Source organism: Methylolobus aquaticus (genome assembly GCF_054172105.1).
In genome coordinates, this window is the sequence record NZ_JBSYXP010000014.1 from 57006 (window position 1) to 114676 (window position 57671).

The 57671-nt window shown below is 64.2% G+C and carries 38 protein-coding genes (2 of these 38 cut by a window edge); 14 read left to right on the forward strand and 24 right to left on the reverse strand.

Annotation, left to right across the window (positions count from 1 at the left end):
* The 3 genes in view from ACW73L_RS17270 to ACW73L_RS17280 are tightly spaced (at most 56 nt apart) and all read left to right on the forward strand, a layout consistent with a single transcriptional unit that may run on beyond the window.
* Positions 1-385, forward strand: partial view of a hypothetical protein gene (locus tag ACW73L_RS17270; RefSeq protein WP_498923814.1) — the 3' end only. It extends 386 nt beyond the left edge of the window; only the last 385 of its 771 coding nucleotides appear in the window; its start codon lies off the left edge, out of view; the stop codon is at positions 383-385.
* Between the two features lie 56 nt (positions 386-441).
* Positions 442-2007, forward strand: coding sequence for a toll/interleukin-1 receptor domain-containing protein (locus ACW73L_RS17275; RefSeq protein ID WP_498923816.1), 1566 nt, complete (start codon positions 442-444; stop codon positions 2005-2007).
* Positions 2008-2058: 51 nt separating this feature from the next.
* Positions 2059-3075 carry a S1 family peptidase gene (locus ACW73L_RS17280; RefSeq protein WP_498923817.1) on the forward strand — a complete coding sequence of 339 codons (1017 nt, stop codon included), beginning with the start codon at positions 2059-2061 and terminating at the stop codon, positions 3073-3075.
* 322 nt (positions 3076-3397) lie between these two features.
* Here ACW73L_RS17280 and ACW73L_RS17285 read toward each other — a convergent pair whose 3' ends face one another.
* A complete protein-coding gene (locus ACW73L_RS17285; protein ID WP_498923880.1) occupies positions 3398-3730 on the reverse strand; it encodes an REP-associated tyrosine transposase in 333 nt (110 codons plus the stop codon).
* A gap of 48 nt (positions 3731-3778) precedes the next feature.
* On the opposite strand from ACW73L_RS17285, the gene ACW73L_RS17290 reads away from it, so the two are divergent.
* Complete coding sequence (locus tag ACW73L_RS17290; protein ID WP_498923819.1) at positions 3779-4090, forward strand: hypothetical protein; 312 nt, start codon at positions 3779-3781, stop codon at positions 4088-4090.
* 77 nt (positions 4091-4167) lie between these two features.
* Here ACW73L_RS17290 and ACW73L_RS17295 read toward each other — a convergent pair whose 3' ends face one another.
* From ACW73L_RS17295 to ACW73L_RS17345, 11 genes are all read right to left on the reverse strand, one after another.
* On the reverse strand, positions 4168-6084 hold the full coding sequence (locus ACW73L_RS17295; RefSeq protein WP_498923820.1) for a hypothetical protein: 1917 nt from the start codon (positions 6082-6084) through the stop codon (positions 4168-4170).
* A gap of 491 nt (positions 6085-6575) precedes the next feature.
* Complete coding sequence (locus tag ACW73L_RS17300) at positions 6576-6995, reverse strand: helix-turn-helix transcriptional regulator (protein WP_498923822.1); 420 nt, start codon at positions 6993-6995, stop codon at positions 6576-6578.
* A 321-nt stretch (positions 6996-7316) separates the two neighbouring features.
* A complete protein-coding gene (locus ACW73L_RS17305) occupies positions 7317-7847 on the reverse strand; it encodes an REP-associated tyrosine transposase (RefSeq protein ID WP_498923824.1) in 531 nt (176 codons plus the stop codon).
* 271 nt (positions 7848-8118) lie between these two features.
* The gene (locus ACW73L_RS17310; protein WP_498923826.1) at positions 8119-9330 is read right to left on the reverse strand and encodes a hypothetical protein; all 1212 of its coding nucleotides are present in this window, start codon (positions 9328-9330) and stop codon (positions 8119-8121) included.
* A gap of 378 nt (positions 9331-9708) precedes the next feature.
* On the reverse strand, positions 9709-10239 hold the full coding sequence (locus ACW73L_RS17315; protein ID WP_498923827.1) for an REP-associated tyrosine transposase: 531 nt from the start codon (positions 10237-10239) through the stop codon (positions 9709-9711).
* A 177-nt stretch (positions 10240-10416) separates the two neighbouring features.
* Entirely contained in the window at positions 10417-10917 is a 501-nt protein-coding gene (locus tag ACW73L_RS17320) for a nuclear transport factor 2 family protein (protein WP_498923828.1), read from the reverse strand.
* A 253-nt stretch (positions 10918-11170) separates the two neighbouring features.
* Positions 11171-13378 carry an SF1B family DNA helicase RecD2 gene (gene recD2 / locus ACW73L_RS17325; RefSeq protein ID WP_498923830.1) on the reverse strand — a complete coding sequence of 736 codons (2208 nt, stop codon included), beginning with the start codon at positions 13376-13378 and terminating at the stop codon, positions 11171-11173.
* Positions 13379-13609: 231 nt separating this feature from the next.
* Positions 13610-16597 (reverse strand): FG-GAP-like repeat-containing protein, encoded by a 2988-nt coding sequence (locus tag ACW73L_RS17330; RefSeq protein WP_498923831.1) that lies wholly within the window; start codon positions 16595-16597, stop codon positions 13610-13612.
* A 140-nt stretch (positions 16598-16737) separates the two neighbouring features.
* Complete coding sequence (locus ACW73L_RS17335) at positions 16738-20664, reverse strand: FG-GAP-like repeat-containing protein (RefSeq protein ID WP_498923833.1); 3927 nt, start codon at positions 20662-20664, stop codon at positions 16738-16740.
* 290 nt (positions 20665-20954) lie between these two features.
* The gene (locus ACW73L_RS17340; protein ID WP_498923835.1) at positions 20955-24011 is read right to left on the reverse strand and encodes an FG-GAP-like repeat-containing protein; all 3057 of its coding nucleotides are present in this window, start codon (positions 24009-24011) and stop codon (positions 20955-20957) included.
* Between the two features lie 81 nt (positions 24012-24092).
* Positions 24093-25556, reverse strand: a complete 1464-nt coding sequence (locus ACW73L_RS17345; RefSeq protein WP_498923836.1) for a TIGR03032 family protein — start codon at positions 25554-25556, stop codon at positions 24093-24095.
* 375 nt (positions 25557-25931) lie between these two features.
* Here ACW73L_RS17345 and ACW73L_RS17350 point away from each other — a divergent pair, with 375 nt between their 5' ends.
* From ACW73L_RS17350 to ACW73L_RS17385, 8 genes are all read left to right on the forward strand, one after another.
* On the forward strand, positions 25932-26954 hold the full coding sequence (locus tag ACW73L_RS17350) for a hypothetical protein (protein ID WP_498923837.1): 1023 nt from the start codon (positions 25932-25934) through the stop codon (positions 26952-26954).
* A 120-nt stretch (positions 26955-27074) separates the two neighbouring features.
* Positions 27075-27359 (forward strand): hypothetical protein, encoded by a 285-nt coding sequence (locus tag ACW73L_RS17355; RefSeq protein WP_498923838.1) that lies wholly within the window; start codon positions 27075-27077, stop codon positions 27357-27359.
* 65 nt (positions 27360-27424) lie between these two features.
* Positions 27425-27784: a SpoIIAA family protein gene (locus ACW73L_RS17360; protein WP_498923839.1), complete on the forward strand. Its 360-nt coding sequence runs from the start codon at positions 27425-27427 to the stop codon at positions 27782-27784.
* Positions 27785-28445: 661 nt separating this feature from the next.
* The gene (locus ACW73L_RS17365) at positions 28446-29054 is read left to right on the forward strand and encodes a hypothetical protein (protein ID WP_498923840.1); all 609 of its coding nucleotides are present in this window, start codon (positions 28446-28448) and stop codon (positions 29052-29054) included.
* Positions 29055-29148: 94 nt separating this feature from the next.
* Complete coding sequence (locus ACW73L_RS17370) at positions 29149-29982, forward strand: alpha/beta hydrolase (RefSeq protein ID WP_498923841.1); 834 nt, start codon at positions 29149-29151, stop codon at positions 29980-29982.
* 118 nt (positions 29983-30100) lie between these two features.
* Complete coding sequence (locus tag ACW73L_RS17375) at positions 30101-36976, forward strand: PAS domain S-box protein (RefSeq protein ID WP_498923842.1); 6876 nt, start codon at positions 30101-30103, stop codon at positions 36974-36976.
* A 103-nt stretch (positions 36977-37079) separates the two neighbouring features.
* Positions 37080-38606, forward strand: a complete 1527-nt coding sequence (locus ACW73L_RS17380) for a hybrid sensor histidine kinase/response regulator (protein ID WP_498923843.1) — start codon at positions 37080-37082, stop codon at positions 38604-38606.
* Positions 38607-38643: 37 nt separating this feature from the next.
* Positions 38644-39237: a hypothetical protein gene (locus ACW73L_RS17385; RefSeq protein ID WP_498923844.1), complete on the forward strand. Its 594-nt coding sequence runs from the start codon at positions 38644-38646 to the stop codon at positions 39235-39237.
* Between the two features lie 24 nt (positions 39238-39261).
* Here the strand turns inward: ACW73L_RS17385 and ACW73L_RS17390 are convergent, their stop codons facing one another.
* The 7 genes from ACW73L_RS17390 to hemC form a co-directional block, all read right to left on the reverse strand.
* On the reverse strand, positions 39262-41961 hold the full coding sequence (locus ACW73L_RS17390; protein WP_498923845.1) for a hybrid sensor histidine kinase/response regulator: 2700 nt from the start codon (positions 41959-41961) through the stop codon (positions 39262-39264).
* 246 nt (positions 41962-42207) lie between these two features.
* A complete protein-coding gene (locus tag ACW73L_RS17395; protein WP_498923846.1) occupies positions 42208-42717 on the reverse strand; it encodes a hypothetical protein in 510 nt (169 codons plus the stop codon).
* Between the two features lie 136 nt (positions 42718-42853).
* Positions 42854-44269, reverse strand: a complete 1416-nt coding sequence (locus ACW73L_RS17400; protein ID WP_498923847.1) for a serine hydrolase domain-containing protein — start codon at positions 44267-44269, stop codon at positions 42854-42856.
* Positions 44270-44343: 74 nt separating this feature from the next.
* Positions 44344-45618 carry a heme biosynthesis HemY N-terminal domain-containing protein gene (locus ACW73L_RS17405; protein WP_498923848.1) on the reverse strand — a complete coding sequence of 425 codons (1275 nt, stop codon included), beginning with the start codon at positions 45616-45618 and terminating at the stop codon, positions 44344-44346.
* Complete coding sequence (locus ACW73L_RS17410; protein ID WP_498923849.1) at positions 45615-46919, reverse strand: uroporphyrinogen-III C-methyltransferase; 1305 nt, start codon at positions 46917-46919, stop codon at positions 45615-45617. Before ACW73L_RS17410 ends, ACW73L_RS17405 begins: the two co-directional genes overlap by 4 nt.
* Positions 46919-47722, reverse strand: coding sequence for a uroporphyrinogen-III synthase (locus tag ACW73L_RS17415; protein WP_498923850.1), 804 nt, complete (start codon positions 47720-47722; stop codon positions 46919-46921). Before ACW73L_RS17415 ends, ACW73L_RS17410 begins: the two co-directional genes overlap by 1 nt.
* A complete protein-coding gene (gene hemC / locus ACW73L_RS17420; protein ID WP_498923851.1) occupies positions 47719-48645 on the reverse strand; it encodes a hydroxymethylbilane synthase in 927 nt (308 codons plus the stop codon). Before hemC ends, ACW73L_RS17415 begins: the two co-directional genes overlap by 4 nt.
* Positions 48646-49085: 440 nt before the next feature.
* On the opposite strand from hemC, the gene aqpZ reads away from it, so the two are divergent.
* On the forward strand, positions 49086-49778 hold the full coding sequence (gene aqpZ / locus ACW73L_RS17425; RefSeq protein WP_498923881.1) for an aquaporin Z: 693 nt from the start codon (positions 49086-49088) through the stop codon (positions 49776-49778).
* Positions 49779-49932: 154 nt separating this feature from the next.
* On the opposite strand, the gene ACW73L_RS17430 is transcribed toward aqpZ, so the two are convergent.
* The 4 genes from ACW73L_RS17430 to ACW73L_RS17445 all read right to left on the reverse strand — a co-directional run bounded on the left by ACW73L_RS17430 (position 49933) and on the right by ACW73L_RS17445 (position 54482).
* Positions 49933-51879 carry a cytochrome c peroxidase gene (locus ACW73L_RS17430; RefSeq protein ID WP_498923852.1) on the reverse strand — a complete coding sequence of 649 codons (1947 nt, stop codon included), beginning with the start codon at positions 51877-51879 and terminating at the stop codon, positions 49933-49935.
* Positions 51880-51977: 98 nt separating this feature from the next.
* Positions 51978-53354, reverse strand: coding sequence for a methanethiol oxidase (gene mtoX / locus ACW73L_RS17435; protein WP_498923853.1), 1377 nt, complete (start codon positions 53352-53354; stop codon positions 51978-51980).
* Positions 53355-53466: 112 nt separating this feature from the next.
* Positions 53467-53742 (reverse strand): DUF4242 domain-containing protein, encoded by a 276-nt coding sequence (locus ACW73L_RS17440; RefSeq protein ID WP_139559655.1) that lies wholly within the window; start codon positions 53740-53742, stop codon positions 53467-53469.
* 116 nt (positions 53743-53858) lie between these two features.
* Complete coding sequence (locus ACW73L_RS17445) at positions 53859-54482, reverse strand: TetR/AcrR family transcriptional regulator (protein WP_498923854.1); 624 nt, start codon at positions 54480-54482, stop codon at positions 53859-53861.
* A 241-nt stretch (positions 54483-54723) separates the two neighbouring features.
* Here ACW73L_RS17445 and ACW73L_RS17450 point away from each other — a divergent pair, with 241 nt between their 5' ends.
* Positions 54724-55641 (forward strand): methyltransferase domain-containing protein, encoded by a 918-nt coding sequence (locus ACW73L_RS17450; protein WP_498923855.1) that lies wholly within the window; start codon positions 54724-54726, stop codon positions 55639-55641.
* Positions 55642-55687: 46 nt separating this feature from the next.
* Here ACW73L_RS17450 and metE read toward each other — a convergent pair whose 3' ends face one another.
* Positions 55688-57671: the 3' portion of a 5-methyltetrahydropteroyltriglutamate--homocysteine S-methyltransferase gene (gene metE / locus ACW73L_RS17455; protein ID WP_498923856.1), read on the reverse strand. 317 nt of this gene lie beyond the right edge of the window; the window shows 1984 of its 2301 coding nt (coding positions 318-2301); its start codon lies off the right edge, out of view; the stop codon is at positions 55688-55690.

Consider the following 57671-nt stretch of genomic DNA (forward strand, 5'->3'; position numbering starts at 1 on the left):
GCACTTGCCGCGGCTCCAGCTTGCCAACCTCGGCGCGCTCGTTCGCCTGGGCGACTATCCGGCCCCCAGTTCGAACGAACGCGTCGCGCCGGCGGATCTGTCGGGCTCTGGCCGCTTCGCCGGCAACGGTCCGCTGCTGTTCACCTTCCGTACCCGCGATCACGCGAAGCTCACGGCTGCGATCTATCCCCAAGGCAGCGAAACGGCAGTCCACCGTCAGGAATTTCCCGGGCAACCGGGCGGCCGTGCCTTCACCGTTCGGTGGAACCCCGCATCGATCCACGCGGCTCCGGGCCGTTACCGCCTCAGACTGTCCGGATACTTCACCGACACCAACGATCCGATCCTGCAAACCGTGGATTTTTATTACGCGGGGTCGAACTAGCGTCCGCAAATCGACACACCGGCGGCAGCTCCAGAACATCGGAATCGGTCATTGCCATGGCGGATATCTTCGTCAGTTATGCCAGCGGGGATCGCCCTGCCGCCCAGGCCTTGGCAGCAGCGCTCGAAGACCGCGGCTGGTCCGTCTGGTGGGATCGGAAGATCCCCATCGGCACCGAGTTCGACCCGGAGTTGGAGCGGCAGTTGGGGCTCGCTCGATCGATCGTCGTCCTGTGGTCGCCGCGATCCGTGAAATCGAAATGGGTCAAGGACGAAACCGGGGAAGGGTTGAGCCGCCACAATCTGTTTCCCGCGATGCTGGAGCCGGTCACGCTGCCCTTCGGCTACCGTCGCATCCAGACCGCAGATCTGTCCGGGTGGCCGGGAACGGACCCGGCGCAGTCCCATCCCGGGTTCGAGCGCCTGGTGTCGAGTCTGCACGCCTATCTCGATGGGAGCAGCGGCGCGGCAACGGTCGCCGATGAACCGGCACCACGCTCGCCATCTCCGCTGCGTTCCTATTGGCGTCGTAGCATCAGCCTTCGCTTGGCTGCACTCGCTCTGCCAGCGGTTGTGATCGGCGCCGCCGGGCTGGCGGCCATCTTGTGGCGCCCGGCGGTGCGAATCGAGGCCGATCTGTTGGTCGAGCAGTTGAAATGGCAGGTGGGCGGTGACGCGAAGGTACCGGTGCTCAATGGCTTGGCATTTTCATCCCTGCGGGTCGAGGATTTCCGCCGGGCATCGTTCACGCCCCGGCAGATGGCTCTGACCGAAGGAGCCGGCGCAGGAGAGCCCCGCAGACCGCATCCGCTACCCGCGACGGGAGAAGCCGTCTTTGTCCCGGACGATCCCCAGTTGCAGCCGAGTCTGACGATCGAGAGCGCGACGCCTGGCGCAGCCACCGGAACGATGGATGCGCTCCGGGCCGCGCCTGGCAACTGGATCAGACTGGCGCGTCGCACGGGCCGGCCTGAACTGACGATCGGCATCGACGGCGAGTCGGTCTCGGCTGTCGTCAACCTGACCCCTGCACTTCGACTGGCGACGCAGTACGTGGCCCTGGCGTCTTTTCCGGCCACCGGGGACTGGACCCAAGCGAGTTATCGCGTGCAGATGCACGAAACCGATCCCAGCTTCCGTATCGAGGCCCGCCCGACGCTGCTGACGCTGGTCGTGACGCAGCCGGGCTCCAGTACCCTCGAACTGATCCCCAAGAGTGGCACACCGGCCGCCGCGGTAGACCTAACCGAACTGTCGAGCGAAGGCGACTTCGAATCGACGCTGGTCGCGGAGGGCACACTGGGTTTCCCTGACTTTCCGAGTATCGACCCCATCAGGTTGTTGAGTACGAATCTGCTCGCCCTGCACGAGCTCGAGGAAGGTTTCATCACACACTTGACCAGCGACCCGGCGTCAGCGGGCCTTCGCTTACGCTTCGTCGGCAAAACAGGCAGAATTCGCGTAAAGGACGGGGAGCAAACCCGGGAAGTCGCCCCCACGCTGCTGACCCGTATCCGAGCCAACGCGGAACTCGGGTTCCTGTCAGCGATGGTGCTTTGGGCGCTGTCCGCCGCCATGACCGTTTACAAGGCAATCCGGGAACTTTCGGGACGCGGAGCCTGATGGCAAGCATCCACCCGCGGGCCGTGCTTCGAAAGGAGGGACAGGAACAGCATGAACAGGATCATCCTGACGCTCGCCATTTTTCTGGGCGGATTGGGTAGCGCCGCCGGCCAGTCGGTCCAGCAACTCAAGGTAGCCGTGGTCCGGGTCGTGTCGCAGAATCGGACCGGAACTGGCTTCGTGGTCGCGAGGGACGCTCATTCGATCTACATCGTCACGGCCTCGCACGTCGTTACAGGCGACAGGACACCGCGTGTCGAGTTCTTCAGCGCGCGCAGCCGTCCTGTCACGGCTCGAATTGGAAAAACCGAAGGCGACGATGCCCGCGGCCTGGCCTTTCTGATCGTGGCGACGGACGCCTTGGACGGCGAAGAGCCGGAACCCCTGCGTCTGGCCCGCGATGTTGAACTCAACGGCGGCGAGGAAGTGATGACCATCGGTTTCGGACGCGGTCAGGGCGACTGGGCGGTGGTCCGCGCCACCGTGGCATCCCTGGAGGGGCGGTACCTGAAACTCGATCGAGCGATGCAGGAGGGAAATTCCGGAGGCCCGCTGTTACAGGACAGCCAGGTGGTCGGGATGATTGTGCAGGACGATCTGGAATCGGGGGTGGCGACGCCGGCCGAAACCGTCTTCCAGGCCTTGCGGGGTTGGGGGGTGCCGATGGCAGGGGTCGCGGGGCGCGAAGCGGGCAGGGTTCGCGCCGACCCCTTGGACAAGAGCGGCGAGGATGACTCGGGCCGGGGGAGCGCTGTGGAGGGAGCGTTGGGCGGCATCTATATCGGCCAAAGCTTCGGACAGGCACTGAACGGGCAACAATACGTCTGCAATGCCGCGCTGAACCTGAGCCAGACCGGAGCGATAGTCTCAGGCGCCTTCGAGAACAACTGTGGGGACCGCGGATCGGTCGTCGGCGAGGTTCGCGGCACTCAACTCATCGCCCGCATCAGCAGTGTTCTCTCGGGGGTGTGCAATCTCGCTGCCGAAATCGGCGCGATGGGTCAATCGCTGGCGGGCCGATTCGAGTGCCCCACTCTGGCCGGAACCTTTACCCTGCAGCGGCGCTGATGCGCAGCGCACCCCTGTTCAGCGACGTAGCGAACTAGGTCCGATTAGCGCAGCGTTATCGGACGCACGGATCACGCCTCCACAGCCGACACCGGAGGCATCCCCGCGCCAATCGGCAGGATGGGTGCCCTCGCTAACCGAACCGTGAAAGTGTCCCGACATAGACACGTAGCGACGTAGGTCCGATTAACGCAGCGTAATCGGACTCACGGATCACGGATCCCCAGCCACAACACCGGACGCATCCCCGCACCCATCGGCTCCATAGCCGCCAGAGACAGCAACGTAGGTCCGATTAGCGCAGCGTAATCGGACGCATGCGTCATGCATCCCCATCCACAACACCAGACGCGTCGCCGCACCAGTCTGCAGGATAAATACCCTGGCAAACATAATCGTGAAAGGTGGAGTACGGCCAATCCGATACACGCTTCACCAAACCATGTCTCAGGGGATTCACGTGGATGTAATCCACCTGCGGCTGATAGTCGGCTTCATTGCGGATCAGGTGTTCCCAGTAATGCCGCTGCCAGACACCGCGCTCCCCTACCGCTTTGCGTACATCGGAAAGTCGTTCGGTCCTGGGCAATGCGCGGGAGAAGCCGTTTTTGATCAGACGCCACCGCGTGCTGAAGTCCGCATCGTCTGGCGGCAGCGTCCAGACTCAAGGCAGATGATCAGGCAATAAAAACCGGGGGTTGACATGAAAAGCCTGCCTTACGCGAACGCGCTGGACGGTTTCTCGCAAAACAATCGCTTTCGCGGAGCAGCAAGTCGTTTCGACGCCGCTCCAGTTCAACTTGAAAAACCAGGTTTCACCGGGGATGAAGGCTCGTCGGGTATGGCTAGGTTCTTCATTGATGAAGAGATGAAGAGCCTAGCGCATTGGCAACATGCGTCCGATTACGCTGCGCTAATCGGACCTACGCAGGGTACGCCCACGCTCCGAAGAAGAATGAACAAAGGCCTGCCCACGATTGCAGACCTTTGTTCCTTTCAAATCCCGTCACCGTGATGGCGAGTGATTCACCTCAAATAATCACACGCCATCGCCTGAAGATCATGCCAATAATGGCAAAGCGTAAGCCGGGCTCAGTATAGCGTCTGGCTCCAGGCATACGCCTTGTTATCCTTCACGAAACAATCCACACAAAATTTACCACTCGCGTCGAGTACTGGTTTGGCAGCCGACCAGTCCCCACTCAACATGTTCAAACGTACTCTAGAGAACGTAAAATCCTCGACTTGCTTGGGGTCCAGGACATATAGTTTGCCGTCACCCAATACATCTATCCACATAAGCCAGGTGTAAAGTGTATTGTCCAACGTACGGGTCAATAGAAAAGTACCCGAGTGGGGTGCGCCGCTTCGATACATTGAAATTTCTTTCTTGCCGACACCGGGGTCGAGGTCGAGAGTTTCAACCCTACCCGCGCTTCGATGTAGATGGCCCGAATAGATGGCCGAAACGCCGTAGACGCTCGTGTTATTGACGATATCCATGAATTCGGTATCCGATTTGGCCTCACCCCAGTCATGGAGATTGATTATGACTTTCTGCCCCAATGCCCGAGCGCCAAGCAAGTCGTTCCTGAGCCAAGTATGGGAAGGAGTCACATAATACTGCCCAGAATCTGATAGAGTCTGATACCTCCACCTGGCCGTATATCCTGGATAATTGTTCAACTGAACGAAATGCACATTGCCGATATCCCACGAGTAAGCAAAGCTGCCGGCGCGGCGCGTTCCCTCGCCGAATTTGATGTAGCTTTTTGTTGCGTAATCAAACCTGGCGGGATTGAGCGTACGGACTTGATCGACCATATATTCCATCATATCCGTCGCGCAATCGTTTATAAACCCACCGGGGGTTTTCCAACACTCATACCCAAAAAAGCTGTAGACATCTTTTACGTTATCATCATAATCGTGATTGCCAAGTCCAACATAGAGATTGGAATTCAACAGCCCGGGCAATGGCGTTCCTATCGGCAACACGCCAGTCAAAATCGGATCGTAAGCGATACCTTGATATATGTCTTTGAATAGCGTGAGATTGCCGTTCTTACTGCCGTATGCCGTTAGATCGCCATTGATGATGGTCCCGCCGAATCGTTCGACGACCGAGTCGGTACTCCGGAGGCTTTTCTCGATGACCGAGGTATAATATTTAAGGTATTCGTTGTAGTACTTGCTGGCATGCGGGTACCACCGACCGCCGTCCTTTTGCTGCTCCAGAACACAAAGCGCTTCACTTAACTGTCTCCACTGCTCGTTTTCTGTGGGTGATTCAAAGTCAGAACAGTTAGACCAGTGAAGCTGGGTATCGGAGGCAATGACCATGAAAAAGTCGGTGGAGCGGAAGTTCTGCACAGCGACGCTGGAGATCCGATCATTGAAACCATCCCCGACGTAGGGGACATTGCGGAAGTAGGTGCGGTTATTTCCTTTGAGCCCTGCATCCTGGTACGCGCGGACCATGGCGCCTTTGGGGACCCTGAACGACGAATAACTGTCGTTGACGACCGAGGGCATGAACCCCTTGCAAAACTTGGTCTCGGTACCGCCATAGTTCTTGCCGGTGTAGGCAAACACACACGGTTCCAGTGTCCCCAGGGTGGTGCTGAGCACGAACTCTCCCAGCCCCGAGTCAGCGGTTGCGGCGATCACGTTATAAAGGCCTGGCCCTAGGGACAGGGTGATGCGGCTATTGCGGGTCGTGGGGTTGTTGTCGATAGCAAGGACCGGAGATCCGGTAACGCCCGTCAGGTAAAGCACCGAATCGGCCGTGGGAGAGGTCAAGTCGATCTGCACCGTTCCCGGTGCCGACATGTTCAGCAGAAAGCTGGGGTTTTGCGCGGTGGCGTAAGGACCTGTCGGCTCCACCCAAGCGCTTCTTTCGGTATCGGCGGCCAGTGTGATGACGGGCGAGAGTCCAAAGCTGGTCGCCACAACTGCGGGCAGGAGATAGCGCTTCAGGCGCCTGAGGGCTGTCGGTAGTGTTTGCATGCTTGCATTCCCATTTTCGAAAGTGACACGATTGAAAAGCGATCGGCCCGTGCAAGGTCTTGCTCCGGAAAACACAACTCTCCGTCTGCTTCGGCTGAGTTTTCCAGCGGTCCGAGTTCGTGTCGCTGCGCTGGGACTGAAGGCATAAGGCACGGACAGCCGTTCCAGATCGCGACATGCACCTCATGCTAAAGCGACCCTAAACGAACGAACATGCTCCAGATTCCACATTTCTTGTCCAAAATTCCAAAGTTGTCGCGAGGCACGCGGGCTGCGTGACTCACCGTCAACGGAAAACGGGACAAGGCGTCACTGCTCTCGATTCCGATCCAGGCTGCCGGATAAAGTTTGTCCAGCGGCCGGCCCCGCCATCCTAAGGGGAAAGCCTGGCGCATTACGCCCGGATCCTACGACTCGGAAGGGACGGGGAGCGAGGCCCATCCGGAATTAGACGGGCTGCTCCCCGAGTTTGGCAGGTTCGTGTGGACTGGTTATGAGCCGCGCTCGCCGAAACACCGATCTCGGCGAAACTGGCCCGGAGAGGTTCCGTTCACCCGCTTGAAGGCCTTGCTGAAGGCGGAAGTTGACTGATACCCGCAATATTCGGAAACGGCTTCAATGGTCATCGGTGATCTCTTGAGCCATTCCATGGCGAGTTGCATGCGCCAATTCGCGAGATACTCCATGGGGGCGCAACCCAATACTTCCGTGAAGCGTTTGATCAGACCGGACTTGGAAACGGCGGCTTCTTCGCAAAGCTGATTGAGCGTCCACGCCCGGCCGGGCTCGCGATGTATGGCGGTCAATACCGCGGCAATCTTCCCGTCCTGCAGCGCGCGAAAAAGACCGTGATCGACCAGGTCGTTTTCCATGCAATGCCGCAGCACCAGAACAAGAATGCTATCGGACAACCGCTCCACCACGGCACCGCTGCCCAGCCTCGGAGCGGGAGATCCCGTGTCGACGAGTGCACCCAGCCCTCGCCCTTGCTCAACAGATGGAACCAGATTTGGTGGTCGGAATCGTGATCCATCAACCATTCGCCACAGACGCCGCCCCAATAGGTCAGCTTCGCTTTCAGGTTCAAACCTTCTACCAACGATGTCAACGCGGGCAATTTATCCTCCTGATTTTTGTTTTTGTATTCATTTCACGGAAATAAGGATCAGACAGTAACGTAGGTCCGATTAGTACCGTAGGTCCGATTAGCGCAGCGTAATCGGACGCATGCGTCATGCATCCCCATCCAAAAAACCAGACGCGTCGCCGCAACAGTCTGCAGGATAAATACCCTGGCGAACATAATGATGAAAGGTGGAGTACGGCCAATCCGACACACGCTTCACCCAACCATGTTTCAGTGGATTCACATGGACGTAATCCACGTGTCTCGATAAGTCGGCTTCATCGCGGATCAGGTGTTCCCAGTAACGCCGTTGCCAGATACCACGCTCCCCTGCCGCGTTGCGTACATCGGAAAGTCGTTCGGTCTTGGGCAACGCACGGGAAAACCCGCTCTTGATCCGACGCCACCGCGTGCTGAAGTCCGCGTCGTCCGGCGGCAGCGTGCAGACACAGTACAGATGATCAGGCAGGACAACCCACGCGTTGACCTGAAAAGGGTAACGTGCGCGAGCACGCCGGACGGCTTCTCGCAGCAGTCTGACCTCCCGCACCAGCAAGTCGTTGCGATGCCGCTCCAGCAGGTTCACCGTGAAAAACCAGGTGCCACCAGGGATGAAGGCGCGTCGATCCTCGGACATGGATTTGCTCTTCCTTCATATCGCGCTTACTACATCGGCAACGTCCGTCCGATTACGCTGCGCTAATCAGACCCACGCGGACTCGCTCGGCATGGAGGCTCCTCCTCGTGTTCAACGACAGGGCAAGCCTCACACACGAATATTCTGACAGGCTCATGACAAGCGCGGCCACCGCCGCCAGCAGCGCGTCATGCTGTCGGGGTCCAGTGCGATACTCCCAGCGCGAGGTCTCACTTCGATCGCGGTGTGGTGTTGCTCCAGAGCACCCCCGTCAGGTTATGCAAGTCCTCCCGCTCATCCGTCGCGACCACGAACAGCTCTCGATTGAATTTTCCCATGGGGATTTCCACGTACGCGGGCGGCTCCAGTTCCCCTCGGTTCGAAAGCTGGCATTGTCCGTGATGCGGATGCGGACCTTGGCGCCGGGCATGAAACCGGAACCCGTGACGACCATCCCGGCTCGACCTTTCTCCCGCTCCAGTCGGGCGCCGATCTGGGGAATCGGTCTGCCGAATACCGGGGGCACCTGCCAATCCATCAACTCGCTAATCCGCGCGATCGTCGCTGTGAGCTGCGCCACTTTGGCTTCCAGCGCAGCAATACGCGCGTCGGCGTTCCCTCCGGGCAGCGCAATATCGCCCTTGACCTCGACATTGCCATCGAAGTAGCCCGCCAGACCTCCAGGATTGCGGCCGGCCACACCCGCTGCCTTCGCGTTATGACTGATCCCGGAGACACCTTCGAACTGATCGCTCTCGCCCTGCACGCCGGGCCCCGAAACACTGTGCCCATAGTTGCCCGCGCCCCCCTGACTCAAGCCCGACACGCCGCGACCCGCAACGCTCAGTCCTTCTACGCCGACGGCGCCCTTACCTTGCACACCGATACCACTCTGCCCGTCCACGGCATTACCTACGACCCCGATGAAGGCTTCGCCGAAGACTCCGACTCCACTCCCTTGAGCCCCGTTCACGCCGCGCACGCCAGCTTGTGCAGGATCCTCTGTCTCGCCCTGGACGCCGATACTTCCCCGGCCCTGAACTCCAACGCCACCGGCGGTCACATTGCCGATACCGGCAATGCCCGTATAAGCCCTTCCCAGCACGCCCACACTGCCGGCCACCTCGTGATTCGTATTCAAACCGTAGATCCCGGGCTGGGATGGATCGCCCGTTTCGCCCTGGACCCCGATAGCGCCCATGCCATAGACGCCGAGTCCGCCCGTCGCCGCCGCTCCACTTCCCGCGACGCCGACCCATCCCTCGCCTCGCACGCCGGCCGAACTCCCCGGAGCCTTACTGGCGTTGAATCCATAAACCGCGGGCTGTGCGGGATCGTCCGTCTCGCCCTGTACCGCAGCCGCGACTGCCTCCGCCAAGGGCAGCAACGCCATCGACAAGCACAGGAGTACCCGTCCGGGCACATGACCAGCCGATCGGCGACGTCTTGACGAAGCGCTCCACAAGCGACCATTGATCTGCATGATGCAGCCTCCTGCACGTCGTGCACTGCTCGACCGGGCCACCACGGGGGACGTGGTCCCAGTTATTGGCGGATCGCCTAAAGATCTACGCATGGGCGGCCAATTCGGCTAAGCCCGCCCAAAACAGAAGATCCCGGACCCGGCGTTCGACCCCGGATCAGGGATTCCGCCTCGGTTTGCTTCGACGCCTTGGGTCTTTTTTCGGCGTGGCCCCGAGATGCATCGCGGGAACTCGACGACAGGCCGAACCGGACCCTCTGCGCATGATACGCCCAACATCCCATGGCTCCGGCGGTATTGGGCGCCGTTGACGTACCCTGACTTCGGCTTGCTTCAGCGACGTAGGTCCGGTTAGCGCAGCGTAATCGGACGCATGCGTCATGCATCCCCATCCACAACACCAGACGCGTCGCCGCAACAGTCTGCAGGATAAATACCCTGGCGAACATAGTGATGAAAGGTGGAGTACGGCCAATCCGACACACGCTTCACCAAACCATGTTTCAGTGGATTCACATGGACGTAATCCACGTGTCTCTGAAAATCGGCTTCATCGCGGATCAGGTGTTCCCAGAAATGCCACTGCCAGATACCACGCCCCCCGGCAACTTTGCGTACACCGGAAAGTCGCTCGGTCTTGGGCAACGCACGGGAAAAGCCGCTTTTGATCAGACGCCACCGCGTGCTGAAGTCGGCGTCGTCCGAAGGCAGCGTCCAGACACAATGCAGATGATCAGGCAGGACAACCCACGCGTTGATCCGAAAAGGGTAACGGGTACGAACACGCCGGACGGTTTCTCGCGGCAGGTCGATTTCGCGCACCAGCAAGCCGTTTCGATGCCGTTCCAGTAGGTTAACCGTGAAAAACCAGGTTCCGCCGGGTATGAAGGCGCGTCGATAGTTGGGCATGACTTGGATCTTGCTTGAGGTCGAGCTTACCTCATTGGCAACATCCGTCCGATTACGCTGCGCTAATCGGACCTACGCGGGCTACGCGGGCTGCGGTAGCAGCCGCCTGAGCTTATGCAAGCCGGGCCGGCAAACTGCTGTAGTTTGCCGGTTCCCGAGTGTATGCCCAGGGCGCGATCAGAGCGGCAAAGTTTCGTTGGAAACCCCGATCGAGAAATGCTGCTGCAGGATCTTCCATTTCCCATGTTCCTTCCTCAGCACGAGGCTGATTCGGAACGGTGTGTCGCCGTTCGCGAAGTTCCACGTCGCCTCTGCTGCAATCCAACCCACCGAACCGCTGTGTCCGACTTGCAGCGGAGTCGCCGCCGGAGTGACCGGGAGCCCGCCGTTCGGGTAGCCCACGCTGCCCAGAAAGTCGAACAATCCCTGCCACCACCCGATCACCGCATCATAGCCGACGAACTTCTCGTCCGGTGATGTCCCGATGGCGAGAGTTTTCGGCCCCCCCAACGTGAGCCGTTTCATCGCTTCGATATCACCATTCGTAGACGCGGCGTGGAACGCCGCCAGCGTTGCAATGATCTCCTGATCGGCCTGATTCGTGGCCGACACGGATGGGGCAATGGCGAACCCACCGACCAAGAGTAAAGCAACAAACCACGCGCGAAACTGTTTCATGGAGCCCCCAATCACTAAGTCAAAAAAAAGGCCGCCGACAGCCCGGTCCCGTACTACCGAACTGCGGGCAGCCGATACGGGGCGTGAGCGGACGTTCCGGGCGCCGCTGCCTCCTCGTGCGAACGACGCTGGGCGCCAATTAAAGGCGGCACCTCGAAAGTTGTATATACGTAGGATCACGTAGACCAAAGAGCGGGGCGCCCCGATCAAGACGCGGACGTCGACATCGCAGCAAAGCAGAAGCACGCTCTGACTAACCCGCAGCGTTTCCCTCTCCCAATCGCTCCGCCAGGCGCGTGCCGCGCTTGGTCGCCTTGCGGTTCCGCACGGCCATCGCCAGCGCCTTGGGTTCGGCGATCACGACGACGAGCTTGCGGCCGCGGGTCACGGCCGTGTAGAGCAAGTTGCGCTCCAGCAGCAGGTAGTGCTGTATCGCCAGCGGGATCACGACCGCCGGATATTCGGAGCCTTGGGATTTGTGGATGCTCGCGGCATAGGCCAGCGAGAGTTCGTCCAGTTCCGACAACTCGTAGCTGACTTCGCGCCCGTCGAAGTCGATCAGTACGGCGCCGTTCTCGAGGTCGATCCGGGCGATGCGGCCGATGTCGCCGTTGTAGACGTCCTTGTCGTAGTTGTTGACCATCTGCAGCACCTTGTCTCCGGGCGCGAAAGTGGTGCCGTACTTGGTGATCTTCGGTTCGGCGCGGCCGTTCAGTCGCTGCTGCAACTCGACGTTCAGCGCGCGGACGCCGATGCCGCCGCGATTCATCGGTGTCAGCACCTGAATGTCGGCGATCGGGTCGAACCCGTAGCGCGCCGGGATGCGTTCGGTCACGACCTGCATCAGTTTGTCGAAAATGGCTTCCGGCGAGTCGGCCGGAATCAGGTGGAAGTCGCTGGCCGGGTCGCGGTCGGCGATGGGAATCTCGCCGCGGTTGATGCGGTGGGCGTTGACGATGATCCGCGACGACTCGGCCTGACGGAAGATTTCGGTCAGCCGCACGGTCGGGATGACGTTGGACTCGATCAGATCGCCCAGCACGCTGCCGGGCCCGACCGAGGGCAACTGGTCGACATCGCCGACCAGCAGCAGCGCGGCCTCGTCCGGCACCGCCTTCAGCAACTGGTTCATCAGCACGATGTCCATCATCGAGCTTTCGTCCAGCACGACCAGATCGGTTTCGAGCGGGTTGTCCAGGCTGCGCTTGAAGCCGAAGGCCTTGGGGTCGAATTCCAGCGCGCGGTGCACGGTCTTGGCTTCGAGCCCGGTGGTCTCGGACAGGCGCTTGGCGGCGCGCCCGGTCGGCGCGCACAGCGTCACGGTCAGCTTCTTGGCCGACAGGATGCGGATCAGGCTGTTGACCAGCGTGGTCTTTCCGACGCCGGGCCCGCCGGTGATCACGCAGACCTTGGAGGCGCACACCAGGGCGACCGCATCGCGCTGCGAGGCGGACAGCGTCAGCCCCGCCTTGTCCTCGACCCACGGGATCGCCTTCGGGACGTCGATCGCTCCCCACGGCAGTTTCCCGTCGCGCAGCGTCCGGAGCCGATTCGCGACATTGACCTCGGCCTGATGCAGCGGCGCCAGGAACAGCAACTCGTCACCGCCCGGCCCCTGTTCGCTGATGAGGCGCTGCTCGGCGATCTCGGCGGCGATGGCCGCGCGGATCACGTCGTCGGGAATCTCCAGCAGCTTGACGGCCTGGTCGGTCAGACGGTCCCGCGGGCAGTAGCAGTGCCCCTGCTCCGACCACAGCGCCAGCGCATGCCGCACACCGGCCCGCGCGCGTAGTGGCGAATCGCGCGGTATGCCAAGCCGCTCGGCCAGCGCGTCGGCAGTCTTGAAGCCGATGCCGTGGATGTCGAGCGCGAGCCGGTAAGGGTCTTCGGTGACACGAACGATGGCCTCGTCGCCGTAGGTCTTGTAGATGCGCACCGAGCGCGAGGTGCCGACACCGTGCGACTGCAGGAAGACCATGATCGCGCGGATCGCCTTCTGCTCGGCCCAGGCCGAGGTGACCTGCTGCTGCCGCTTCGGGCCGATGCCATCGAGATCGCGCAGGCGCTCCGGCGTCTGCTCGATGACGTCGAACACGTCCTCCCCGAAGGCCTTGACCAGCTTTTTCGCGAAATGCGGGCCGATGCCGCGGACCATCCCCGAGCCCAGGTATTTCTCGATGCCTTCCAGCGTGGTCGGCGGCACGATGCGGAGCACCGTCGCGCGAAACTGCAAGCCGTGGGTGCGGTCATTGACCCATTGGCCGATGGCTTCTATGAATTCCCCGGCCGCGACAGAGGCCGCCGAGCCGATTACCGTGACCGGATCCCGCTGCCCCTTGACACGGACCCGCAGCACGCAAAAACCCGACTCCTCGCTGTGGAAGGTGACGCGCTCGACCGAGCCGGACAGGCGTTCCCGTTCGTCATGAGTGGGCGAAGCCGGCATGGGGTGGACGGGCATGAGTTGATTCGAGACGCATCGGCAGCGGAATACCGACGGTCAGCGTAGCAGGAAGCCGGACGCGCTTCGAGCCGGGGAAACCGGGCGTCATCGACTTCCAACCAAACCCTGACGACGCGCCATCCCTGACACGCTCTGCTCCCGCGGCCGGGCGCCGTGCCGAGGGCAACCGCGCGGACGACATGCGCCTCACGCGGGGCGGTGCCGCCGCCCCGCGCGAGGCGCCGGCGCTCAGATCACCGTGAAGTCCGCGACGGTCAGGGCCAGGCCGCTGCCGAGCACCGCAATCTGTACCGCCGCGCCCGCCCCGTTGCCGTCCGCGTCGTAGGACAACACCCCGCTGCCGCTGGTGTAGATCAGGTAGTCGTTGGCATCGGCCGCCGCCGCGCCGATCCTGAAGTTCGCTGCTGCCACCGCCCCCGGCGTGACGAACCGCGTGAACACCGCGTTCTCCAACTGGATCGTGTCGTCGACCACGCTGAAGTCGGTGAGCGTGTCCCGGGACAGCGTCGTCAGCCGGAAGATATCCGCGCCCAGCCCGCCCGTCAGCGTGTCGTTGCCGGCCAGGCCATCGAGGATGTTCGCTCCGCTATTGCCGACCAGCGTGTTGGCCAGCCCGTTCCCGGTGCCGTTGATCGCCGCCGTCCCGGTCAGCGTCAGTTGCTCGACGTTGGCCGGCAGCGTGTAGCTGATCGAACTGTCCACCCGGTCGATCTCGGTCGCCAGCGTCGAGGTCTCGATGACCTGGTCGCCGGCCACGTTGACGACATAGCGGTCGTTGCCGGTGCCGCCGCGCATGACATCCGCCCCACCGCCGCCGTTGAGGACGTCCGCCCCGTCGCCGCCGTCGAGCGTGTCGTTCCCGCCCAGGCCGTTGAAGCGCTCGTCCGCGGCGGTGCCGGTCAGTGTGTCGGCGGCGTTCGATTCGGTGGTGCCGTCCTGCGCGACGCTGATCACCAGCGCCTGGCTGCCGGTCAGCAGTCCGTCGCTGACGGTGACGGTAAAGCTCGCCGTGGCCGCGGCCGTCAGCGCTTCGATGGCGCCGTCGTTGGCGACGAAGCTGTAGGCGCCGGTGGCCTTGGTCACCGTCAGCGTGCCGTAGGTCCCGACCTGTCGCACCGTGGCGCCGAGGTCGGTGCCGCCGGCGATGCCGTAGCTCAGCGCACCAGCCTCCACGTCGCTGCCGAGCAGCGTGCCGGTGACGGTCGCGAAACTGTCGTCGAAGCGGGTGTCGGTGTAGGCGATCGCCACCGGCACCGCCAGCGTCGGCCGGTTCCGCACGGTGTTCTCGAAGAAGGTCGTCACACCGTCGCGGTTGCCCACGAACGCATCCAGATCCCCGTCCCCGTCGATGTCGGCCAACGTCGGGCTGCTGTTGGAACCCACGTCGCCTATCCCGAACGTACCCCGCACCAAAATGAAACTCGGCACCGCTGCCGTCCCGATATTGCGGTAAAAGTCCGTCCCGCCGAAGTTCTTGCCGACGAACGCATCCAGATCCCCATCCCCGTCGATATCGGCGAAGGTCGGGCTGGCAGAGGTGCCTACATCACGCAGCCCGAAGTTGCCGGCCTCGCCGACGAAGACTGGCGCCGCCGCCGTGCCGGTGTTCCGAAAAAAACTCGTCACGCCGTCAAGGTTGCCCACGAACGCATCCAGGTCCCCGTCCCCGTCGATGTCGGCCAACGTCGGGCTGGCGAAGCGGCCGACATTGGTCAGGCCGAAGTTGCCGGCCTCGATGAAGCTCGGCGCCGCCGCCGTGCCGTCATTGCGGAAAAACCGTGTCGTGCCGTCATCGGCCCCCACGAACGCATCCAGGTCCCCGTCATTATCGATGTCGGCGAAGGTCGGGCTGGCAGAGTTGCCCACATCGGTCAGGCCGAACTTGCCGGCCTGCAGGACAAAGGCCGGCGTCGTCGCCGTCCCGGTGTTCAGCAACAAGCTCGTCAAGCCGTCGCGCTTGCCCACCAGCGCGTCCAGATCGCCGTCTGCATCGATGTCCACAAAAGTCGGCCTTGCGTTGAAACCGACGTCGTCCAACCCGAAGTTGCCGGGCCGCGCCACGAAAGCAGCCAGATCGTCGTCGCTAATCGCCACCAGCACCGGCGCCACTGCCAGCCCCGCGTAGCCTGTGTCGGCGCTGGTCACCGTGTGCCGGATCACTCCCGTGTGCCGCCCTTCCCCGACCGTGTCGTTGACCGCCGTCACCGTCACCGTCTGCGCCACGTTCCAATCCTCCGGCGTGAAGGTCAGCGTCGCCACGTTCGTTGCCACCTGGCCGTTGGTCACCTCCAGCGTGACCGTCACCACCGCCGTCGGCGCACTTTTCAGCACCACCGTGTAGCTGTCCCCAGCCCCGCCTTCGGTCACCGCCGTCCCGCCACCGCTTTGCGTCAGCGTGATGCCGGGCGGGGTGTTGCGGAAGAACGCGGTGCCGCCGTAGAAATCCCCCACGAACGCATCCAGGTCCCCGTCGCCGTCGATGTCGGCCAGGGTCGGGCTGGCGGTCAAGCCGATATCGCCCAGCCCGAAGTTACCAGCCTCGGCCACAAAGCTTGGCGCCGCCGCCGTGCCGGTGTTCCGGAAAAAGGTCGTCACGCCGTCGACGTTGCCCACCAGCGCATCGAGATCCCCGTCCCCGTCGAGGTCGCCGAAGGTCGGGCTGGCGGACTGGCCCACATCGGTCAGGCCGAAGTTGCCGGCCTGCAGGACGAAGCTCGGCGCCGCCGCCGTCCCGGTATTCCGGTAAAACCGTGTCGTGCCGTCGTTGGCCCCCAAGAAGGCATCGAGGTCGCCGTCGCCGTCGATGTCCACCAGGGTCGGACTGGCGTTGAAGCCGACGTCGGTCAGGCCGAAGTTACCGGCCTGCAGGACGAAGGCCGGCGCCGCCGCCGTCCCGGTGTTGCGGAAAAATCGTGTGGTGCCGTCGTAGGCCCCCACGAAGGCATCCAGGTCGCCGTCGCCATCGATGTCGGCGAAGGTCGGACTGGCGGACTGGCCGACATCGGTCAGGCCGAAGTTGACGGCCTGCAGGACGAAGACCGGCGCCGCCGCCGTGCCGTTGTTCCGGAAAAACAGCGTCGTGCCGTACCTCTCGCCCACGAATGCGTCGAGATCGCCGTCCCCGTCGATGTCAGCGAAGGTCGGCTTGGCCCGCAGGCCGATGTCGGTCAAGCCGAAGGCGGGGGTCACCGGGTTGTCGAAACGGGGATCGGCCATGATCAGTTTCCTCAGGGGTCGTTAAGGCGGTCAGGGTGCTTTGGGTTTTGGGGTGCGGCGACTTACTGGGGTCGCCGGGAGCGGAAGCGGCCGGGCGACTCGCGCGGGGCGGTACCGCCGCCCCGCGCCAGCGCCCTTGATCAGATCACCGTGAAGTCGGCGACGGTCAGGGCCAGGCCGCTGCCGAGCACCGCAATCTGCACTGCTGCGCCCGCCCCGTTGCCGTCCGCGTCGTAGAACAGTGCCCCGGTGCCACTGCGGTAGATCAGGTAGTCGTCGGCATCGGCCGCCGCGGCACCGATCCGGAAGTTCTCCGCCGCCACCGCTCCCGGCGTGACGAAGCGCGTGAACACCGCGTTCTCCAACTGCACCGTGTCGTCGACCACGCTGAAATCGGTGATCCTGTCCCGGGACAGCGTCGTCAGCCGGAAGATGTCCGCGCCCAGTCCCCCCGTCAGCGTATCGTTGCCGTCCAGGCCGTTCAGGATGTTCGCCCCACTATTGCCGATCAGCGTGTTGGCCAACGTGTTGCCGGTCCCGTTGATGGCTGCGGTCCCGGTCAGTACCAGTTGCTCGACGTTGGCCGGCAGCCGGTAGCTGATCGAACTGTCCACCCGGTCGATCTCGGTCGCCAGCGTCGAGGTCTCGATGACCCGGTCCCCGGCCACGTTGACGACATAGCGGTCGTTGCCGGTGCCGCCGCGCATGACATCCGCCCCACCGCCGCCATTGAGGATGTCCGCCCCACCGCCGCCATTGAGCGTGTCGTTACCGCGCACGCCATTTAAGCGGTCGTTGCCGGTGCCGCCGCGCATGACATCTGCGCCGCCGCCGCCGTTGAGGGTATCCGCCCCACCGCCGCCATTGAGGGTGTCGTTGCCGCCCAGGCCATTGAAGCGCTCGTTCGCGGCGGTGCCGGTCAGCGTGTCGGCGGCGTTCGATTCGGTGGTACCGTCCTGAGCCACGCTGATCGCCAGCGCCTGGCTGGCCGTCAGCAGTCCGTCGCTGACGGTGACGGTAAAGCTGTCCGTGGCCGCGGCCGTCAGCGCTTCGATGGCGCCGTCGTTGGCGACGAAGCGGTAGGCACCCGTGGCCTTGGTCACCGTCAGCGTGCCGTAGGTCCCGACCGACCGCACCGTGGCGCCGAGGTCGGTGCCGCCGGCGATGCCGTAGCCCAGCGCGCCGGCCTCGAGGGCACTGCCGACCAGCGTGCCGGTCACGGTCGCGAAACGGTCGTCAAAACGGGTGTCGGTAAGTTCGATCGCGTTCGGCGCCGCCAGTGTCAGCCGCTTCTGCACGGTGTTCTCATACCATATCGTCTCGCCCTCGTCGTTGCCGACAAAGGCATCCAGGTCCCCATCGCCGTCGAGGTCCGCGAACGTCGGGCGCACAGAGTACCCGACGGCGCTCAACCCAAACCTGACGGACTCGCCATCAAACTGCGGTGCCGTGGCCGTGCCGAGATTCCGGAAAAAGGTCGTGAAGCCTCTATGGTTGCCAACGACAACATCCAGGTCGCCGTCGCCGTCGATATCGGCGAAGGTCGGGCTGGCAGCGTAGGGCACACTGGTCAGGCCAAAGTTGTCGGCCTCGGCGGCGAAGTTCGGCGTCACCGCCGAACCGGTGTTGCGGAAAAAACGCGTCTCGCCGCGGCTGTTGCCGACGAATGCATCCAGATCCCCATCCCCGTCGATGTCGGCGAACGCCGGCTTGGCCCGATCACCGACATCGGTCAGGCCGAAGTTGACGGCCTCGGCCACGAAGCTCGGCGCCGCCGCCGTGCCGTTGTTCCGGAAAAACGGCGTTGTGCCGTAACTCTCGCCCACGAATGCATCCAGATCCCCGTCGCCGTCGATATCGGCGAAGGTCGGGCTGGCGAAGTAGCCGACATCGATCAGGCCGAAGTTGCCGGCCTCGCGCTGAAAGCTCGCCGCGTCATTCGGGTTACTCCGGTTATCCCGGAAAAAGATCGTCTCGCCGTAGCGGTCGCCGACGAATGCATCCAGATCCCCGTCCCCGTCGATATCGGCGAACGCCGGGCTGGCGTTGAAGGCCACGTCACCCAGGCCGAAGTTGCCGGCCTCCTCGACGAAGTGCGGCGCCGCTACCGTCCCGGTATTGCGGAAAAACTGCGTCTCGCCGTCGTTGTTGCCGACGAAGGCATCCAGATCGCCGTCACCGTCGATGTCCGTCAACGCCGGAGCCGCAGCGGCGACAACTTTAACCTGTCCGTAGTTGCTGGCCTCGCTGACGAAGCGCGGCGCCGATGCCGTCCCGGTATTCCGGAACAACGGCGTCACGCCAGAGGCGTAGCCGACGAACGCATCGAGGTCGCCGTCCCCGTCGATGTCCCCCAAGACCGGGCTGGCGTTAGAGCCGACGTCGGTCAAGCCAAAGTTGCCGGCCTCCTCGACGAAGCTCGGCGCCGCCGCAGAGCCCGTATTGCGGAAAAAGCTCGTCACGCCTTCGCTGGCGCCCACGAACGCATCCAGATCGCCGTCCCCATCGATGTCCGCAAACACCGGGCGCGCGGAGCGGCCCACGTCGGTCAACCCGAACGCGCCGGCCTCCTCGACGAAGCTGGGGGCCGCCGCCGTCCCCGTATTGCGGAAAAATAGCGTCGTGCCATTCGCCTCGCCCACGAACGCATCCAGATCGCCGTCGCCGTCGATATCGGCGAATGTCGGGTTGGCGGATAAGCCCACATCCGTCAGGCCGAAGTTGTCGGCCTCGGCAACCAAAATCGGCGCTGCCGCAGAGCCCGTATTGCGGAAAAAGCTCGTCACGCCTTCCCGATTCCCCACGAACGCATCCAGATCGCCGTCACCATCGATATCGGCGAACGTCGGGTGCGCGGAGCGGCCCACGTCGGTCAGCCCGAAGTTGCCGCGCCGCGCGACCCAAACCGGATCACCGGCTGGCAGGTCGTTGTCGCCGACCGCGACCCGCAGCGGCGCGACTTCCAGCCCGGCATATTCGGCATCGGGGCTCGTCACGGTGTGCCGGATCACCCCGGTGTGCTGCCCCTCCCCGACCCTGTCGTCGACCGCCGTCACCGTGACCGTCTGCGCCACGTTCCAGTTCTCCGGCGTGAAGGTCAGCGTCGCCACATTCGTCGCCACCTGGCCGTTGGTCACGTCCAGCGTAATCGTCACCACCGCCGTCGGTGCGGTTCTCAGCACCACCGTGTAGCGGTCCGTGGCCCCGCCTTCGGTCACCGCCGTGCCGCCCCCCGTGGGTGTCAGCGTGATGCCGGGCGCGGTGTTGCGGAAGAACAGCGTGCGGCCGTCCTCCCCGCCCACGAACGCATCGAAATCTCCGTCCCCGTCGATGTCCGCAACAGCCGGACCGGCGAGGTCGCGCACGGCGCCCAGTCCGAACGCCCCGGTCTCGCGGACGAAGCTCGCCGCCGTCGCCGTCCCGGTGTTCCGGAAGAATTGCGTCGCACCGGTGCTGTTGCCGACTAACGCATCCAGGTCCCCGTCCCCGTCGAGGTCGGCAAACGTCGGGCTGGCGGATTGGCCCACGCTGGTCAGGCCGAAGTTGACGGCCTCGCGGACGAAGCTCGGCGCTGTCGCCGTCCCGGTGTTCCGGAAAAAGCTCGTGTCGCCATAGCCATCGCCGACGAATAAATCGAGGTCACCGTCCCCGTCGATGTCCGCAAAAGCCGGATTGGCATTCAAATCCACGCCGACCAGCCGAAAAGTCCCGGTCTCGCGTTCGAAACTCGGCGTTCTCGCCGTCCCAGTATTGCGGAAGAACAGCGTCTCGCCGTAACTGTTGCCGACCAACGCATCCAGGTCGCCATCGCCATCGATGTCCGCAAAGGTGGGACTGGCAAAAAAACCGACGTCGCTCAATCCGTCCACATCGGCCGCGCGGACGAATCTCGGCGCCGCCGCACTGCCGGTATTGCGGAAGTACGTCACCGTGCCGTACTGGTCACCGACGAACGCGTCGAGGTCGCCGTCCCCATCGATGTCGGCGAAGGTCGGTTTGGCCCGCAGGCCGATGTCGGTCAGGCCAAAGGCGGGGGTCACCGGGCTGTCGAAACGGGGATCGGACATGCGCAGTCTCCTCAGGGGTAATCGGGGTCGTGGTTATTGGTGGTTATTGGGGTCAGGTTACTTTAAGGTTTTGGGGTACGACCCCGCTTGAGAGGTTCGGTAACGGGGCGCCCCGCGCCGTCGCCCTGTCTCAGATGTAACCATTCACCCGCCCCCTCTGCTTGGACATGGGAGCGGGCCGGGAGGAAGAGACCGTCTGCGGCAGGGACGCCGCAGGCTAGCCTCCAGGGACGGATTCACGGCGTGTCTCGGCCTCCCGGCCCGCCCCAGGGGGCGTGAACAGTGACGTCTCAGATCACCGTGAAGTCCGCGACGGTCAGGGCCAGGCCGCTGCCGAGCACGGCAATCTGCACTGCTGCGCCCGCCCCGTTGCCGTCCGCGTCGTAGGACAATACCCCGCTGCCGCTGGTGTAGATCAGGTAGTCGTTGGCATCGGCCGCCGCCGCTCCGATCCGGAAGTTCGCCGCCGCCACCGCCCCCGGCGTGACGAACCGCGTGAACACCGCGTTCTCCAACTGGATCGTGTCGTCGACCACGCTGAAGTCGGTGAGCGTGTCCCGGGACAGCGTCGTCAGCCGGAAGATGTCTGCGCCCAGCCCGCCCGTCAGCGTGTCGTTGCCGGCCAGACCATCGAGGATGTTCGCGCCGCTGTTGCCGACCAGGGTGTTGGCCAGCCCGTTCCCGGTGCCGTTGATCGCTGCCGTCCCGGTCAGCGTCAGTTGCTCGACGTTGGCCGGCAGCGTGTAGCTGATCGCACTGTCCACCCGGTCGATCTCGGTCGCCAGCGTCGAGGTCTCGATGACCTGGTCCCCGGCCACGTTGACGACATAGCGGTCGTTGCCGGTGCCGCCGCGCATGACATCCGCGCCACCGCCGCCGTTGAGGGTGTCTGCCCCACCGCCACCGTTGAGGGTGTCGGTTCCGCCGGCACCATTGAGGACGTCCGCCCCGCCGCCGCCGGCGAGGATATCGTTGCCGCCCAGGCCGTTGAAGCGCTCGTCCGCGGCGGTGCCGGTCAGCGTGTCGGCGGCGTTCGATTCGGTGGTGCCGTCCTGGGCCACGCTGATCACCAGCGCCTGGCTGCCGGTCAGCAGCCCGTCGCTGACGGTGACGGTAAAACTGGCGGTGGCCGCCGCCGTCAGCGCTTCGATGGCGCCGTCGTTGGCGACGAAGGTGTAGGCGCCGGTGGCCTTGGTCACCGTCAGCGTGCCGTAGGTCCCGACCTGTCGCACCGTGGCGCCGAGGTCGGTGCCGCCGGCGATGCCGTAGCTCAGCGCACCGGCCTCGACGTCGCTGCCGAGCAGCGTGCCGGTGACGGTCGCGAAGCTGTCGTCGAAGCGGGTGTCGGTGTAGACGACCGGCGCCGGCACCGCCAGCGTCGGCCGGTTCCGCACGGTGTTTTCGAAGAAGGTCGTCACGCCGTCCGAGTTGCCGACGAACGCATCCAGGTCCCCGTCCCCGTCGATGTCGGCGAACGTTGGGCTGGCCATGTAACCGACATCGGTCAGGCCGAAGTTGCTGCCCTCGCCGACGAAGGCCGGCGCCGCCGCCGTCCCGGTGTTCCGAAAAACGCGCGTCAGGCCGTAGTAGTTGCCCACGAACGCATCCAGATCCCCGTCCCCGTCGATGTCGGCGAACGTTGGGCTGGCCCTGGAACCGACATTGGTCAGGCCGAAGTTGCCGGCCTGCAGGACGAAGACTGGCGCCGCCGCCGTCCCGGTATTGCGGAAGAAGCCTGTCGTGCCGTACCTGTTGCCGACGAACGCATCCAGATCCCCGTCCCCGTCGATGTCCGCCAACTCCGGGCTGGCCCTGGAAAGCACATTGGTCAGGCCGAAGTTGCCGGCCTCGGCTACGAAGGCCGGCGCCGCCGCCGTCCCGGTGTTCCGGAAAAAGCTCGTTTCGCCGCGTGAAACGCCCACGAACGCATCCAGATCCCCGTCGCCGTCGATATCGGCGAAGGTCGGGCTGGCGGAGAAGCCGACATAGGTCAGGCCGAAGTTGCCAGCCTCGCCGACGAAGGCCGGCGCCGCCGCCGTCCCGGTATTGCGGAAGAAGCCTATCGTGCCGTTGTTGGCCCCCACGAAGGCGTCCCGGTCCCCGTCGCCGTCGATGTCCGCGAACGTCGGGCTGACCCTGGGACCGACGCCCCCCAGGCCGAAGTTGCCGGGCCGCGGCACCCACGCCGGATTCCCGGCCGGCAGATCGTTGTCGCCGACCGCGACCGGCAGCGGCGCCACCGCCAGCCCCGCGTAGCCGGCATCGGCGCTGGTGACGGTGTGCCGGATCACCCCCGTGTGCTGCCCTTCCCCGACCGTGTCGTCGACCGCCGTCACCGTCACCGTCTGCGCCACGTTCCAGTTTTCCGGCGTGAAGGTCAACGTCGCGACGTTCGTCGCCACCTGGCCATTGGTCACGTTCAGCGTGAGCGTCACCGCCGCCGTCGGCGCGCTCTTCAGCACCACCGTGTAGCTGTCCGTAGCGCCGCCCTCGGTCACCGCGGTGCCGCCGCCGCTTAGCGTCAGCGTGATGCCCGGCGGGGTGTTGCGGAAGAATGCCGTGCCGCCGTAGAAATCCCCCACGAAGGCGTCCAGGTCGCCGTCGCCGTCGATGTCGGCCAGGGTCGGGCTGGCGGTCAAGCCGATATCGCCCAGCCCAAAGTTACCGGCCTCGGCGACAAAGCTCGGCGCCGCCACCGTGCCGGTATTGCGGAAAAAGGTCGTCACGCCGTCGACGTTGCCCACCAGCGCGTCCAGGTCCCCGTCCCCGTCGAGGTCGCCGAAGGTCGGGCTGGCAGACTGGCCGACATCGGTCAGGCCGAAGTTGCCGGCCTGCAGGACGAAGACTGGCGCCGCCGCCGTGCCGGTATTCCGGTAAAACCGGGTCGTGCCGTCGTTGGCCCCCACGAAGGCGTCCCGGTCCCCGTCCCCGTCGATGTCGACCAGCGTCGGACTGGCGTTGAAGCCGACGTCGGTCAGGCCGAAGTTACCGGCCTGCAGGACGAAGGCCGGCGCCGCCGCCGTCCCGGTGTTGCGGAAAAATCGTGTGGTGCCGTCGTAGGCCCCCACGAAGGCATCCAGGTCGCCGTCGCCATCGATGTCGGCGAAGGTCGGACTGGCGGACTGGCCGACATCGGTCAGGCCGAAGTTGCCGGCCTCGCTGACGAAGCTCGGCGCCGCCGCCGTGCCGGTGTTGCGGAAAAACAGTGTCGTGCCGTACCTCTCGCCCACGAATGCGTCGAGATCACCGTCCCCGTCGATGTCAGCGAAGGTCGGCTTGGCCCGCAGGCCGATGTCGGTGAGGCCAAAGGCGGCGGTCACCGGGCTGTCAAAACGGGGGTCGGCCATGGTCAGGCTCCTCAGGCGTTATCGGGGTCGGGTGGGTTTGGGTTTTGAGTTGGCCCGCAGCAGGCGCGGCCGGCGCCGCCCTCATCCGGAGTCGTCGGGCGGCAGCGGGCCGTCCCCGGGCCGTCGCAGCGGGCGGTCCGGGCCGAGCGCCTGCTGCAGTTGTGTGAGCAGGGCGCGGCCGATGCCACGCTGGCGGTAGGCGGGCAGCACGTACCAGGACAGCAGTTCCGCGGTCGCGCCGTCGTGCGGCCCGGCGAGGAACTCGGCGATCGCGAAGCCGACCATCTCGCCGGCCACCGACGCCGACAGGCCGAACAACTCGCCGCGCTGCGGCTGAACCGCCCAGCGCGCGCTCAGCGGCGGGTAGGTCATCGCGTCGTAGGCCCGCAGATTGTCCGGATTCAGGTGGAACACCCGCTGGTAGCGGACGTCGAGGGCGGCGGCACGGGCGGCTTGCGCTTCCCGGGGCAGGCCCGCGACCGGCGGCGCGCGGCCGATCCCCGGCCGCTGGACCGTCGGCCGGGTCACGACCAGGCCGCCGGAACCGGGAAAGTTGACGAGACGGTCGATGTCGTCGTCCTGAAACCCCAGTGCACGCGGCTGCCGCGCCCCGGGCAGCACGACCACGTCGAACAGTTCCTCGACCACGCCGTCGATCCGCAGGCTGTGCGCGACGGTGCCGGTGGTCAGGTCGATGACCCGCAGGCCGCATTCGGACTCCGCGCCGCTGGCCGCGAGGCGGGTTTCCAGCCCCAGTCCGGCGAAGGTTTTGGAACGCAGCCGGGACAGGCCGACGATCGCGTAATCGTCCTGGAAGGCCAGGCCGCGCACGAAACCGGGACAAAAGACCACCGGCACGAAGCGGTCGCCGTCGAGATAGCCGAATTCGCCGGTGCCGGAATTCAGCAGCCACAGCCGGCCGCGATACCAGCGCGGGGAGTGCGGCATCGACAGCCCGGTGGCGACGATCTCGCCGCTCGACACGTGCAGCACGACGCCGCCCGCAACGCGCTGATCGCGCCAGCCCGCCGCGCTGTCGGTGGTGCTGCAGGCGGTAACATAGGCCGGCTGGCCCTGGCGCAGCGCCAGACCGTTCAGATGGCAGCGGTCTTCGGCGACCAGTCTGGTGATGAAACGCGGCTGCCACACCGGCTCGAAGCTGTAGCCGGGACGCAGCGTCGCCAGGCAGCTGAAATCGGTGTTGACGAACAGCAGCCGGCCATCGTTCAGCCGCACCACATCGTGGACGTTCAGGTCACCGGTGGTGTGGGCCGTGCTTGGCACGAACAGGCGATCGCAGCCATGGTGTGTCTCCCCCGGCGCCAGCCGGTTCTCCAACTGCCACAGCTGATAGCGGCAGGCCAGGTACAGGCTGTCCCGGTAGAGGGTCAGGCCCATCGGCTTGTCGAACAGGCGCTCGTTGACGGCCAGGCGGCCCTCGGGTTTCCGGCCGAGCAGGAACAGGCGGTTGGTCTGGTAGGTCGTGAAGGCGAGACCGATCTGCAGCGTGTCCAGCCAGTGCCACAGGCCGGCGGAACCGGTCATAGAGACTTCGGGCGGCACGCGCCCCGGGCCAGGCGGAGTCGCTTCGGGAGTAGAGTTCATCGGCGTAGGGGCAGGCGGTCGTTCTATGCGAATCGGGCAACAAAACCAGCTGCCACCACGTCAAGGCGGCAGCCGTTCCGACAATACCGTCCCCTACGGCTGACACAGAGTCGCCGCAACAGGGGACATTGTCAAACTTTGCTTCAGCCAAACCATTAATAAGTTGTGGTTATTTCCCTGACCCGCACCGCGCCCAAGCGCCCTACCGGCATTCGGTAGCGGCGCAGCGCTCGCCGACCCCGGAACCCTCGGAGGCGGTCGGGTGCCAGCGCGCTTGCCACCAAGCACGCCGCACCGCGTTACACTATCCGTCCCATGCTGCGTTTCCTCAGCTCTCTTTTTGCCTCCCACGACGACGACAACCACGGCGTGCCCGACGCGCTGCTCGAGGCGGCCATCGACCGTGCCGTCGACGGCACCGACCGGCGCCTGCGGGCCCTGGGGAATTACCGCGCACGCTTGCGCGAACCCGTTGGGATCGCGGTCCGCCATCTGATCGATCTGGTCGGCCAGTTGCCGCGCGCCACCGAGATCGCGCCGGACTGCTATGGCAGCGATCCGCGGCTGCGCGCCGCGTTCGCTTCACCGAACCATCTGGCCGAGGTGCTGGGTCAGTGCCAGACGATCAAGGATTTCCTGCGCACCTGCTGCGGCCCGACGCCCGACGCCATCTTCGGGCTGTTGACGATGTCGCTGCAGGAGCGCACGGTCCTCGGCATGGAGATGGACGGCGATACGCTCCGACGCGACGTCATGCAGACCTCGATCAGCTTCACGCAGCACCGCTTCGTGGCGCCGGCGGACAGCGAGCGCATGGCGCGGCGCGAGCTGAAGAAGCGCGGCTTCGACTTCTTGCTGGAGAAGGCCCTGGAGGGCATCGTCGCCGCCAAGGAGCGGCGCGGTTCGCTGGCCAAGAACCGTCAGTTGCTGCGGCGCAAGCTCGACGCGCTGAAGTCGGGACAGTGGGGACTTGAGCACGCGTTCTTCGAAGGCGACGAGTACTGCCCCTGCGTCGAAGCGCTGGAAGCGGACATCGCCGCGATCGACGAGGAACTGGGGCAGAGCGCCGGCATCGAACTGGGTCTGGACGAAAGCCTCACGCATATCGCTGCAACCCTGAGCCGGCCCGAGGACTGGCTCACCCTGAACCCGCTGCGGCTGAATCTGGATTACCGCGGCATCAAGCAGGGGGAAGCGGACTCTGAGGATACCGTTGAGTTCAGCGAGATCTCGTCGGTGCAAGGACAGCGTCGGATCGTGCTGTTGGGCTGGATTCCGCGAGACCAACTCCCGGAACCGAAGGATTCGATCAGGCTGGGCCAGGCCTACCTCGGCTGAGGAGCGTCAGTCCGTCCCTGTGTGCCCGCGGCATGGTTACGCCGGCCATACCCTTGACAAGCCAGCCTGCCCGGCGTCAATTGCACGGCATACCAAACCACAGCCCATCGGGTGACGACGATGACTCAGGAACAGAAAGAACTGGGAATGGCCCAAGCCTTCCTGGAACGGCTGGAAAGTCGGCGCCTGCCCAAGGCGCTGGCACTGAAGGCCAAGGTCGACCGCGGTGAACGGCTGGACGAGTGGGAACTGGCCTACCTGCACGAAGTGTTCGAAACGTCCGAGCAACTGAAGCCGCTGGTCGATCACCACCCCGAATATCAGGACCTCTACTGCCGGATACTGGAACTGTATCGCGAGATCGTCGCGCAGGCGCTCGCCAACGAGCAGGCGCCGCCAGCCTGATATATAACGGACTGCGGGACACCGGGACCATCGCCCCATTCAAAATAACAGCGAGAGCAGGCAGCATGAGCTTCGAGATCATCGAAACGGATGACGACGTGATCAGCGTCCGGCTGTCCGGCCTGATGCGGTTCGCGGACCAGCAGGCACTACAGGCCCGCGCGCGATCGTTGATCGAGCAGGGCAAGGCGGTACGCGTGCTGGTCTATGCCGACGACTTCCAGGGTTGGGAGCGAACGGATGACTGGTCGGACGTCGGTTTCCTGATGGAGCACGGCGACGACATCGCCAAGATGGCGATCGTCGGCGACGAAAAGTGGAAGGACGACGTCTTCCTCTTCGTCGGCAAGGGCCTGAGGAAGACCGAGATCGAGTTCTTTACACGGGATGACCACGGCGAGGCCCAGCGCTGGGTCAGGGCGTAGCATTCCCCCCGCCCTGAACGCCGACATGACACTGCGGCTCCGAAGAAACCCGGGCCGAATGTAAGGCACCGCTGTTTGGGACCGTCCAGAGGCGCCGTCGGCGGCAAGGGCCCCACAACCCGCCCGCGTACGATTTTGTCCCCAGTTCCTGTGGATAACTTTGTGGACCGAGCGTGAGATCCCCGCCGCGGCGCCCACCACGACAGGGAATAAGACAAAATGACTACATTTGATCCAACCATTTCCGTTGGAAATAAAAAACAGTCACTTACACTCCAGGTATCGGTTAGATAGCGGCTGGGGATGTTGTCGTGACACACCGTCGCCGCAATTGCCCGCCACCCGGAGCTGTGCGAAACGGCTGTTGATCATTCGGGCCCGAGCGCCGAGTACCGCCGCATCCGGCGCAGCGCTTGGGGCAGCCCTGATCTCTTCGAGGCTTCCCGCGAGCGGGGTTGGGTCGCGCTGGAAAGAGCCGGGATGGCTTTTGTTCGGAGGTGCTCTGGTGGACCCGAACGGCCGGGCACCCGCCCCGAAAATCTTCGGCCGAGTGAAGACATAACCACCGTACGCGTGTCCAAGGGAGTGGAGCGCAGCAAGACGACCCGTCTGAACGCAGATAGGGTTTGCCCAAACCCGTTGCTGGCGAGAGGGTGGCACCATGAGCGAAAGCCGGCTGCAACACAACGACCCGTGCGACACCGCCGCCTGGTATCAAGGCGTGACGCGAGGAATCGCTCGCTTTTTCGCCATGAGCGTGCTGATGGTGCTCTCCATACCGATCCCGGCCGTGGACCTGGGCGACTGGGCGCAACGGGTCCAGCAGTATGAACGCTGGACAGCGGTCGAATTTCGGGACCCGTACTCGGGACAGTACCTCGCCAGCCGGGCCGGTTCCGAGGATCCGCGAGCCCGCGCCACGCTGACGCTCACTGCGAACCCTGGCGAAGACTGTCTGCCGGAGGTGGTCGTCGTCATCGAGCACGACGCAACGTCGCTCGGCCACATCGATCAGGCGGACACGCTCCGGTTGCGCGTCGACGGTGGAGCGACAACCGCGATGCCGATCAGGCGGATTAGGGAGCCGGGCGATCGCTTCGAGTTCCTGCGGTTCGAACGGCCGTTCGATCTGGCGGGTCTCGCCGGGCATCGCCGCCTGCTGATCCGAGTGGCGCCTGACGTCCGGGCCGAATTCTCGCTGCGCGGCTTCGGCGGCGCGTGGCATGCCGCCCGATCGGTGTGCGAAAACTTCATACCGCTCGCTGAGTAACCGGCCCGAGGAGTAGCGACACCGTGTCCGGCGGGCGGTTTATGATTCGACGCGGCACAACACGGCAGTTATCCGATCGATCCCGGGAATGCGAATGCTCACCACCCTTCTGACCGGCCTCGCGCTGATCTATGGCGCGCTGCTGTTGGCCGCGTGCGGTTGGCAGAACCGGCTGGTCTACTTTCCGCAGGCGGCAAGCAGCGACGATCCGACCCCGTCCGCACTGAAGATCGACTATGACGACGTGTGGGTTCCGACCGCCGATGGCGAACGCTTGCACGGTTGGTTAGTGCCGGTCTCTCAACCGCGCGCGACCGCCGTGCTGTTTCATGGCAACGCGGGCAACCTTTCGCATCGCCTGCCCTGGCTCCCGATGTTCCGGCAGTTGCGCTGGTCCGCTCTGCTGTTCGACTACCGGGGCTACGGCACGTCCACCGGCAAGCCGTCGGAAGACGGCACCTATGCCGATGCGGCCGCGGTGTGGCGCTATCTGACCGAGACCCGGCACGTCGCAGCCGACCGGATTGTGTTGATCGGCGAGTCGCTGGGCGGTGCCATCGCCGCGCATCAGGCTACGCGCGCCCAGCCGGCCGCTCTGGTCCTGCACTCGGCCTTCACGTCGGTACCGGACCTGGCCGCCGAGCTTTATCCTTTCCTGCCCGCCCGCTTGCTTGCCCGCTTCAACTACGACACCCGCCGTGCTGTCGCGAACACGCGCTGCCCCGTGCTGGTGATCCACAGCCGCGATGACGACATCGTGCCTTTTTCGCACGGCCGGCAGCTGTTCGAGGCCGCCAGTGAGCCGAAGCAGTTCATCGAACTGCGCGGCTCGCATAACGGCGGCTTCGTGTTCATGCGCCGCGAGTGGGTGACATCGCTCGATGCATTCCTGTCGCCATTCATCGGTCCAGGTTACGGCGAACCGTGATCGCGGGCCTCGGGGGAACTCCGTAAGCGCGCACCGTCACCTCCGCGTTGCTCGCGACATTGAGTTCCGGCCGTTCTTGCCTAACAATCGGGGCGTTGAGTCTCCACGTCGCAATGACATGTTCAGCAATACCCTCGACGCGCTCGGTGTCGGTTTCTGGGAATACGACCTGGGTGCGGACCGACTGCACCTGAGTCCGCACCTGCGCGCGCAATTCGGTGACGGCGAACTGCCTGCGGGGGAGGTACCACTGGCGGCCTGGCTCGCACGGATGCATCCCTGCGACCAGGACAGCTTGCGCTCGGCCCTGACCCAGCCGGCACCAGGCGAGGGATCGATCGCGCTGGAGTACCGTCTGCTGGACGCTGGCGGCCGATGGATCTGGCAGCAAGCCCTCGGACGCATCACGCAACGGGACCGGAGCGGCAGAGCCCTGCGCAGCGAAGGTATCGTCAACGACATCAGCCGGTTCCGGCGTCAGCAGGAACACCTCGAACTGCAGCACGCCTTCAACCGGATCCGCAGCGACAGCCTGGCCCGCGACACCCTGGCCGCGGCTATGCTCGAAACGGTTCTGGGTCTGGCGGACCTGGATGCGGGCGGCTTCTACTGGCGCCGGCCCGACGGCGGCTTCGAACTGCTCACGCACCATGGCCTGAGTTCGGCGTTCGTCAAGCGTACGGCCTGGCTCGCCCCCGGCAGTGGGCTGGCGCTCAGGATCGAAGCCGGGCAGCGTGTGTGCAGTTGCGTCGATCACGACCCCGATTGTCGGGACATGGGGTTGATGGAGGATCCACGCCTGCAAGAGGAGGGCTTTCAGTCGGTGATCGTGCTGCCGATCACGGTCGGTGGCGAAATCCGGGCCTGTCTGAACCTGGCCAGCAAACAGGTGCGGCGCCAGTCCGCCGATACCATCGTGTTTCTCGAGAGCCTGGCCGACCAGTTCGGTCATGCCCTGGATCGACTCCTGGCCCAGGAACAGGCTGAAGGCCAACGGCAAAACCTCGAAGGTTTCTTCCAGGCGATAACCGACTTCGTGTTCGTCCTCGACCGTGAGGGCCGGATTCTGCACGTCAATCAGGCCGTCCGGACCGTCCTCGGCTACGACGAGCGCCTGATCGGCAACTCCGTATTGGAAGTTCATCCGCCGCGGGTCCGCGCCGAGGCCCAGCGCACTCTCGCCGACATACTGGCCGGCAAGCTCGAGTCCTGCCCGTTTCCACTGCAGCGGGCTGACGGCAGCGAGCTGATGGTGGATACCCGTGTCGTCTCCGGCACCTGGAACGGGAGGCCCGCGCTGCTGGGCATTTCGCGCGACATGAGTGATCTCCACGCCGCACGAACCGAATTGGAATGGCGCGACCGCTACCAACGCGCCTTGCTGGACAACTTTCCCTTCATGGTCTGGCTCAAGGACGAGGAAGGCCGTTTCCTGGCCGTCAATGAGCCGTTCGCCAGCGCCTGCGGCCTACCAGCCGACGACATTCAGGGCAAGACCGATTTCGAGGTCTGGCCGCGCGAACTGGCCGAGCGCTACCGGAGCGACGACCAGGCCGTCCTGCGATCCGGCCAGCCCAAGAACGTGGAGGAACCGCTGCAGGGACCGGACGGGACGACGTGGGTCGAAACCTTCAAGTCACCGGTCCTGGTCGACGGGCGGGTGATCGGCACCGTGGGGTTCGCCCGGAATGTCACGGAACGCGCCACGGCCAGAGAAAATCTGGCGGCCGGGGAGGCGCTGCTGCGTGCCACGCTGGATGCCACGGCCGACGGCATCCTCGTCATCGACGATCAAGGCCGGGTGCAGTCGGCCAATCATCGGTTCCAGGAAATCTGGCGCATTCCGGACACCTTGATGCAAGCAGGTCACGATGCGGCCCTGCTCGACTTCGTCATCGACCAACTGGTCGACCCTGAAGGCTTCCTGACGGGCGTGCAGCGTCTCTATGCGAGCGATGAAATCACTTTCGACACCCTGAACTTCAAGGACGGACGGACCTTCGAGCGCTACACCGTGCCGCTTCACACTGGCTGCGCCCGCTCCAGGGTCTGGTCATTTCGGGACGTGACCGAACGCGAAGCAGCCTTCGCAGCCCTCGAGAAGGAGCGACGCCTGTTGGCCGGCCTGGTCGAGACCATTCCCGATCTGGTCTGGCTGAAAGGCCCGGACGGTGCTTACCTCGCGTGCAATCCACCCTTCGAGCAGCTCTACGGCAGCGGCGCGGCGGAAATCATCGGCAAGACGGACTTCGACTTCGTCGAGAGCTCATTGGCGAACTTCTTTCGCGCCAACGACCTGGCCGCGGTGCAGGCCGGGAAACCCCGTCGGAACGAGGAGGAACTGGTGTTCCGGGCCAATGGTTACCGAGGCCTGTTCGAAACCACCAAGACCCCGATGTTCGGCCCCGACGGCGAACTGATCGGCGTGCTCGGCATCGCCCATGACATCACGGCGGTCCGCAAGCAGGAGGCCGCGCTGCGCCGTATGGACGAACAACGGCGGCGGCTGATGAATCACTCGCGCGACGGCATCCTGATCTTGAACGCCGATTTCCGCGTCATCGAAACCAATCAGCGGCAGGCAGAGCTCTTGGGTTACTCCCTGGACGAACTGCTTGGAAGGCCCGTTTGGGACATCGATGACGCCTGGACGGAGGCCGACATCCGTACCCGTTTCCCCGACCTGAGTCAGGTCAGCACGACGTTCGAGAGCCGCCATCGCCGGAAGGATGGATCGGTTTACGATGCCGAAATCAGCGTCAATGGCGCGCTGGTCGACGGCCAGGCGGTATCGTTTTGCGTCACCCGCGACATCACGGATCGGAAACAGGCGGATGCGGCACTGCGTGAGAGCGAAGCCCGATTCCGCAGCCTTTTTGCCAACATGACCCAGGGCGTCTTCTACCAGGCTGCGGACGGGAGCCTGATCGACATCAACCCCGCCGCCTGCAAGCTGCTGGGCGTGGACCGGGGGGCGTTTCTGGCCTCAACCTGCCAGTCTCCCGACTGGAATGTACTGGACAGCGAGGGCCACCCGCTACCGCCCGACCAACACCCGTCCTTGCTGGCGCTGCACAGCGGACAGCCGGTGCTCGACACGCTGCTGGCGGTTCGTAACGCCATCAGCGGCGCATGGGTATGGCTGCAGGTCAACGCAATCCCGGAGTACGAACCCGGTGCCGAACAGCCGCTCCGCGTCTTCGTCACACTGCACGACGTCACCGCCAGTCGGCAGGCAGCAAGTGCGCTGCAGGAGAGCGAGGAGCGCCTGAGCGCGCTGCTGCGGCAGGCCGCGGACGGCATCGTACTGATCGATGGGGAAACCCTGCGCTTTGCGGAGTTCAACGACGCAGCCTGCAGCCAGCTGGGTTATTCCCGGGATGAATTCGCCGCGTTGGACCTGCCCGCGATCAACCCCGACGTCGGGAGCGCGGCGATGCGTGAGGCGTTCAGGGAAATCATCGACCGGGGTGCACTCGATTTCGAGACCACCCACCGCCACAAGGACGGCAGCCGGCGCATTGTGCGCGTCACCAATCGGCCGGTGCACACGGGCGGGCATACCTATGTGGTGGCAATCTGGACCGACATCACCGTAGCGAAACAACAACAGGCCCGACTCAACGAAGCCCTGGCTTTCCTGCACGAGTCACAGGCCATCGCGAGAGTGGGCGGCTGGAAGGCGAACCCGGCCACGGATCGGCTACTCTGGACCGAAGAAGTCTACCGACTGTGCGAGCACCCGCTGGATTCGCCACCCGCCGGCCTGGAGGAAGGCCTCCGCTACTACGCGCCGGAATGCTTGCCACAGGTCCGTGCGGCACTCGCACACACCTTGGAAACCGGCGAGCCGTTCACGCTGGAATCCCGCATGATCACGCGCACCGGACGCGAGTTCTGGGCGGAACTCCGCTGCATCGGCCGCGTTGAAGACCATGAGGAGGGAACGTACCTCACCGGCACCTTCCAGGACATCACCGAACGGCGAGCCGCCGCGCTCGCGCTGCGGGAAGCCGAGGCCCGCTGGAAACTGGCGCTGGAAGGCAGCGGGCTAGGCGTTTGGGACTGGGACATCGCCAGCGGAAAGGTGTATTTCTCACCGATCTGGAAGGCGATGATCGGCTATGCGGAGGATGAGTTCCCCGACCGTGTCGAAGCGTGGGAAAGCCACCTACATCCCGAGGACAGGCCGCGCGTCGAGGCCGCCCTGGCGGCCTATTTCAGCGGCGACACCGACGACTATTCGGTCGAGTTTCGCCTGCGTGGCAAGGACGGGCGGTATCGCTGGATTCGCGCCAAAGGGATCGCGGTCGAACGCGACCCACAGGCAAGGCCCTTGCGCATGATCGGCGTGCATCTCGACATCGATGACGGCAAGCGGGCCGAGGAGTCGCGACAAGCCCTGATCCAGCGTCTGGGCAACATCATAGAAGCGACCCGCAGCGGTACCTGGGAATGGAACGTGGAGACCGGCGAGACGATCTTTAACGACCGCTGGGCCGAAATCCTCGGATACACGCTGCATGAACTCGAACCCTTGTCGATTCAGACCTGGCTGAACCTCGTCCACGCCGAAGACATCAAGCGCTCGCAGCAGGAGCTTGCGCGTCATTTCGCGGGCGAAGCCGGCTATTACGAATGCGAAGTACGCGTGCGCCACAAGGACGGTCGCTGGATCTGGGTGCTCGACCGCGGCAAGGTCATCGACTGGACCCCGGACGGCAAACCCCACTGGATGTTCGGCACCCATCAGGACATCAGCGAGCGCAAGCGCATCGAAGCGGAACTGCAGCGCAGCGAGGACAACCTCAAGCGCGCCCAAGCCGTGTCACATATCGGGAGCTGGTATCTGGACATTCCCTACGACCGGCTCGAATGGTCGGATGAAACCTATCGAATTTTCGGCATCGAGCCCGGGAGTCGGATCAATCTGACACGCTTCCTTGAGTGCACGGATCCGGACGATAGGCCCGCTGTGGCGGATGCCTGGGCCGCGGCACTGAAAGGAGCCCCCTACGACATCGAACACCGCATCCGGGTGGATGGCATCACCAAATGGGTACGCGAGCAGGCGGAAATCCACTTCGCCAACGACGGCACACCGCTGAGCGGCCTGGGTACCGTGCAGGACATCAGCGAAAGGAAGCGAACCGACCACGCCCTGAGAGAAAGCGAACAGCGCTTCCGCGCGATTGCCGACTCCGCACCAGCCCTGATCTGGATGGCCGGAGCCGGGCGGGAATGGACCTTCGTAAATCAGGTCTGGCTCGAGTTCACGGGACGCGAGCCGGAACAGGAATTCGGCGATGGGTGGACTGCAGGGCTTCATCCCGACGACCTTCCGGCCTGTCTGGATCGATATACCCGCGCGTTCGAGGCGCGCACACCGTTCACGATGGAGTACCGGCTGCAACGGCACGACGGAGAATACCGCTGGATGCTGCAGAATGGCCGGCCGCGCTTTGACTACGAAGGCGAGTTCCTCGGCTTCATTGGCTCGTGCATCGATATCACCGAACGTGTGGAGATGGAACATCGCCTGGCGGAGACCACGCAGCGGGCCGAGGAAGCCAACCGTGCGAAAAGCGACTTCCTGGCGAACATGAGTCATGAGATCCGGACGCCGATGAACGCCATCATCGGCTTGACGCGGCTGGTACTGGACACCGATCTGATGCCACGGCAGCAGGACTACCTCGAAAAGGTGCAAGCGTCGTCGCAGGCCCTGTTGCGCTTGCTGAACGATATCCTGGACTATGCCAAAATCGAAGCCGGGCATCTCGAGATGGAACAGGCCCCCTTCGACCTGGGCAAGGTGATCGAGAGTGTCGGCGACTTGTTCGCAATCCGGATCCAGGAAAAGGGACTGGTCTTTCGTGTCGTGATGGATCCGGATCTATCCTATCCCCTGATCGGCGATTCGCTGCGCCTCGGGCAGATCTTCGTCAATCTGGTTGGCAATGCCGTCAAATTCACCGAGCGTGGCGAGATTGTCGTGACAGTCGCTGTGAGCGAACAGAATGCAAGCACCGTGACGCTGGAAACCACCGTCCAGGATACTGGAATCGGCGTTGCGCCGGATCAGATCGAACGACTTTTCAGCTCGTTTTCGCAGGCCGACACTTCGATCACGCGGAAGTATGGGGGTACCGGACTCGGCCTCTCGATCACCCGTCGTCTGGTCGAACTGATGGGCGGGCAAATCCACGTGCAGAGCACGCCGGGACAGGGCAGCACCTTCACCTTCACCGCCCGCTTCCGACGCGCGACCGACGAATCCCTGCAGCGAGCCATTGCCGATCGCGTGCCGGCGGTCCGACAGCCCCAGAAATTGCAGGAACTAGCCCAGGCGATTCGCGGTGCACGCATCCTCGTGGTCGATGACGACGAGGCCAACCACACCGTGGCGCGAGGCCTGCTAAAGCGTCTGGGTCTGCTCAGCGAACATGCCCGCAGCGGGCGCGAAGCCATCGACAAGGCCGGACAGAGCGACTTCGATGCAATCCTGATGGATCTGCAGATGCCGGAGATGGACGGTTACGAGACCACGCGACAGTTGAAAGAACGGCTGGGCTCCCAATGCCCGCCTGTCATCGCCCTGACGGCCGCCGCGCTGGAGGCGCAGTGGCAGGCCTGTCGGGATGCGGGCATGGTGGACCGGGTGACCAAGCCGATCGAACCGCAAGGGCTGGCCGCCAGCCTGCTCAGGTGGGTCAACCCCCCACGGCATCCGGCAGCCCCCGTGGGACCGGCCCGGCGCCTTGGCGCCAGCGAGCTGGCGGAACTGCGATTGCAATTGGCCGAACTCACCGAACTCCTGGCAACGAACAAGTTGGCCGCCAAGTCGAGCGCCGAAACGATCGCCTCGCGGCTGGCCGGAACGGATCTCGCCGAGCCATTCCACCCGGTCGGGGAAGCGGCGCGACAACTGAAGTTCAAGGCCGCCCGGGAAGCCTGTGCCGCCTTCATGACCACCCATATGGCAACGTCATGAAGCGCGCGAATCGACTTCCCGCACCGTGTTCTGCGCCCCCGGCAAAGGCGCGTCGGCACTGTATGAAGCCCGACGTGCCGTGGTTGAACAGCCAATACCCTCCATGACGAGTGCCCCCGTGTCCCATCGCCCCCAGTTGTTGGTCGTCGACGACCTGCCCGAAAACGTCGAGGTCATCGGCGAATTTCTCGCTCCCGACTACGACATTCAGTGCGCCTTCTCCGGTCCCGAGGCGCTGGAGCTGTTGGCTCAGCACACACCGGACCTGATCCTGCTGGACGTCATGATGCCCGGCATGGACGGGTATTCGGTCTGCGAGGCGCTGAAGCGGGACGCGCGCACGGCAGGGGTTCCCGTCATCTTCGTCACGGCGCGTAACGACGCCGACAGCGAGACCCGGGCCCTCGCCGCAGGGGGCGTCGATTTCATCCACAAACCGGTCAACCGGGATGTGGTGCGCGCCCGGGTGGGAGTGCATCTGGCACTGCGGGAACGGGAACGACGGCTTATCCGGCTCAACGACGAGTTGGAGCAGCTCAATGCCGAACTGGAGGAGCGGGTGGAGGAACGCACGCAGGGCCTCCGCGATGCCATGATCCAGGCGGAGGCGGCACACCGCGCCAAGAGTCTGTTCCTGGCGAACGTCAGCCACGAACTGCGGACACCGATGAACGGTATCCTGGGTTTCGCCGGACTGCTGAAAGGTCAGCTTGGAGAACCCCGCTTGCGCGAGCACGTCGAGAAGATCGAGCAATCGGGACTGCAGCTGATGGGCCTCGTCAACAGCATCATCGATGTCGCCCGCCTGGAAGCGGGGAAGGTCCACATCCAGTCCGAGCATTTCGTGTTGCGGGCGATATTCCAGGCGGTCGCAGCGTTGTGGCGCGGCCGCGCCGAAGCCAAAGGGCTGGAACTGTCCCTGGAGATCGATCCGGACTTGCCTGCAATCCTCGTCGGGGACGCCGTGCGCCTGGGTCATGTCCTGCGCAATCTGGTCGGCAATGCGATCAAGTTCTCGTCAACAGGCCGCGTCACGCTTCGCGCTGGCCTTGTAAGGGCGATAAAGGAAACCGTATCGGTCCGGTTCGAGGTGGAGGACGAGGGCATCGGCATCGAACCCGAGCTGCAATCCGCGATCTTCGGACTGTTCGAGCAGGGCGACAATTCCAGCACGCGACGTTACGAAGGCGCCGGCCTGGGCTTGGCCATTTGCCAGCGTCTCGTGCGCCTGATGGGAGGCCAGATCGGCGTCGACAGCACACCCGGCGCAGGTAGCCGGTTCTGGGTCAGTGTCTCGCTGAGGGTGGGCGATCCGTCCCGAGCCGATCCGGAGCCGGCGCAGTTGACGGAGAACGGAGATGCCACAAGCCGGGCCGCTGTGGACCGGGTCGACTCCGCTGCGGCGCAGGAAATCGCCCATCGTCTGGAAGGACTGCTCGCAGCCGGGAACTTCGAGGCGGCCGTGATCTGGTCGCACACGACGGCGGCGTTGAATCCGATCCTCGCCGACGCGGCAACCGCATTCAACGCGGCAATGGAAAATATGGACTTCGACTCGGCCCTGCAGCACCTGCGCAACGCCTTGGGCCGCTCTCCACAACGCTCCGGTAAAACGGGAAATGGCAAATGAGGGGGCTGCAAATCACCTTGCCCAAGGGACAGAGACGGTGAGCCATCGAAGCGGCGCGGCGGCTGAACGCGTCGTCCCGCAGCCAACCCTGGACGCCGGAACAACCCGCACGGCGGCGATACTCGACTGGCTGCTCGCATCAATGATGGGCCTGATGCTGCCTCTGGCCCCGATCGCCGCGAGTGTCATCGCCCGCGATGGCTCTTATCTGCGTCGCTACGGCGCAACCATGGCGAAGGCGGCCGGTCACTTGCGGGGACAGGTCAAGTCGCGCGCGTTTTCCCGCTACCTGCTCTACGACGCCAATGCGACATCGACATCGGATACGGTGGTTGGCCAATGCACACACTGCGGCAATTGCTGTTTGCACCGTCGGTGCATTTATCTCGACTGGAGTCCGGAAGGCGAATCGCATTGCCGCATCTACAACAGCGCGTTCTGGAAGGCGCTGGCCTGCAGTCGTTACCCGGAAAGCCGGCAGGACATTGTGTTATACGCGTGCCCGAGCTTCTCGGCCGGCTCGCAGCCCGCGCCGCTGTCGTCGCAGGAGAAGCCCCTGACGTCCGGCTCGGGAGAGGTTACGTTACGGTGGCAGTGTGTCCCGGATTCCAGGCCGCGTTCGGAGCAATGAAGCCCAGACGCCATCACCCGGTCGTCAGGCAAGGGTCGGTTGGGACCGCTGGTACACTGGCGAACTTGCAACCCATCGATCCAGCACCTGGACAAGGTTCGGCAATGCGAAGGGCTTCGAGACATAATCGTCCATCCCGGCCGCCCGGCACAGTTCCTCGTCGCCTTTCATGGCGTTTGCCGTCATGGCGATGATCGGGAGATGCGACCCCGGCGCTTCCTGTTCGCGAATCCGGCGCGTGGCTTCGAACCCGTCCATCTCGGGCATCTGTACATCCATCAGAACGGCATCGTAGCGGCGCTTGCCGATCTGCTCGATGGCGCGCAGGCCGTTTTCGGCCAGATCGACGGCGTACCCGGCCTTGCCCAGCAGAATCAGGGCCAGCTTCTGGTTGACCGGATTGTCTTCGACCAACAGCAGATTCACACCTCGCCTGCCCGGCGCATGAAGATTCGGGGCCGGAGACCGTCGCGTTTCTCTGACAGCGGACCGTCCGAGCGTCGCCTCCAGCGTGCTCCGCAAGGTCTGGAGCTTGACCGGCTTGAGCAGGTAGGCCTCGCAGCCTCTCGCCCGCAACCGGTCCGCGTCACCACGCTGACCCATCGAGGTCAGGACGATGACCCGAGTCGCAGCCAGGTTAGGATCATCGCTGATCTTGACGAGTGTCTGTTCACCATCCATCTCCGGCATCTGCATGTCGAGCAGCACCAGATCGAAGGGCTGCCCCGTGCGACAGGCCTGCCGCAGGATTTCCAGAGCCCGGCCGCCACTGTCGACCGTTTCGACGCGGCAGCCGAAGCCTTCGAGCATTCGGGCCAGGATCACGCGGTTGGTTGCATTGTCGTCCACCCCCAGGACACGCAGGCCCTGCAGCGAGCTGGCACCCGAAGCCACGGTTTCGGGAAGCGGGCGTTGCGCCGTGTCCTTGGCAAAGGTCAGCGTGAAGGAGAACCGGCTGCCGCGGCCCGGCTCGCTGTCGAGTTCGATCCGGCCGCCCATCGCCTCGACCAACTGCTTGCTGATGGCCAGACCCAGGCCTGTGCCCCCGTAGAGGCGCGTCGTCGAACCATTGGCCTGTGTGAAGCGCTCGAACACGTCGGACTGGCGGTCGCGCGGAATCCCGATGCCGGTATCGACCACCGAGAAGCCCAGCGTCTGTGAGGACGGCGTTTGCTCAACGAGTTGCGCGGACACCATGACTTCGCCGGCATTGGTGAATTTGATCGCGTTGCCGAGCAGGTTGATCAGGACCTGCCGCAGGCGCGCAGGGTCACCGAGCAGGCTGGCCCCGAGTTCCGGCTGCACATGGCAGATCATTTCCAGCCCTTTCGCCTGGGCATGATTCGCCAGCGTGTAGGCAACGTCTTCGACGATGGCTCTGGGCTCGAAGGGAATGTGCTCCAGACGGAGGCACTTCGCCTCGATCTTCGAGAAGTCGAGGATATCGTTCAGCAGGGTCAGTAGGGCTTCGGCACTCTGCAGGGAGGTCGACAGATAGTCCCGCTGCTCGACCGACAACGCCGTGTCGAGTGCCAGTTCCAGCATACCGATGATCCCGTTCATCGGCGTACGGATCTCGTGGCTCATGTTGGCGAGGAACTCGCTCTTCGCGCGATTCGCCTCCTCTGCCTGCTGAGCCGCGCGGATGTGATCGCTGACATCGTGAAAGATGGTCAGCGAACCGGCCCACTGGTCAGCGACATACACTGGCGTCGAAGAGATCTCGACGTCCACGACGGACCCGTCCTTGCGCTTGCGCTGCGTCACACTGCGGACGGTCTTCTGGTCGCGTATCGATTGCGCTAGGCTCGCGGCATCTTCCGCTCCGCCCGCCGGCGCACGAATCACGGCGTCGAGTGCCTGCCCTAGCGTCTCGCCCGGAACGTAGCCGAAAACCCCCTCGAATGCCGGGTTGAGTGACTTTATCCGGCCCAGCGGATCGGTCACGGCAATGGCCGCAGGACTGTATCGTTCCAGCGCTTCGCAGAAGTGTGTCTGGTATTCCAGCGCGTTCTCCGCCCGTTTGCGTTCGGTGACGTCCCGGAACAGGTACACGGTCCGCGCCTCACCCTGACTGCTGGGAATGATTTCCATCGACACCTCGAAGATGCCATGCAGCAACGGTAGGTCGACCTCGCCGGGAGACAGAGCCGAGAACGGTCCATCCGCCCCGCGGCCGAGCAGCTGCGAGAAATCCTGACCTATCACCTCCTGGAACGTGGCGCCGAGTTGCCGCACAAAGGACTGATTGGCACGCAGTATCCGGCCTGACCCGTCGATGACGACGATGAGCTCGGCGATCGTATCGAAGGTTCGTTCCCATTCCCGCTTGCCTTCTCCAATCACGGTATCGAGTTCGCGATAGACGTCGCGGTCGAGATCGCGCTGTCGACGCAGAGCATCGACTCTCCCCTCCAACTGCTTGATTCGGAGTTGATACCCCTCCAGCAAGTGCCGCTTGCGGTCGTTGGCCCAGCCGAGGAAACCGAGGCTAAAACCCCAGAACGGCAGGACCGACAGTGCCAGCCAGTGGGCCAGTGTCTGCGCGGGCCCAGGCGTCGCGGTCATCGGCTCGTCGAAGCCGGGCACCATGAAGTTCAGCGCCAGGCCGCACAAACCTCCGGTCACGGCCAACAGCGCATAGCGAAAGCCCGCCCGTGAACACACGCCGGCGTAGTGGGACAAGGGTGGATGCGCAGCATTGATGGAGGGATGGCTGAACATGGCGCGAGCACCTGGGTAGTCGGTCGCCGGCCGCTGGCCGGCGGAACTGGGCCGCGACGATTACCGGGTGATCCCGCTCGCGAGACCCAAGGTCTTGGGCGAGGGCTTGGGCCCTCACGCAGAACTATAGTAAGGAGCGCTTGTGGGAGAGACGAGGCGGCACGGCCCTATGGCTGCCCGGCGCCGTCCGCACGTGACCATCCGAGCGATAAGACGAACATTGATCCGGCGCGGCCGCATCCCGGATCAAGGAAGCTCGAATTCGGACGATGCGGGGGGAATGCCTGCTTGACGAAACCAGTCGTCGCCGAGCAGCGACTCAGCCGGCTGGCGGCACGGCAGATAGGTCCGGCGGGAGGCCGGAGCGTCCACGACAATACCTTCCTTCTGGCCCCAGCCCCGCCCGATCGCCGTAAAGAGGGTATAGGTATACCCTCCGCGTTCGAAGCGGATAAATGCTCCACCACCCCCGGAATACATCAGGGAGCTGGCCTCGAAGTGGACCGACGGTGCGGTGGGGCGCTCGGGATAAACCAGCTCCGGCGATCGACCGGGGCGCCCGATCCGATAAGTCAGGGACACCGGCGCCTGCGCCGTGCCCCGACTCGCGCAGAGCGAGACAAGCTTCCGTGTCAGGGGACACGAAAACACGACCTGCTCTGATTTCGAGCACAGCGAAGGCGCGGCGTCGGCGCCGCAGGACAGGAGCGCCAGCAAGATGACCGGCACGACCTTCACGGGCGGCTTCGTTCTCATCGTCTCGACTCTATGCGGGCCCCCATTTCCGGAGCATACAACACCGGTTGGTCTCAGCCGCAACCAAATCCGCCCTCCCCGCCCCCAGGGTAAAGGCCCGCCCGGGAACATGGCCAACGTGCTCCGCCATGGGTCGTCACTGCCGTTCCCGCTCCTCGACGGCGTTGATCACGCTTGCGAGGAAACGATCGTGCCGCCAGCCATGGGCTTGGCGCGTCAAGCCAAGCCGCACGACCACCAGTTCATGCGAGGGGACAACCGACACGAATTGCCCCTCATGACCAATCGCATGGAAGGTAACGTCCGGCAGCGCGGCCGGACCCTCCGGGTCCTGATAGTACCGCGGAACGCGCAGCCACAGGTGCGCCCCGAACTCGCCATCGGGCGATTGCGGTGTCGGCGTCCGGCTGTAGGCGACCCAGCCTTCGGGCAACAGGCGCCGGCCCTGCCACACGCCGTCATTGAGGAACAGCATTCCGAGCCGGGCCCAGTCGCGGGCACTGGCGTACATGAACGAGGATGCCACAAAGCTTCCGGCCGCATCCGGCTCCAGCGTCGCCGTCCGCATGCCGACGGCGTCGAACAGCAGACGTCGGGGCGCGTCCCGGTAGGCCGCGTCCCCAAGCCGGGCTCTCAGGATGCGCGACAGGATGTTGGTGGTTCCGCTGGCATACTGCCAGCGACTGCCCGGCGTCGCCTCCAGTGGCTGCGATGCGGCAAAGGCCGCGCCGTCGGCGCGCCCGAACAGCATCTGCATGACGTCTTCGAGCGGGCTGCTGTACGTTTCGCGAAACCGGAGGCCACTGGTCATCCGCAGCAACTGAGCGATGGTGATGTTGCCGCGGGGATCGCCGGGCCTGGACCATTCGGGGACTGGCGCCCTGTCATCAACGGACAACACGTGCTGCCGCACCAGAACGCCGAGCAAGGCATTCAGGGCCGTCTTGGCCATGGACCATCCGGCCAGAGGTGTGTCCGGGCCAAAACCGGCCGCGTACCGCTCGGCCACGATGCGACCGCGATGAATGATGACGATTGCCCGGGTCCGCATCGACGGACCGTCCGGCGGCTCAGCAAAGGCCGAAGCCAGCAGCGACGCCGACAGGGTACCGCGCGAATCCTCGGACAAAGCGCCGTCGTCGGGGGCCGACGGAGGCAACGAACCCCGCGACGGATTGGCCGGTGCCTGCGGCCGGGGTTCGGCCGCGGCATCGACGAGGGTGCAGCCGGAACCCGGGCGATGAACCGCGACGCGCAGGAGCGGCCATCGCCACCCCGCGTGCGCCCGACCACGCACCGGATCCACGCCCACGGGAAATCCGGCCAGCCAGCGATGGTGGTCCAGCGTAAGATCGGTGGCAATGACATCTGCCGGGGCCCGATGCGAGACGAACACGCCCGAGCACAGGATCTTGGCCTGGTAGGCCAACAGCAAACGGGAGACACTGAATGCGTACCATGCGGCCAGACCGGCGGCCAGCAGGACCAGGATCCGCAGAAGCCTGCCCCAGGGCCGGCGGGACGGGACTACGATCGGGGAGCCAACAGGCATCAGTTGCAGAGGGAGAGGTCAGATCGACCACTGGCGTTGCGTGGATCGCGCCCGTCTGGCGCCGCGCGGTCGGCTCAGCCGCCCGATATCTGCGAGCCCGGCTCGACGCCGCTGTCGCCGGTCGGATTCTGCTCGATCTGGGTGATGACCTCGTCTGAGGCATAGAAAAGCCCACGGCGATAGAATTCCGCCGCACCTGCCGGATCGCCCGATTTCAGCAGCACGTCGCCCATCAGGCGGAAGCCTTCCACGCTCTCTTCCAGGGCGAGGCTGCTTTCCAGATAGCCGCGCGCCTTCGGGAGATCGTCGGCCCGCAAGGCCAGCTTGCCCAGTATCCTCAGCAGCACCGGATCCTTTTGGTGCTTGGCATACCAAGCCTCGGCGCGGGCCAGTTGGCCGGCTGCGTCGGGCAGCTTCATGGCGCCGTACAAGGCCAGCAGCGTATCGTTCCATTCCTTGGTCAGCGCCGCCCGCAAACGACCTTCGATATCTTCCGCCGCGCCCGCTTCGATCATTGCGGCGAAGAAGAGGGTCTGGATGCCCTGGCCGGCTCGGACGTGCTCCGGAATGGTCTTCCACAAGGCCTCAAGCTCCTGCGCTTGCCGTCGCTCCGCCGTACTTCTGAGCAGCGCCGCGAACGTCGATGTCTCTAGCAGCTTGATCTCGGCCTCCATCATGACCTTGCTGGAATGCAGGCTCGGAATCAGCCGGCGCAGACCCTCCCAGTCTTCCATTTGCGCATAGACCTGATGCTGCAGACGCAGCACGGCTGCATGGCTGGGCGCGATCTTCTCCAGTTCCGTGAGGCTTTCCAATGCATCCTCGAACTGCTGGTTCGAGAGCTGGAGCTCGGCCCGGATCAATCCCACGGCGAACTCAGCCTCGGGCACGTTTTCGTGCGCGAGTTTCAGGTATTCGTCGCGCTGCTCGATCGCACCGCGGGAATGGGCCGCACGCGCGGCCGTCAGATAGTTGATCAGGGGCAAACCGCTGTCCGCGGCATGCCGGATCAGATTACGCTCCGCCTTTTCCCAGTTTCCCTCGGCGGTCTCGATCAATCCCGAGATCAAGGCCTGATTCGATCGGCGAGTTCGCTTCTCTCCCGTGCGCCGCCGGAGGATGGTCGGCAGCCGCAAGGTCTGGATCACCAGCCGAATACAGGCATACAGGGCGATGAACGCGAAAAAGAGCGCGGTCGCAACCACGAACAACGAGGTTTCGAGCGCCCACCCGCCATAGCCGACGATGACGTAGCCCGGATCTTCCGACGACGCCAGTTGTGTGTAGACGTAATAACCACCGCCTGCAGCCAGCCCGACCGCAAGAAGCAGCAGGAGCAGTTTCCTCAAGGTTGAGCTCCAGTGCCCTGCGGCTTCAGCTCCGGAACCGACGGCTTCTTCGCTTCGTCGGCCTTGAGGCGCAAGCGCTCGATATTGCGAATCAGGCTTAGCGACTTGCTGATGTCCGGCATCGGAACCCGGATCGGCTGCTGAAGAAATTCGTTGAGCTGCGCGTCGGCATCGCGGGTCGCCGCGGCCTGGTTGTCGAAGTTGTCTCGCAGGAATTGTCGGGCCGATTTCAGGTTGGCCTGGTACATCCCCTCGTCCCCCCGCAGCAAGGCCGCACGCGTCATCTCCAGTTTGAGCAGCAGCACCTGGCGAAGGCCTTCCACCTCCTCCGGAGTCAGCACCGACTCGATCGGCCGGTCGGTCCGCCGGATCGTCACGAGATCCTTCAGCGCATCGAGGGCGGCATCGATACGGCCGTCACTCTCTTCAGTCTCTGCGGCGGGCGTTTCAGCCCCGGCGGTCGGCGGTTCGGCCTGGAGCGGTTTGGGTTTGAGCGCCGACTCCGCGCCGGTGGGCGCATGCGGCAGGTGGAGAGGAATTTCCCGGATCTTGGCCTCCAGCGCGAGAATTTTCGCGGACAACCCGACGATATCCGGAGCAGCCATGTTCTTCAGCAGATTGATCTCTTCCGCGAGGGCCTCCCTGACGGGAAACACGCCCGGATCGCCACTGTCGTGCAGCCGCTGGTCAGCCGCTTCCATCGCGGCCAGCACCGCCTTGACATCGCCGACCAGATGCAGCTTCTGGTTGGCGACGCTCAATAGGTACTCGGCATCGGCGACCAGCACGTCGCCGCGCGTTCGGCTCAACTGTCGTTGGATCTGATCGACGGATTTGCTCAGATCGGCGCGAGCGGATTCAAGGCGTTCCCCAAACGTCGACGACTGTTCGCTCAGAACCCGCTCGATCTTGCTGTCCTCGGTTGCCAGCTGGGTCTGGAGCCCCGCGACCTGGTTGTGCAAGGTCGCCAGCTGTTGCTGGAGGCTGCCCAGTTGCCGCGTCAGCTCGATCACTTGCTGATCTTCCTTATTCAATTCCCCGCCCAGTTCGGAGCGGAATGACTGAATGAGGAAAAATCCGCCGATCGCCAGCAGCACGACGATGACCAGCGTCAGATAGCCGATCCAGGTACCCGCGGAACGGCCCTTGGCCTTGGCCGGCTTTTCTTCCGACGGCGGGGGCTCTATCCCGGATGAGTCATCGGCAGAGTCGTTTGCGAAGGCGGCCAGTTGCTCTTCGCTCAACGGCGACTCGTTTTCCTCGTCGGCCACAATGCTTGTACCTCTGTTGTTGTCCGGCATCACAGTCTCGTCTGCCCGGTGTGGGCCAGGCAGAGCAACGCGTCAAAAAGCCCCTGGTCTGATGCCTCGGTGGCCGCAGCGACCGTTTGGCATCCCAGATTCCGGGCCAGGGACGCGATGCGCTCGCCGATCACCGCAAGGGGCGTCCTGACCAGCAAATCCCTATTTGCCGGGCCAAGCAGCCCGGCCAAGTGCTCCAAACCCTCACCGCTGGTCAGGATCACCGCATTGATCCCGCCTTCGCGCCATGCCGCCAGCAACGGCGCACTGTCGGCCCGAACCGGGACCCGCCGGTACACCTCGGCGTATTCGACCTGCGCTCCGCGCGCGCGCAGAGCGTCGGCCATCAATTCGCGGCCGCCGCAACCACGTACGATCAGTAGGCGCTGTCCGCTCACACGGTCGAATGCGGGGGCCTCCAGCAAAGCCTCGCTATTAAACTGCGCTTTCGGTTGCAGGTCCACTCTGGCCCCGCAGGCGAGCAATGCCTCGGCAGTGCCGCGACCGACCGCCGCCACCTGCGTGCCGCCGGGCAGAACCGGCCAGCGGCAACCGAGCGCAGCCGCGTAACGCACCGCGTTCGCGCTGACAAAGATGAGCCAGTCCCAGTCTTCCAGGTGCTGCAGCGCCAGCGCGGCACCCTGCGGATCGTCGCAGGGCTCGATCGTCAGCAAGGGAAAGCGGAGGGGATGGCCACCGGCGGCTTCGATCAGGGCGCACAGGGCCTCGGCCTGATCCTGTGGCCGGGTGACCAGCACAGTCCAGCCGTGCAGCGCTCCGCTGCCGACCGCGGCAGCTTTCACACGAAACCCGCTGCCCGCAGGATCTCACCGGCACCCTGCGCCAGCAGGTCGTCGGCAACCGCCACGCCCAGTTCGTTCGCGGTGGCGCGGGTCGCCGTCGCTTCCGCCCGCAGAACGCGGGTCCCGTCGGGCGCGGCAACCAGCGCGCGCAGGCTGACCCGATCGCCGTTGACTGTCGCGAAACCGGCAATAGGCACCTGACATCCCCCCTGCAGCCGCCGGTTGACTGCGCGCTCCGCCGTCAGGCAAATCCCGGTGTCATCGTCGTGTAGACCCCGCAGCAGCGCGTGAGTCGCGTCATCGTTCTGCCGGCATTCGATGCCCAGAGCACCCTGACCGATGGCCGGCAGACTGACGTCGGGTTCCAGAGTCTCGGTAATCAAATCAGCCATTCCCAAGCGTCTCAGACCAGCGGCGGCCAGGATCAGTGCATCGCACTCGCCGGTGTTCAGCTTGCCGAGACGCGTGTTGACGTTGCCCCTGAGATCGAGCCAGCGCAACGCCGGAAAACGGGCGCGGAGCTGGCACTGGCGGCGCATGCTCGAGGTGCCGACGACCGCACCGGAGGGCAGTTCGGCCAAGGCTGCATACTGCGTGGCAACGAACGCATCGCGCGGATCCTCGCGCTGCAGTATGGCGGCGATATGGAGTCCATTCGGCAAATCCACCGGCACGTCTTTCATTGAATGCACGGCGATGTCGGCCTCTCCTGCCAACAGGCTTTGCTCCAGCTCTTTGACAAACAAGCCCTTCCCGCCAACCTTGGCCAATGGCGCGTCGAGCAGTTTGTCGCCGCGCGTCACCATCGGCAAGAGTTCGATCGCCAGCCCGGGGTGCAGGCTGCGGAGCCGTTCCGCGACATGCTCCGCCTGCCAGAGGGCGAGCGGGCTGCGGCGGGTCGCAATGCGAATGACTGGGTTCAAGGCGGTAGGGCCACGCTGGCGCTAAAAAAACCGAGATGTTATCAGATCGACCGCCTTCGAGGCGTTGCACGGTACGCAGTGCCGGGACCGCCGCGTCCTTGCTGGCCGTCGGCGAAATCCGATTCCGGAATTTCCCTAGTGGATCCCGAACAGGCCTGCTTCCCATGAGATGCCAACCGCCGATATCCGATCCGCACAAAAGGAATAAACCGGTCACAAAAAACGGGTCAGAAAGTAGTATCGACAAACCGCGATTCGGCTGGGTTACAATCGCGCCGGGCGATGACTGGGCGATGGGAAAACTGGAATGGGTCTGCAACCCAGATACTGGCGACGACCTTAATGGACTTGCCTGCCCGAACCGGGCTGTCCGTTTGATGTAACGGTCTGCCCGAAATAGCGATTCTTTAGAACCAAGGGGAGATAACATCATGCCTTTATTGAAGCGGTGTGCGGCTGAAGTTTTGGGGACTTTCTGGTTGGTTTTCGGCGGGTGCGGTAGTGCCGTACTCGCCGCTGCCTTCCCGGACGTCGGGATTGGCCTGCTGGGCGTTTCCTTCGCCTTCGGCCTCACGGTCATGACGATGGCCTTCGCCATCGGCCACATCTCGGGTTGCCACCTCAATCCGGCCGTATCGATCGGATTGGCGGTCGGCGGACGCTTCAAGACCTCCGAGCTTCTCCCTTACATCGCCTCTCAGGTCATTGGCGCGATCATCGGCGCTCTGATTCTGTACATGATCGCGAGCGGCAAGGTGGGCTTCGATCTGGCGGGTGGCTTCGCATCCAACGGGTATGGCGAACATTCGCCGGGCGGCTATTCGCTCGGCGCCGCGCTGCTGGCAGAAATCGTGCTGACCTTCATGTTCCTGATGATCATCCTGGGCGCGACCGACGCACGCGCGCCGGCGGGCTTCGCTCCGATCGCGATCGGTTTGGGACTCACGCTCATCCATCTGATCGGTATCCCGGTCGACAACCTGTCGGTCAATCCGGCCCGCAGCACCGGTCCGGCGCTGTTCGTCGGCGGCTGGGCCCTGGCGCAGCTGTGGGCCTTCTGGGTCGCACCGATCATCGGCGCAGCACTGGCTGGCGTGACCTACAAATGGCTGGGCGCGCCCGAAAAGAAGTAATGGCCTAGCCTCGGCGACTGGGCGCGTGGGTGGGGGCACCGACCTTCACCCGCGTGCCGGCCCTCAGCCTTCGCGTTTGGTTTCCATTCGGGATAGGCTACACGGCGACCAGAACCGTCCCTGACCCGATTCGCGCGGGCGCAACCCGCCCAATTCACTGCGGATCGCCCACCGGCGCCGCATAGGCATCGAGCACCAGTGCCTCGACATTGCTTCCGGTCAGCGACTTAAGGAAGGCGACCAGAGCGCCGATTTCGGCGTCATCCAGTCCCAGCGGCCGTATCAACGCATCGAGCGTTTCGCCCGGCACTCCGCCGGCGTTGTAGAACCTCACCACCTCTTCCAGCGTCCCGAAACTGCCGTTGTGCATGTACGGGGCCGTCAGCGCGACGTTGCGCAAACCCGGCGTCCGGTATTGCCAACGGTCGACCGGATTTTGCGTGATTTCATAACGCCCGAGATCCGCCGGCTTCGGTGCCGCCACCTGCTCGATCAGGCTCCGATCCACATCGAAGGCCACACCCGGTGCAACCTGCACCCGCTGCGTTTCCGGCTCGCGTGCCATGCTGTCGCGGTACCCGAGGCCCGTGCTGTGGAACTGCTGGTCGGTGAACAGGGCCGAGGCCGAACCCAGGGTATGGCATCGCGCGCAACCCGCCTTGCCGGTGAACAGTTCGAAGCCGCGCTTCGCTTCCGCGGACACGGCGGCCTCGTCCTGTCCAAAATGCCAGCGATCGAAGGCAGACGCACCGGAGATCAGCGTCCGCTCGTAGCTGGCGAGTGACTGACCGACGGTTTCCATGGTCGCCGGGCGGCCGAAGGCTTTCTCGAACAGGCCGCGGTAATCGGGCAAGCGCTTGAGCTTGTCGACGACGAAGCCCACCGACGGATTCGCCATTTCGTTTTGGGCCAGCAACGGACCCCACACCTGGTTCTCCAATGTCGATTCGCGCCCATCGTGGAACAGCCGATCGAGAAACGCGACGTTGTAGATCGTCGGAGCATTGCGGCGGACCGTGCGTCCTTCGATGCCGATCGCCATCGCCTGCTCCTGGCTGGTAAAGCCTTGCTCCGGGATGTGGCACATGGCGCAGGAGAAGGTGTTGTTGAGCGACAGGCGGCGGTCGTAGAACAGTTTCCGCCCCAGCAAGATCTTGTCGCGCGTCAGCGGATTGTCCGCCGGCACCGGCAGTGGTGGCAGGCCCGCCACGCGCTTCCGCGCCATTGCCAGCAGATCGGCCGGCTTGCCACGCCGCTGTTCCATGGCGACAGACCGGGTGCTATAACCGGCATCGGCATAGCCGGTCTTGTCGTCCCCGGCCCGCAGGCGGTCGGCCGCGGACAAGGGACTCGCCGCTGCCGGAACCGACGCGGGAACCGGCTCCGAGCCGCTGGCGAGCGTCTGCAGGTCGGCGAGGATCAGGTCGGCGTGCAGCACGCCCGCCGTGTAGACATTGCGGATATCGCCCTGGCGGTCGATCAGCAACACCCGCAACAGGTGCGAAAACTGGCCGGTGAGGCGACCTTGTTCGTCGCGTTCCTTCTCGACCGGCTGCTGGTAGGCGGTCAGCAACGGCTGCAATGCGGCCTCCGAGCGGGTGGTCAGGAAACGCCAGTCGACAGCCGGCGAACTCGCGTCGCGCTGCGCGCGGGCGATGACTTCCGGTGTGTCGTGCTCCGGATCGAAGCTCAGACTGATCAACCGCACCTGTCCGGCCAGTCCAGGCATGGCGGCCAGACGGGCCTGCAGTTGATGAAACACGGCCATCGCGAGAGGACAGCCGTTGACATCGTTGCAACTCGAATAGATGAAACTCAGCAAGACCAGTCGGTCGCCGAACAGGCTGCGCAGCGGGACGTCGCGATCGGCGGAATCGACGACCGGCCCATCGGCGGCCGGCCCGAGCGAGGGCAGGCCATACGTACCGGGCTGGGGAGGAACGTAGGTCAGCGCCTGATAGCCGGGAGCCAGCGGCGTCGTGTCGGCCGGCAAGGGACCGGCCGGCAGCAGGACCAGCATTGCCGTCGCGAGGCCGATCGACACCCTGCGGGCGATCGCCCGAACGGCGCGAGCGGGAAAGGCGTTGCGCAGGGCAGCCATAACAGTCTCCGGTCGAACCGGCCTTCCAGGATCAGGGACGCGCTGCGGGCGCATCGCCGCATTTTCGCAGCGATCGCCCGCTCGGGGAACGTCCGGACTCAGCGCGCGTCGGCCAGTTTCGCGCCAGCGTTCGATCCGGCGTACAGCGCATAGGCGCCGAAGCGCATCTGGTGCGGCCGGCCCAGCTTTTCCTTGTAGAAATCGATCGCGAACTGTTCCTTCAGGTCCTTGCCGTCCCAGTGGTAGAGCTTCAGGAACTGTTCGTTGTCCGCGCCCTTCTTGTCCCAGTTGGCCAGCAGCGAACTGGTGTAATACAGACGCTGACCATCCCAGCTCGACGACACCATGTTGACCTGGGCACCGATCTTCTTCTCGTAGATTTGCACCGGTTTGTGCGGATTGCTGATGTCGAACAGCCGCGTCTTGCCGTCCATGAAGCTGTTCACCCACAGCCGCGTGTCGTCGTTCGAGATCGAGATGTCGACCGGCAGCGGAATCTTGGACGGATCGCCGATGTCGGCCACGGCCTTGGCCTGCCATTCGCCCTTGTCGTCCGCGTGGATCAGCCAGATCTGCGAGGTCAGCGCCGTGGTCGTGAAGCAGTAGTCATGTGTCTCACCCCAGGCGCAGCGGATTTCCAGTGGCGCGCCGGGCACGTCGAACACCTTCTTCGGCTGCTTGGTGTGCAGATCCCAGGTCACAACGGTGTTGCCGAAGCGCTTCATCGCTTCCGGGTCGGCCAGCATCTTGCCGAAATCCATCATGTAGTTGGTCCAGCCGGTGAACGAGGAGGTCACCAGCAGGTTCTTGCGCGGCAGTGCACGCACGTCGTAGTTGTAGCCGTCGGCGTACTTGCCGGTCTTGAGCGCACCCTGCAGATCGCTGTCGGTCGGCATCCAGTGCGTCGCGATGTATTCGCCAGCGTTGGTGTATTCGACCAGCGCCGTGCGCCCGCCGTGATCCTTGTTGTTCGACAGGCCGGTAATGATCATCCGCCCCGGCAAGGCATACATCGTGTGGGGGCCGACCACTCCGCCGCTCTTCGCGACGAAGTCGGTGATCGTCTTGACCAGCTTGGGCTTCCCCGGCTCCGAGCGGACGTCGAACACGAAGATCTTGCTGGTATCCAGCCCGCCGGCCCACAGGAATTGCCGGTCGTCGGTGAAATCCGAGTGGTGGGCCTCGTTGCGCCCGCCCACCGACAACGTGTGGACGACCTTGCCGTAGCTCGGCGATTTCGGGTTCGTCGCGACGGTGACCAGCTTGTCCTGTTCGTCGCCCACGCCCTCGGCGCCCAGCGTCCAGACGTAAACGTAATCCTCCTGACCCGTGATCTTCTTCATGTACGGGGACGCGCAGGTCTCGTCGGCATACGACGAAGCCGGCACGCCCGCCCCGGCGACGAGTCCGGCAAGCGCCAGTGCGGTGACGGCGGAGCGACGGGTGCCGCGTGGCGGCGTTTTATTGTCTTTCATGTAGGCATTACCTCTTCGATGGCTGGTCATCTTGTTTTCGTATCGGTGTGTCCTGCGTGGCTCACAGTCGACAGACACTCGCGCCCCGCGCAGGCCGGAGCGCGAGCGCGCTTCAGCCTTCCGCGGTCGCCGGGTCGATGACGGTGCGAATCTGTCGAATGCTGTTGGCCGGGAAGCCACCCTGCTCCGCGTGCTCGCGAATCATCGCCTCGCTGGGCGCCAGGTAGACGCAATACACCTTCTCGTCCGTGACATAGCTCTCGATCCACTGTATCTGCGGACCCAGGTTCTTCAGGATGCTGCACGACTTCTGCGCGACTCCCTGCAGCTCCGCGGGCGTCAGTTTGCCGGCTCCGGGAATCTCGCGTTCGATGATGTACTTCGGCATGGCGTGCTCCTCAGGTTGTGGCGGTCGAAACCGCAGCGATGCAACTCCCCCCGATAATGAGCGGAGTGTAAACGAAACCGATATGACCGGTCGTCTCGAAATCGCGTAAAAAAATGTCAGGCCCGGAAGTCGTCTCCGAGCAGCGTCCGGCAACACTGCTCCAGCGGCGCCGTCGACCGCTCGATCTTCATCCGCAGCAGGGCGCCTTGCCAGGCATTCACCAGCAGATCGGCCATCTCCAGGGCGCTTCGATCCTGACGGTAGGTGCCTTCCGTCTGTCCCTTCGCGATCAGGGCCGCCAGCATGTCGCGGTACCGATCGAGGGCGCTCTTCAGTGCGATGCGGCAGGTTTCGCTGGTATCGCCGATCTCGCCGATCAGGTTGCCGAGCAGGCAACCGCCCTTGAAGTCCCGGCGCCCCACTTCGGCGATCTGATCGCGATAGTACAACTCCAGCGCAGCCGAACCGCTCAGGTCCGGGCGCTTGAGATAGGCGTCGAGTTGTTCGATGAACGGCTCGATGTAATGCCGGATCGCCTCGGCACCGTAGTGTTCCTTGCTGTCGAAATAGTTGTAGAAGGAGCCCTTGGGCACACCGACCCGCTGCAGGATGTCCTGTAGCCCGGTGCCGTGGTAGCCATGCTCCATCAGCAGAGCCACCCCCTCGTCCAGGAGCTTCTCTTTGGTCAGTTGTTTCGCGACCTTGCGCATGGCGAAGGATAATATGACCGGTCGTCTCATTTTGCAAGCATCTCCTTCCAGTGAGGTGTTCGCGACGGCCGACCTCAGGAAACTTGACCCGACATTGGCCCTGGAACAGGCAGCCGGACCGGCGTTCTTGGCTTACAATCGCATCGCTCCGCCGGAGGCAAGGGCGCCGCGCCAGCGGTACCGCGCCATCCGGCCCCTCACGCAACGGTCCGACCGAAACCCCGGGGGACCACGGCTGAGCACCGCCGAATCAGAACACCAACACTCGAACATGTATTACCTGGAAGCCAACCGAGATTACCGTAACGACTCCCTGCGCCATGGCGCCGACTTCTCCGAAGAGGAGATTCACGTCGACACCGCCAAGCATTACGACGACTGCTACTGGGACTACCGGACGGCCTGGTTTGACAACGAGAACCTCGCACTGCACTACGGCTATTGGGAAGACGGCATCAAGACCCACAGCCAGGCGCTGCTGAACAAGAACCGCATCATGTGCGCGATCGCCGACATCAAGCCCGAAGATCATGTGCTGGATGCCGGCTGCGGGATCGGCGGCAGTTCGATCTGGCTGGCCAAGAACATCGGGTGCCGCGCGACCGGCATCACGGTCAGCGAGCAGCAGGTCGAACACGCCCGGCGCAACGCTGCACGGCACGGCGTCGCCGACAAGACCGCCTTCGAGGCGGCCAATTTCTGCCAGACCCCGTTTCCGGACCAGTCCTTCGACGTGGTCTGGGCCGTCGAAAGCAGCTGTTATGCAACCGACAAGCGCGACTTCTTTCGCGAAGCGTACCGGGTGCTGAAACCGGGTGGCACGCTGATCGCTTGCGACGGCTACGCAACCCGCCGCGAATTCAACGAAGAGGAATGGCGAGCCGTCATGGACTGCCTGAACGGCTGGGCCGTGCCGAACCTCGCAACCGTGGAGGAATTCGAGTCCGGCATGCTCGAATGCGGATTCCGGAACGTGCAGATTACCGAAGCAACGAAGGAAACCATGCCTTCGGCACGCCGCATGTATCTGACGGCCTTGTGGACTTACCCGATGCAGCTGACGATGCAGTGGCTGGGATTGCGCAAGAAGGCCCAGACCGCCAATTTCAAGGTGGCCCTCGCCCAATGGAAGGTGTTCCACGGCGGTTTGGTCAGATACTGCATCTTCCGCGCCGAAAAGCCCCGTTAACGATAACGGTCGCGGGGCGGGGTCATGCCCGCCCCCCCCGCCCTGCTCAGCCCGCGCGCAACGCGGCCGCCGCCTGGACCATATTGCGGAGCGCCTGCTCCGTTTCCGGCCATCCCCGCGTCTTCAGGCCGCAGTCCGGATTGACCCACAGCCGTTCCGGCGGGATCACCTGACCGGCCTTACGCAACAGCGCCACCATGTCAGCCACCGGTGGGACACGGGGAGAATGGATGTCGTAGACACCGGGCCCGATGTCGTTGGGATAGTCGAAGGCCTGGAACGCATCGAGCAGAGCCATATCCGAACGCGAAGTCTCGATGGTGATGACATCCGCATCCAGGTCCGCGATCGACGGCAGGATGTCGTTGAACTCCGAGTAGCACATGTGGGTGTGTATCTGCGTTGCATCCGCCACGCCTGCCGAACACAGGCGGAAGGCCCTGACGGCCCAGGCCAGATAGGCCTCCCAGTCCGCGCGCCGGAGCGGCAGACCTTCCCGGAAGGCCGGTTCATCGATCTGAATGGCGGCGACACCGGCCCGCTCCAGATCGGCCACCTCCTCGCGCAGCGCCAGTGCGATCTGCAGCGCGGTTTCGGCTCGGGGCTGATCGTCGCGAACGAAGGACCATTGCAGCATCGTCACCGGACCGGTCAGCATGGCCTTGACCGGCTTCGAGGTCAGAGTCTGGGCATAGCCGATCCACTCGGTCGTGATGGGCCGCGTGCGCGCGACGTCGCCAAGGATGATCGGCGGCTTGACGCAGCGCGAGCCGTAACTCTGGACCCAACCGTTTCCGGTGAACACGAAGCCGTCCAGCGCCTCCCCGAAATATTCCACCATGTCGTTGCGCTCGGCCTCGCCATGGACCAGCACATCCAGACCGATCGCTTCCTGCTTTTCGATGGCGAGGTGAATGGCGGCCCGCATGCGCTCCCGATACCCGGATTCGTCGAGATCGCCCCGGCGGTAGGCCGCGCGCGCCGCCCGGATGTCCGGCGTCTGGGGAAAGGAACCGATGGTCGTCGTGGGCCATGATGGCAAGCCGAGGCGCGCGCGCTGCGTCTCGACCCGTTGCGTGAACGGCGAACAGCGCTGCAAATCGGCCTCCCGAACCCGGCTGGCCGCAGCGCGCACCTCGGGCCGGCGAACCAGCGGCGACAGAGCGCGATCACGCGCGGCACGGGCTGCCTCCTCGAGTTCGGTTCGAATGGACTCACGTCCGAGGCGCAGGCCGCGGTCCAGTATCGCGAGTTCCTCCAGCTTCTGCCGGGCAAACGCCAGCCAGGGCCGAACCTCGCGATCCAGTTCCGTCTCCAGTTCGAGATCGATAGGAACATGCAGCAGCGAACAACTGGGAGCGAGCCACAGGCGCTCGCCCAGCGTGTCCTTCGCCGCTTCGAGCATCGGCAGCACGCGCGTGAGATCCGTACGCCAGATGTTGCGCCCATCGATGCTGCCAATCGACAGAACCTTGTCGGCTGGAAAATCCGGGACGAAGACGTCGACCTGTTCCGGTGCGCGCACGGCGTCGATGTGCAGCCCCGCCACGGGCAATGCCTTGAGCCGGTCGGCATGGTCGGCGACCGAACCGAAATAGGTCGCCAGCAGCAAGCGCGGCGAATCAGGCGCCAGATGAACGTAGGCAGCGTCCAGTGCTTCCCGCCATGGCGGCGGCAGATCCAGCGCCAGCGCCGGTTCATCCAGCTGCACCCACGCCACCCCGCGGCTTTTCAGAGCGACCAGCAGTTCACGGTAAACCGACAGCAAGCGCGGCAACAATTCCAGTCGATCGAATCCCGCCTCCTTCTCCTTACCGAGGTACAGGTAGGTCAACGGCCCGACCAGCACCACCTTGGCATGAAAACCCAGCCCCTGCGCCTCTGCCACCTCATCGAACAACCAGCGCTGATCGAGCCGGAACACGGTGTCGCGCCGCAGTTCCGGCACCAGATAGTGGTAGTTGGTATCGAACCACTTGGTCATTTCCATCGCCGGTTGAGCGTCCGTGCCGCGAGCCAGCGCGAAGCAA

Coding starts and splice junctions, on each gene's coding strand:
- ACW73L_RS17375 (WP_498923842.1), top strand. CDS start 30,101: ATGTTCAGCAATACCCTCGACGCGCTCGGTGTCGGTTTCTGGGAATAC.
- ACW73L_RS17410 (WP_498923849.1), bottom strand. CDS start 46,919: ATGCCGGACAACAACAGAGGTACAAGCATTGTGGCCGACGAGGAAAAC.
- ACW73L_RS17345 (WP_498923836.1), bottom strand. CDS start 25,556: ATGACCGGTTCCGCCGGCCTGTGGCACTGGCTGGACACGCTGCAGATC.
- ACW73L_RS17365 (WP_498923840.1), top strand. CDS start 28,446: ATGAGCGAAAGCCGGCTGCAACACAACGACCCGTGCGACACCGCCGCC.
- ACW73L_RS17355 (WP_498923838.1), top strand. CDS start 27,075: ATGACTCAGGAACAGAAAGAACTGGGAATGGCCCAAGCCTTCCTGGAA.
- recD2 (WP_498923830.1), bottom strand. CDS start 13,378: ATGCCCGTCCACCCCATGCCGGCTTCGCCCACTCATGACGAACGGGAA.
- ACW73L_RS17395 (WP_498923846.1), bottom strand. CDS start 42,717: ATGAGAACGAAGCCGCCCGTGAAGGTCGTGCCGGTCATCTTGCTGGCG.
- ACW73L_RS17440 (WP_139559655.1), bottom strand. CDS start 53,742: ATGCCGAAGTACATCATCGAACGCGAGATTCCCGGAGCCGGCAAACTG.
- ACW73L_RS17310 (WP_498923826.1), bottom strand. CDS start 9,330: ATGCAGATCAATGGTCGCTTGTGGAGCGCTTCGTCAAGACGTCGCCGA.
- ACW73L_RS17400 (WP_498923847.1), bottom strand. CDS start 44,269: ATGCCTGTTGGCTCCCCGATCGTAGTCCCGTCCCGCCGGCCCTGGGGC.
- ACW73L_RS17445 (WP_498923854.1), bottom strand. CDS start 54,482: ATGAGACGACCGGTCATATTATCCTTCGCCATGCGCAAGGTCGCGAAA.
- ACW73L_RS17330 (WP_498923831.1), bottom strand. CDS start 16,597: ATGGCCGATCCCCGTTTCGACAACCCGGTGACCCCCGCCTTCGGCTTG.
- mtoX (WP_498923853.1), bottom strand. CDS start 53,354: ATGAAAGACAATAAAACGCCGCCACGCGGCACCCGTCGCTCCGCCGTC.
- ACW73L_RS17315 (WP_498923827.1), bottom strand. CDS start 10,239: ATGCCCAACTATCGACGCGCCTTCATACCCGGCGGAACCTGGTTTTTC.
- ACW73L_RS17360 (WP_498923839.1), top strand. CDS start 27,425: ATGAGCTTCGAGATCATCGAAACGGATGACGACGTGATCAGCGTCCGG.
- ACW73L_RS17320 (WP_498923828.1), bottom strand. CDS start 10,917: ATGAAACAGTTTCGCGCGTGGTTTGTTGCTTTACTCTTGGTCGGTGGG.
- ACW73L_RS17370 (WP_498923841.1), top strand. CDS start 29,149: ATGCTCACCACCCTTCTGACCGGCCTCGCGCTGATCTATGGCGCGCTG.
- ACW73L_RS17450 (WP_498923855.1), top strand. CDS start 54,724: ATGTATTACCTGGAAGCCAACCGAGATTACCGTAACGACTCCCTGCGC.
- ACW73L_RS17430 (WP_498923852.1), bottom strand. CDS start 51,879: ATGGCTGCCCTGCGCAACGCCTTTCCCGCTCGCGCCGTTCGGGCGATC.
- ACW73L_RS17275 (WP_498923816.1), top strand. CDS start 442: ATGGCGGATATCTTCGTCAGTTATGCCAGCGGGGATCGCCCTGCCGCC.
- ACW73L_RS17390 (WP_498923845.1), bottom strand. CDS start 41,961: ATGTTCAGCCATCCCTCCATCAATGCTGCGCATCCACCCTTGTCCCAC.
- ACW73L_RS17295 (WP_498923820.1), bottom strand. CDS start 6,084: ATGCAAACACTACCGACAGCCCTCAGGCGCCTGAAGCGCTATCTCCTG.
- ACW73L_RS17280 (WP_498923817.1), top strand. CDS start 2,059: ATGAACAGGATCATCCTGACGCTCGCCATTTTTCTGGGCGGATTGGGT.
- ACW73L_RS17305 (WP_498923824.1), bottom strand. CDS start 7,847: ATGTCCGAGGATCGACGCGCCTTCATCCCTGGTGGCACCTGGTTTTTC.
- ACW73L_RS17340 (WP_498923835.1), bottom strand. CDS start 24,011: ATGGCCGACCCCCGTTTTGACAGCCCGGTGACCGCCGCCTTTGGCCTC.
- ACW73L_RS17335 (WP_498923833.1), bottom strand. CDS start 20,664: ATGTCCGATCCCCGTTTCGACAGCCCGGTGACCCCCGCCTTTGGCCTG.
- ACW73L_RS17350 (WP_498923837.1), top strand. CDS start 25,932: ATGCTGCGTTTCCTCAGCTCTCTTTTTGCCTCCCACGACGACGACAAC.
- ACW73L_RS17290 (WP_498923819.1), top strand. CDS start 3,779: ATGAAAAGCCTGCCTTACGCGAACGCGCTGGACGGTTTCTCGCAAAAC.
- ACW73L_RS17380 (WP_498923843.1), top strand. CDS start 37,080: ATGACGAGTGCCCCCGTGTCCCATCGCCCCCAGTTGTTGGTCGTCGAC.